Source organism: Sphingobium wenxiniae (assembly GCF_007830065.1).
In the GTDB taxonomy this organism is placed as follows: Bacteria; Pseudomonadota; Alphaproteobacteria; order Sphingomonadales; family Sphingomonadaceae; genus Sphingobium; species Sphingobium wenxiniae.
In genome coordinates, this window is sequence record NZ_VLKK01000011.1 from 1 (window position 1) to 55506 (window position 55506).

The 55506-nt window shown below is 64.0% G+C and carries 58 protein-coding genes, 2 tRNA genes and 3 pseudogenes (1 of these 63 only partly in view); 36 read left to right on the forward strand and 27 right to left on the reverse strand.

Annotated elements, in window-relative coordinates; all coding sequences use genetic code 11:
• A pseudogene (locus tag IQ35_RS14070) lies at window positions 1–226 on the reverse strand (IS21 family transposase); the annotation flags it as partial.
• A gap of 159 nt (window positions 227–385) precedes the next feature.
• Entirely contained in the window at window positions 386–820 is a 435-nt protein-coding gene (locus IQ35_RS14075; protein ID WP_145074189.1) for a hypothetical protein, read from the reverse strand.
• A gap of 446 nt (window positions 821–1266) precedes the next feature.
• Between IQ35_RS14075 and IQ35_RS14080 the strand changes: the two genes are divergently transcribed.
• Together IQ35_RS14080 and IQ35_RS14085 are read left to right on the forward strand one after the other, a co-directional pair.
• A complete protein-coding gene (locus IQ35_RS14080; protein ID WP_145074192.1) occupies window positions 1267–2019 on the forward strand; it encodes a hypothetical protein in 753 nt (250 codons plus the stop codon).
• A 186-nt stretch (window positions 2020–2205) separates the two neighbouring features.
• Complete coding sequence (locus tag IQ35_RS14085; protein ID WP_158636668.1) at window positions 2206–2412, forward strand: hypothetical protein; 207 nt, start codon at window positions 2206–2208, stop codon at window positions 2410–2412.
• A gap of 36 nt (window positions 2413–2448) precedes the next feature.
• Here IQ35_RS14085 and IQ35_RS14090 read toward each other — a convergent pair whose 3' ends face one another.
• Entirely contained in the window at window positions 2449–3363 is a 915-nt protein-coding gene (locus tag IQ35_RS14090; protein ID WP_145074198.1) for a hypothetical protein, read from the reverse strand.
• A 346-nt stretch (window positions 3364–3709) separates the two neighbouring features.
• Here IQ35_RS14090 and IQ35_RS14095 point away from each other — a divergent pair, with 346 nt between their 5' ends.
• The 3 genes from IQ35_RS14095 to IQ35_RS14105 are packed head-to-tail and all read left to right on the forward strand — an operon-like array spanning window position 3710 to window position 5738.
• On the forward strand, window positions 3710–4174 hold the full coding sequence (locus IQ35_RS14095; RefSeq protein WP_145074201.1) for an Rrf2 family transcriptional regulator: 465 nt from the start codon (window positions 3710–3712) through the stop codon (window positions 4172–4174).
• Window positions 4164–5057 carry an NAD(P)/FAD-dependent oxidoreductase gene (locus IQ35_RS14100; RefSeq protein WP_145074204.1) on the forward strand — a complete coding sequence of 298 codons (894 nt, stop codon included), beginning with the start codon at window positions 4164–4166 and terminating at the stop codon, window positions 5055–5057. The genes IQ35_RS14095 and IQ35_RS14100 overlap by 11 nt, the downstream gene beginning before the upstream one ends.
• Before the next feature lie 3 nt (window positions 5058–5060).
• Window positions 5061–5738: a class I SAM-dependent methyltransferase gene (locus IQ35_RS14105; RefSeq protein ID WP_145074207.1), complete on the forward strand. Its 678-nt coding sequence runs from the start codon at window positions 5061–5063 to the stop codon at window positions 5736–5738.
• A gap of 103 nt (window positions 5739–5841) precedes the next feature.
• Here the strand turns inward: IQ35_RS14105 and IQ35_RS14110 are convergent, their stop codons facing one another.
• Both IQ35_RS14110 and IQ35_RS14115 read right to left on the reverse strand, forming a co-directional pair.
• On the reverse strand, window positions 5842–6429 hold the full coding sequence (locus tag IQ35_RS14110) for an ATPase (protein ID WP_145074211.1): 588 nt from the start codon (window positions 6427–6429) through the stop codon (window positions 5842–5844).
• Window positions 6426–6782 (reverse strand): ParD-like family protein, encoded by a 357-nt coding sequence (locus IQ35_RS14115; protein ID WP_145074214.1) that lies wholly within the window; start codon window positions 6780–6782, stop codon window positions 6426–6428. The genes IQ35_RS14110 and IQ35_RS14115 overlap by 4 nt, the downstream gene beginning before the upstream one ends.
• Window positions 6783–7124: 342 nt before the next feature.
• On the opposite strand from IQ35_RS14115, the gene IQ35_RS14120 reads away from it, so the two are divergent.
• From IQ35_RS14120 to IQ35_RS14165, 10 genes and pseudogenes are all read left to right on the forward strand, one after another.
• Entirely contained in the window at window positions 7125–9161 is a 2037-nt protein-coding gene (locus tag IQ35_RS14120) for a conjugal transfer protein TraG (RefSeq protein ID WP_145074217.1), read from the forward strand.
• Window positions 9161–9571, forward strand: coding sequence for a CopG family transcriptional regulator (locus IQ35_RS14125; protein ID WP_145074220.1), 411 nt, complete (start codon window positions 9161–9163; stop codon window positions 9569–9571). The genes IQ35_RS14120 and IQ35_RS14125 overlap by 1 nt, the downstream gene beginning before the upstream one ends.
• Window positions 9568–10545, forward strand: a complete 978-nt coding sequence (trbB, locus tag IQ35_RS14130) for a P-type conjugative transfer ATPase TrbB (protein WP_184204960.1) — start codon at window positions 9568–9570, stop codon at window positions 10543–10545. The genes IQ35_RS14125 and trbB overlap by 4 nt, the downstream gene beginning before the upstream one ends.
• Window positions 10487–11443 (forward strand): conjugal transfer protein TrbF, encoded by a 957-nt coding sequence (gene trbF, locus IQ35_RS14135; RefSeq protein WP_242003359.1) that lies wholly within the window; start codon window positions 10487–10489, stop codon window positions 11441–11443. Before trbB ends, trbF begins: the two co-directional genes overlap by 59 nt.
• Window positions 11440–12402 (forward strand): P-type conjugative transfer protein TrbG, encoded by a 963-nt coding sequence (gene trbG / locus IQ35_RS14140; protein ID WP_145074223.1) that lies wholly within the window; start codon window positions 11440–11442, stop codon window positions 12400–12402. Before trbF ends, trbG begins: the two co-directional genes overlap by 4 nt.
• Complete coding sequence (locus IQ35_RS14145; protein ID WP_145074226.1) at window positions 12402–13673, forward strand: TraB/TrbI/VirB10 family type IV secretion system protein; 1272 nt, start codon at window positions 12402–12404, stop codon at window positions 13671–13673. Before trbG ends, IQ35_RS14145 begins: the two co-directional genes overlap by 1 nt.
• Window positions 13674–13688: 15 nt before the next feature.
• Window positions 13689–13910: a DUF2274 domain-containing protein gene (locus IQ35_RS14150; RefSeq protein ID WP_145074229.1), complete on the forward strand. Its 222-nt coding sequence runs from the start codon at window positions 13689–13691 to the stop codon at window positions 13908–13910.
• Between the two features lie 3 nt (window positions 13911–13913).
• Window positions 13914–14222 (forward strand): DUF736 domain-containing protein, encoded by a 309-nt coding sequence (locus IQ35_RS14155; RefSeq protein WP_145074233.1) that lies wholly within the window; start codon window positions 13914–13916, stop codon window positions 14220–14222.
• Between the two features lie 12 nt (window positions 14223–14234).
• A pseudogene (locus IQ35_RS21925) lies at window positions 14235–14390 on the forward strand (helix-turn-helix domain-containing protein); the annotation flags it as partial.
• Window positions 14391–14455: 65 nt separating this feature from the next.
• The gene (locus tag IQ35_RS14165) at window positions 14456–15529 is read left to right on the forward strand and encodes a tyrosine-type recombinase/integrase (RefSeq protein ID WP_145074236.1); all 1074 of its coding nucleotides are present in this window, start codon (window positions 14456–14458) and stop codon (window positions 15527–15529) included.
• A 14-nt stretch (window positions 15530–15543) separates the two neighbouring features.
• On the opposite strand, the gene IQ35_RS14170 is transcribed toward IQ35_RS14165, so the two are convergent.
• The 6 genes from IQ35_RS14170 to IQ35_RS14195 all read right to left on the reverse strand — a co-directional run bounded on the left by IQ35_RS14170 (window position 15544) and on the right by IQ35_RS14195 (window position 21434).
• A tRNA-Lys gene (locus IQ35_RS14170) sits at window positions 15544–15619 on the reverse strand.
• A 117-nt stretch (window positions 15620–15736) separates the two neighbouring features.
• Window positions 15737–16849, reverse strand: coding sequence for a rod shape-determining protein RodA (rodA, locus tag IQ35_RS14175; RefSeq protein ID WP_145074239.1), 1113 nt, complete (start codon window positions 16847–16849; stop codon window positions 15737–15739).
• The gene (gene mrdA, locus IQ35_RS14180; protein ID WP_145074242.1) at window positions 16846–18933 is read right to left on the reverse strand and encodes a penicillin-binding protein 2; all 2088 of its coding nucleotides are present in this window, start codon (window positions 18931–18933) and stop codon (window positions 16846–16848) included. Before mrdA ends, rodA begins: the two co-directional genes overlap by 4 nt.
• Window positions 18930–19457, reverse strand: a complete 528-nt coding sequence (mreD, locus tag IQ35_RS14185) for a rod shape-determining protein MreD (RefSeq protein WP_021246842.1) — start codon at window positions 19455–19457, stop codon at window positions 18930–18932. The genes mrdA and mreD overlap by 4 nt, the downstream gene beginning before the upstream one ends.
• Window positions 19454–20368 carry a rod shape-determining protein MreC gene (gene mreC, locus IQ35_RS14190; protein WP_021246841.1) on the reverse strand — a complete coding sequence of 305 codons (915 nt, stop codon included), beginning with the start codon at window positions 20366–20368 and terminating at the stop codon, window positions 19454–19456. The genes mreD and mreC overlap by 4 nt, the downstream gene beginning before the upstream one ends.
• A gap of 19 nt (window positions 20369–20387) precedes the next feature.
• Window positions 20388–21434, reverse strand: a complete 1047-nt coding sequence (locus tag IQ35_RS14195) for a rod shape-determining protein (protein WP_021246840.1) — start codon at window positions 21432–21434, stop codon at window positions 20388–20390.
• An 82-nt stretch (window positions 21435–21516) separates the two neighbouring features.
• Between IQ35_RS14195 and mutL the strand changes: the two genes are divergently transcribed.
• A complete protein-coding gene (gene mutL, locus IQ35_RS14200) occupies window positions 21517–23295 on the forward strand; it encodes a DNA mismatch repair endonuclease MutL (protein WP_145074245.1) in 1779 nt (592 codons plus the stop codon).
• 2 nt (window positions 23296–23297) lie between these two features.
• Window positions 23298–23822 (forward strand): hypothetical protein, encoded by a 525-nt coding sequence (locus IQ35_RS14205; RefSeq protein WP_145074248.1) that lies wholly within the window; start codon window positions 23298–23300, stop codon window positions 23820–23822.
• An 8-nt stretch (window positions 23823–23830) separates the two neighbouring features.
• Here IQ35_RS14205 and IQ35_RS14210 read toward each other — a convergent pair whose 3' ends face one another.
• The 3 genes from IQ35_RS14210 to ychF all read right to left on the reverse strand — a co-directional run bounded on the left by IQ35_RS14210 (window position 23831) and on the right by ychF (window position 25997).
• Window positions 23831–24295 (reverse strand): MaoC family dehydratase, encoded by a 465-nt coding sequence (locus IQ35_RS14210; RefSeq protein ID WP_031292174.1) that lies wholly within the window; start codon window positions 24293–24295, stop codon window positions 23831–23833.
• 76 nt (window positions 24296–24371) lie between these two features.
• Entirely contained in the window at window positions 24372–24890 is a 519-nt protein-coding gene (locus IQ35_RS14215; RefSeq protein WP_145074251.1) for a DNA-deoxyinosine glycosylase, read from the reverse strand.
• Window positions 24891–24896: 6 nt separating this feature from the next.
• Window positions 24897–25997, reverse strand: coding sequence for a redox-regulated ATPase YchF (ychF, locus tag IQ35_RS14220; protein ID WP_021246835.1), 1101 nt, complete (start codon window positions 25995–25997; stop codon window positions 24897–24899).
• A 149-nt stretch (window positions 25998–26146) separates the two neighbouring features.
• On the opposite strand from ychF, the gene IQ35_RS14225 reads away from it, so the two are divergent.
• Window positions 26147–26596, forward strand: coding sequence for a DUF983 domain-containing protein (locus IQ35_RS14225; protein ID WP_051187250.1), 450 nt, complete (start codon window positions 26147–26149; stop codon window positions 26594–26596).
• Here the strand turns inward: IQ35_RS14225 and IQ35_RS14230 are convergent.
• From IQ35_RS14230 to IQ35_RS14250, 5 genes are all read right to left on the reverse strand, one after another.
• Window positions 26589–28217, reverse strand: a complete 1629-nt coding sequence (locus IQ35_RS14230; RefSeq protein ID WP_021246833.1) for an alpha-D-glucose phosphate-specific phosphoglucomutase — start codon at window positions 28215–28217, stop codon at window positions 26589–26591. The genes IQ35_RS14225 and IQ35_RS14230 overlap by 8 nt on opposite strands.
• Window positions 28218–28324: 107 nt before the next feature.
• A complete protein-coding gene (gene pth, locus IQ35_RS14235; RefSeq protein ID WP_021246832.1) occupies window positions 28325–28894 on the reverse strand; it encodes an aminoacyl-tRNA hydrolase in 570 nt (189 codons plus the stop codon).
• Window positions 28895–29031: 137 nt separating this feature from the next.
• Window positions 29032–29652, reverse strand: coding sequence for a 50S ribosomal protein L25/general stress protein Ctc (locus tag IQ35_RS14240; RefSeq protein ID WP_021246831.1), 621 nt, complete (start codon window positions 29650–29652; stop codon window positions 29032–29034).
• A gap of 319 nt (window positions 29653–29971) precedes the next feature.
• Complete coding sequence (locus IQ35_RS14245; RefSeq protein WP_221442100.1) at window positions 29972–30853, reverse strand: TraB/GumN family protein; 882 nt, start codon at window positions 30851–30853, stop codon at window positions 29972–29974.
• 7 nt (window positions 30854–30860) lie between these two features.
• Entirely contained in the window at window positions 30861–31775 is a 915-nt protein-coding gene (locus tag IQ35_RS14250; RefSeq protein WP_145074257.1) for a TraB/GumN family protein, read from the reverse strand.
• 158 nt (window positions 31776–31933) lie between these two features.
• On the opposite strand from IQ35_RS14250, the gene IQ35_RS14255 reads away from it, so the two are divergent.
• The 3 genes from IQ35_RS14255 to ppdK all read left to right on the forward strand — a co-directional run bounded on the left by IQ35_RS14255 (window position 31934) and on the right by ppdK (window position 37906).
• Window positions 31934–32806 (forward strand): glycine--tRNA ligase subunit alpha, encoded by an 873-nt coding sequence (locus IQ35_RS14255; protein ID WP_031292168.1) that lies wholly within the window; start codon window positions 31934–31936, stop codon window positions 32804–32806.
• Window positions 32806–35061 carry a glycine--tRNA ligase subunit beta gene (glyS, locus tag IQ35_RS14260; RefSeq protein WP_145074415.1) on the forward strand — a complete coding sequence of 752 codons (2256 nt, stop codon included), beginning with the start codon at window positions 32806–32808 and terminating at the stop codon, window positions 35059–35061. Before IQ35_RS14255 ends, glyS begins: the two co-directional genes overlap by 1 nt.
• 142 nt (window positions 35062–35203) lie before the next feature.
• Complete coding sequence (ppdK, locus tag IQ35_RS14265; RefSeq protein WP_145074260.1) at window positions 35204–37906, forward strand: pyruvate, phosphate dikinase; 2703 nt, start codon at window positions 35204–35206, stop codon at window positions 37904–37906.
• 60 nt (window positions 37907–37966) lie between these two features.
• On the opposite strand, the gene IQ35_RS14270 is transcribed toward ppdK, so the two are convergent.
• Window positions 37967–38470 carry a hypothetical protein gene (locus tag IQ35_RS14270; RefSeq protein WP_145074262.1) on the reverse strand — a complete coding sequence of 168 codons (504 nt, stop codon included), beginning with the start codon at window positions 38468–38470 and terminating at the stop codon, window positions 37967–37969.
• A 139-nt stretch (window positions 38471–38609) separates the two neighbouring features.
• On the opposite strand from IQ35_RS14270, the gene IQ35_RS14275 reads away from it, so the two are divergent.
• Window positions 38610–38686 (forward strand) — tRNA-Arg (locus tag IQ35_RS14275).
• A 249-nt stretch (window positions 38687–38935) separates the two neighbouring features.
• Window positions 38936–39193 carry a hypothetical protein gene (locus IQ35_RS21545; RefSeq protein WP_058817958.1) on the forward strand — a complete coding sequence of 86 codons (258 nt, stop codon included), beginning with the start codon at window positions 38936–38938 and terminating at the stop codon, window positions 39191–39193.
• Between the two features lie 69 nt (window positions 39194–39262).
• Here IQ35_RS21545 and IQ35_RS21550 read toward each other — a convergent pair.
• The 4 genes and pseudogenes from IQ35_RS21550 to IQ35_RS14295 form a co-directional block, all read right to left on the reverse strand.
• A pseudogene (locus tag IQ35_RS21550) lies at window positions 39263–40342 on the reverse strand (recombinase family protein); the annotation flags it as partial.
• Between the two features lie 18 nt (window positions 40343–40360).
• The gene (locus IQ35_RS14285; RefSeq protein WP_058817956.1) at window positions 40361–40606 is read right to left on the reverse strand and encodes a hypothetical protein; all 246 of its coding nucleotides are present in this window, start codon (window positions 40604–40606) and stop codon (window positions 40361–40363) included.
• An 82-nt stretch (window positions 40607–40688) separates the two neighbouring features.
• The gene (locus IQ35_RS14290; protein WP_058817955.1) at window positions 40689–41111 is read right to left on the reverse strand and encodes a type II toxin-antitoxin system VapC family toxin; all 423 of its coding nucleotides are present in this window, start codon (window positions 41109–41111) and stop codon (window positions 40689–40691) included.
• Window positions 41108–41353, reverse strand: coding sequence for a FitA-like ribbon-helix-helix domain-containing protein (locus IQ35_RS14295; protein ID WP_170935525.1), 246 nt, complete (start codon window positions 41351–41353; stop codon window positions 41108–41110). Before IQ35_RS14295 ends, IQ35_RS14290 begins: the two co-directional genes overlap by 4 nt.
• A gap of 455 nt (window positions 41354–41808) precedes the next feature.
• Between IQ35_RS14295 and IQ35_RS14300 the strand changes: the two genes are divergently transcribed.
• From IQ35_RS14300 to ltrA, 3 genes are all read left to right on the forward strand, one after another.
• Window positions 41809–43854 (forward strand): ParB/RepB/Spo0J family partition protein, encoded by a 2046-nt coding sequence (locus IQ35_RS14300; protein ID WP_145074265.1) that lies wholly within the window; start codon window positions 41809–41811, stop codon window positions 43852–43854.
• 693 nt (window positions 43855–44547) lie between these two features.
• On the forward strand, window positions 44548–44844 hold the full coding sequence (locus IQ35_RS14305; protein WP_145074268.1) for a DUF736 domain-containing protein: 297 nt from the start codon (window positions 44548–44550) through the stop codon (window positions 44842–44844).
• A gap of 627 nt (window positions 44845–45471) precedes the next feature.
• A complete protein-coding gene (gene ltrA, locus IQ35_RS14310) occupies window positions 45472–46794 on the forward strand; it encodes a group II intron reverse transcriptase/maturase (protein WP_184204958.1) in 1323 nt (440 codons plus the stop codon).
• Between the two features lie 254 nt (window positions 46795–47048).
• Here ltrA and IQ35_RS14315 read toward each other — a convergent pair whose 3' ends face one another.
• Window positions 47049–48398, reverse strand: a complete 1350-nt coding sequence (locus tag IQ35_RS14315; RefSeq protein ID WP_199739962.1) for an IS1380 family transposase — start codon at window positions 48396–48398, stop codon at window positions 47049–47051.
• Window positions 48399–48874: 476 nt separating this feature from the next.
• Complete coding sequence (locus IQ35_RS14325; protein WP_158636669.1) at window positions 48875–49399, reverse strand: hypothetical protein; 525 nt, start codon at window positions 49397–49399, stop codon at window positions 48875–48877.
• A 234-nt stretch (window positions 49400–49633) separates the two neighbouring features.
• Here IQ35_RS14325 and IQ35_RS14330 point away from each other — a divergent pair, with 234 nt between their 5' ends.
• Window positions 49634–50476, forward strand: a complete 843-nt coding sequence (locus tag IQ35_RS14330; RefSeq protein ID WP_145074283.1) for a DUF932 domain-containing protein — start codon at window positions 49634–49636, stop codon at window positions 50474–50476.
• Between the two features lie 158 nt (window positions 50477–50634).
• On the opposite strand, the gene IQ35_RS14335 is transcribed toward IQ35_RS14330, so the two are convergent.
• Window positions 50635–50862, reverse strand: a complete 228-nt coding sequence (locus IQ35_RS14335) for a helix-turn-helix domain-containing protein (protein ID WP_145074286.1) — start codon at window positions 50860–50862, stop codon at window positions 50635–50637.
• A gap of 169 nt (window positions 50863–51031) precedes the next feature.
• On the opposite strand from IQ35_RS14335, the gene IQ35_RS14340 reads away from it, so the two are divergent.
• The 9 genes from IQ35_RS14340 to IQ35_RS14380 form a co-directional block, all read left to right on the forward strand.
• A complete protein-coding gene (locus IQ35_RS14340; protein ID WP_145074289.1) occupies window positions 51032–51304 on the forward strand; it encodes a DNA -binding domain-containing protein in 273 nt (90 codons plus the stop codon).
• Window positions 51305–51451: 147 nt separating this feature from the next.
• A complete protein-coding gene (locus IQ35_RS21555) occupies window positions 51452–51673 on the forward strand; it encodes a transcriptional regulator domain-containing protein (protein ID WP_145074292.1) in 222 nt (73 codons plus the stop codon).
• A complete protein-coding gene (locus IQ35_RS21560) occupies window positions 51567–52235 on the forward strand; it encodes a DUF2285 domain-containing protein (protein ID WP_242003360.1) in 669 nt (222 codons plus the stop codon). Before IQ35_RS21555 ends, IQ35_RS21560 begins: the two co-directional genes overlap by 107 nt.
• A gap of 129 nt (window positions 52236–52364) precedes the next feature.
• Window positions 52365–52631 carry a helix-turn-helix transcriptional regulator gene (locus IQ35_RS14355; RefSeq protein WP_015459426.1) on the forward strand — a complete coding sequence of 89 codons (267 nt, stop codon included), beginning with the start codon at window positions 52365–52367 and terminating at the stop codon, window positions 52629–52631.
• Window positions 52628–53134, forward strand: coding sequence for a DUF2840 domain-containing protein (locus tag IQ35_RS14360; RefSeq protein ID WP_145074295.1), 507 nt, complete (start codon window positions 52628–52630; stop codon window positions 53132–53134). The genes IQ35_RS14355 and IQ35_RS14360 overlap by 4 nt, the downstream gene beginning before the upstream one ends.
• Entirely contained in the window at window positions 53131–53688 is a 558-nt protein-coding gene (locus tag IQ35_RS14365; RefSeq protein ID WP_145074298.1) for a S26 family signal peptidase, read from the forward strand. Before IQ35_RS14360 ends, IQ35_RS14365 begins: the two co-directional genes overlap by 4 nt.
• Before the next feature lie 36 nt (window positions 53689–53724).
• On the forward strand, window positions 53725–54057 hold the full coding sequence (locus IQ35_RS14370) for a DUF736 domain-containing protein (RefSeq protein WP_145074301.1): 333 nt from the start codon (window positions 53725–53727) through the stop codon (window positions 54055–54057).
• Window positions 54058–54244: 187 nt separating this feature from the next.
• A complete protein-coding gene (locus IQ35_RS14375) occupies window positions 54245–54973 on the forward strand; it encodes a lytic transglycosylase domain-containing protein (protein ID WP_446539671.1) in 729 nt (242 codons plus the stop codon).
• 238 nt (window positions 54974–55211) lie between these two features.
• Window positions 55212–55506, forward strand: the start of a protein-coding gene (locus IQ35_RS14380; protein WP_145074307.1) for a relaxase/mobilization nuclease domain-containing protein. The gene runs 1466 nt beyond the window's last position; the window shows 295 of its 1761 coding nt (coding positions 1–295); its start codon is at window positions 55212–55214; its stop codon lies off the right edge, out of view.

A 55506-nucleotide genomic window follows, 5' to 3' on the forward strand; every position in this document is an offset into this window, starting at 1 on the left:
GCTGCTTGCGCGACTTGCCAGCCTCGATCCGCAGCCAGCCTGACAGCTTCTCCGCATACGGGTCCAGCTTGCTCGGCCGCTCGGGAACCTTGAACTGCGGCTCTACCGTGTCCGCCCGCAGGTACTTGCGGATCGTGTTGCGCGACAAACCAGTGCGCCGCTCGATCTCCCGGATCGGAACCTGCTGCCGGAAATGCCAGCGCCGGATTACACTCAATAACGCCATGTCGATCACTCCTGAATCCTCCGACCAATCAGCCAGAGGGAAGTCAAAACATGGGTCACTTCTCAGTGGAAACTTATGCCCCTCCCGGGTCAACTCTCAGTGGAAATCAACACGCGAGCCTCCCGAGGCTAACCGCTATAACGCTACAGCCGCATGTGGTCACTCAATCAGCTTCTGCGCCATCTTTGGGCGTTTGATGTTCGGAATGTAGTGGAAGCCGGTCATGGTGGAGCTGCCCTTCACATACTGCATTTCCATATTCAGATAGCGCATGTTCTGCATCACTTCGTTGAAGAATCGAGCTTGGTCTTCGACAGTCGCAATATCTACATGGTAGAGTTGCATGCTCGACATATCGACGGGCGAATTGCTCTTCGCCAGCTCCTCAATGTCAATATAGGCCAGCTTGTCCGAACCTGCATGAAGCCAGTTCGCATGGGCGTATCGGTTGCGGATGGTAAGGCAGACCCGCATGTGGGCTAGGGTCGTCTCGTAAGTCTGCTTGAGCTTTGGATCGTCTATGCGATTACGAATGAGCGCGTCTGCAATGTCGATCCGCTGGGTTTCACCGCGTGACCGATAGAGCGTCTTCACTGCTATATCCAAGTCCTCGATGACGTGACTGACCAGTAGGCATAGGTCCCATTCGAGATCGCCATACTCGATTACCATCCTGCCGATTATATCGCCTTCGCGTTTGAACCGGTCAAACGGTAACGGCATGTATAGTTTCACGGCCAATGTCGCTGCCCCCTGTTTCTCTATACTGCCATTAGCGCGCCATGCTGGGGCGCGAAAGCGCGGTTGCCCTCGCTGCGGCAACGGCAACCCCTGCCAGCGCTACAGCGCCAGCACAGCGGCCTGCTCTCGTGTGGCCATCACCCGCAAAATCCCCGACCCACAAATATACTATTTCATGGCCTGTCGTGCCTGAACGGACCTAAGTGATTGTTATAGAAAAATAATTGCTTGCGGACCTTCACACGGCCTCCTTAGCTAATAGCACAATCATAGCCACAGCTAACCTTGGAGGCCGCAAAATGGCTGATGAAATTGACACCCGCGTCAGTCTCGATCTTGATCCCGAAGCCGCGATGCTCACCATCGTTGATTACGATGACGATACCGCTTCTTACGTCAGCACCGCCAAGTCCGCATTCACCGAGGCGTTTACTTCGCTCCGCGCCATTCACGATGCCAAAGCGGCAGTGGTGGACGATCCCACGCTTACGGAGGCGGGCGCGCTTTTGAAGGTCGATGACTTTGCGCAGAAGCGCATGATCGCGAAGGTCTATCCACTGTGGGACACCGCCTCGTCCACGCTCAACGCCAAGGTGGAAGCGTGGGAGAAGGAAATGACCAAGGCGGTCGAGTCCAAGGCCTCCCAGATGGTCAGCAGCGAAATTCGCGCTCACTTCAAAGGTCTCAAGACCGGCGAGCGCATGGCAGCTATCTCGCAGGCGATCCGCGATGGCGACGATGTGGTCGCGTCCGCAGTGTTGGGCGCGCCCGGTATGCTCAGCGGCATTGATGACGAGATGAAACCCATCTTGCTCCGCGAGTATCACGAGCGGTTCAACCCCGGCCTTGCCAAGCGCCTGCGCGCCGTCACCGCTGCCCGCGACCTGATCGACAGTCGCATGGGCGTGCTGAAGAAGGAGGTCGCCAAGGCGGTCGGCACCATCAAGCTCAAGGGCAACACCTTCGACCTGCACGGCCAGTATTCCGGCGAGATCACCCCGGCGCAATTACGCGCAAAACGGGACAAATCGCACAAGCCGTTCACGGTCTGACGCTTGTTCTAATCAAATCGAGGTAGTTCGATGAACGCCATAGTTCAGCCCCCTTGGGGGTCCGATTGGAAGCCTGCGCCTGCGCCACCGGCAACCGAACCGCGCGGACCCGGCAACCCTTCCTGGGTCAAGAACGGGCCGAGTCCCAACCCGAGCGGCAGACCTCCGGGCATTCCAGATCGGCGGTTGCTGGCCACTCAGCAGATGCTCGATGAAATGCGGAACATCGTTGCCGTGCTGGTCGGTAAGGCGCTGGAGGGCGATTCCAACGCTGCTGCCATAATCTTGGCGAAGACGCTTCCGAGCATCAAGGCACAGGCTGAAAAGGTGAACTTCCACCTCGACACTGATGCGCCGATCAGTGGGCAAGTCGCTCAGGTAGGTCCGCCCTGATCCTTGCCGCGATGGTGAGCACGGTGTCGTTCGGCATTAGGCCCCCCGATAGAGCGTGTCGACGAGACCTCTAAGGTCCGAGAGCTGGAACTCCATGGCTTCGAACCGACGGTCGGCGGTGTATGATGCGTGCGGAGCGGTCGCTGGCAGCCAACTCACTCGGGTCGCGGGCCTCACTGGAAAATGACCGACGGTATAAGCGAGGCCATCGCGCCGCTTCGCGGTCCTGAACCCAACTCGGTAGAGTTCGAGCAGCCGGGCGACCCAGGCTTGGGCTTCGTCGGTTTCATAGTCCGAGAGCAACGTGATAAGTTCGCGAATGCCGCTGGGGCGCCGCGGACCCGCGGCCAATTTGCCATGGGCATCTGCAATGATTGCTGTGTTGCTGGTGGCCAGACACTTCGCCTCGAGGGCAAGGATGTGGGTGATCTTGCCTTCGCCGTCGAGCCGGAAGGCCAGGGCGTCGTCGCCAGTCCGCCCAGGACGTTTCTCGGCCTCTGCATCGGGATCGTGCGGTTCGCCCATAAGGAACCGCTCGTTAATGAGGTCGAGGTGCTGGAATTCCTGATCATGGAAGCGAAACAGGAAGGCCGGTACGTGCCAGTCGGTATGGCCGAATGCACCGAAATGCTCGACTGCGAGGCCGGCAAGGGTTTCGCCGAGATAGCCTTGTAGGGTGATGCGGTTTAGCATCGCAGGATAATGAGCGGCGGGATCGTCGATGGGATCGGAAAATGGCGAAAGATTGTCTTCAAAGCCTTTGCGGATGCGGGTCCGGGCATCGTCGAGGGCCTCTTGAGCATAGGCGATTAGTTCATCGCGCAGCGCTCCAAAATTGGCATTCACCTCGCGCCACACGCGAAGTTCATATTTGCTATGTGCGCCGCTCACAGGCTGCGCAACAAGCCACGCGTTGAGTGGACGCAATGTTACACGGCGAAAGCGGATCATTTTGAGTTCACGTGATCTCGCAATAGATTACCGTGCAGCCTCATGTACAACGCCCCTCCTAGAATTCCCGTTATGTGTATTATCAATGACGGTGACTGCCTAGAAGCTCCCCGGAATTTTCCAAACCATCCTGACGTTAATTCACCCCCAACGAAATAGCACGTCGCCGGATCGGCCCACATCATCTGCTCCGCTGAACGGATGGCGGGTTTCAGGGAAGCCGTGCGATCGTTCGAACGGCCGCTATGTCGGCGATCTACCGCACACCTAGCAAATATTTCTAGCAGCTTTGCGTCGCATTGGGCTGTCATTGACATTGTGCTGATCACGTATCATATAAAGTTACATGAAAAGAGACAGCCGATTATCGGGGGTGCTCCATGTGCTGCTGCACATGGCGGAACAGTCCGGTCCCCAGACATCCGAAACACTCGCCCGTGCGATGGATACCAACCCGGTCGTGATCCGCCGGGTTATGGCTGGGCTTCGCGAGCAGGGCTTCGTGCATTCCGAAAAAGGGCATGGCGGCGGTTGGACGATCGTTTGTGATCTTGAGACCGTCAGGCTGCGTGACATCTACGAGGCACTGGGGCGGCCGGAGATACTGGCAATGGGCAATCGCACCGATGCGCCCGGCTGTCTGGTCGAACAGGCCGTCAATGCGGCGCTGGGGCAGGCCTTCGACGACGCCGAGGCCTTGCTGCTGCGCCGGTTCGGCGAAATCACCCTGGCGCAATTGAGCGCCGATTTTCACGCGCGCCTGACCGAACGCGGCGGCGCAATCACGCCGGAGACCTCGCATGCAGCATGATGCTATCATCTTAGGTGGCGGCTTTGCAGGCCTTGCGGCCGCAACCTATCTGGCGCGGGCGCGCCGCAATGTCCGGATTCTCGATACCGGTAAGCCGCGTAATCGGTTCGCGGAGGCCTCGCATGGTTTTCTGGGGCAGGATGGCCGTAACCCCGGTGATATTCTGGCGACAGCGCGCGCGCAGCTTCAGGCCTATGACAGCGTGGAGTTGACGGATGCACGGGCGAGCGAGGCGCGAGCCATTGAGGATGGCTTTGCAGTATCTCTTGCCGATGGTGAGGAAGTCACCGCTCGTAAGCTGATCCTTGCCTTCGGCCTGCACGACGAATTGCCCGATCTGCCGGGTTTGCAGGAGCGGTGGGGGAAGACCGTTCTGCACTGTCCCTATTGTCACGGCTTCGAGTTCAGCGATCGGCAGCTGGGGGTGCTCTACCGCACGCCGATGTCGGTTCATCAGGCGCAACTGATTACCGAATGGGGACCGACGACGCTCTATCTGAACGGAGCGGAACTGGCCGGGAACGAGGCCGCTCAGCTTCATGCGTGCGGTGTCAGGATCGAGCCGGCCCCCGTTCTGGGACTGTCAGGTAAAGGAACGGACCTATCTGCGATTGAACTCGCCGATGGCCGGAGCAGCGCTGTCTCTGCGCTCTACATCGCACCGCGCTCGTGCCTGAACAGTCCGGTTGCAGAACAACTCGGTGCCCGGATCGACGAAGGCCCGATGGGGCCGATCATCCACACCGATGGCGACAAGCTGACAACGGTTCCGGGCCTTTATGCAGCCGGCGATATCGCTCGTGCACCTCACAGCGTCAGTTGGGCCGTCGCGGACGGCGTCACGGCCGGTACGTCCGCGCATCGCGCGCTTGTCTTCGGTTGAACGATGGACACGCTGCGTCCCTTTACCGATGCGGCTGCTGTTGCGCGCTACGCCGAAGATACACCGCGCAAGGTGCCCGGATATGCTGACCTCCATCGAATGGCCATGCTCCTATTGGCGGAGCGCGCGCCGCCGGACGCTGATATCCTCGTATATGGTGCCGGGGGCGGTCTGGAACTCAAGGCGTTCGGCGAAGCGCAGTCTGGCTGGCGGTTGGTCGGTGTTGATCCCTCAGCGGAAATGCTCGATCTGGCGCGGGAAACCCTCGGGCCTCTCCAGAGGCGCGTGGACCTTCGGCAAGGCTATATCGACGCGGCGCCACAGGGCCCGTTCGACGGAGCGGCCTGTCTGCTGACGCTGCATTTCCTCCAGCGGGACGAGCGGCAAGCGGTATTGCGCGACATCCGCCGCCGTATGAAGCCCGGCGCACGGTTGGTCATTGCTCATCACAGCTATCCGCAGGGAAGCGAACCACAGGCCTGGCTCGCCCGTTCGGCCCTGTTTGCGGATCGGGGCATGCAAGATGTCGCCGGGGCATCCCGTTCCGCGCAAATGATGAGCAAGCAATTGCCGATCCTGTCATCGGGCGAGGAAGAGGGATTGCTGGAACAGGCCGGATTCAGCGAGATCGCTCTTTTCTATGCCGCCTTCAGTTTTCGCGGATGGGCCGCGACCGCATGATGCAAAGCGAACTTGAATTCACGGCGGGCTATAGCGGCCCTGATCTGGACTAGAAATGACCGCTTTGTTCGCGAGGGCGGCCAGCCATCATTCGCAGTTGATCTTAGAGTTCTAGGTCACATTCATAAACCGTTCTGATCCAGTCAGGGAGGCGTGGTAACGCGAAGACCAGGCGCTCGTTTGCGAATGTCAGGCAATGGCTCGGCGGCTGGTTGAGGCCGGAGTTATCGAAAACCATGCCGCGATCCGCTTTTAGGACTGCGGCGCGGATGAACGGTGCGCCGCGTGCATAGCGGGCGCGGATCTTGTCCTCGGGGACGATATGTCCGCCTTCCTCTACGCGTGTGCCGACGCGTGCGACAGAAAGATCCGGCGTCTCGACGCCGACATGCATCACGATGACGGTGAACCCTAGGTTCCGCGCTTCGTCGATGAGTTCAAGCTTGGAGGGATGCGAGAAGACCGTCTCCGTCACGAAATCCCGGCCCCGAGCGAGATAATCGGCCCGGCGCGAAGTCGCGATATTGGCCGCTTCGTAAGATGCCTTTGGTGATGGATCACGTAGCTCGTCGCGCTGGATGATGTCGGCGTTGATGAACGGTCCCGCAAAACTCGGCGCGACCCGCATCTCATAGAGTGTGGACTTGCCGGCACCATTCGGTCCGGCAAGTACGATCATCGTCGGCTTCATGCCTTATGGACGGCCTTTTCGCGCACCAGGTTGCCGGCTTCATCGAGACCGACTCCAAGCCCAAGCTGCCTCCGCCGGCCAAAGAAGGCATCCTCGTCAGGTTGGGACTGCCCCATCATCTCGACGAAGCTATCGAGCCAGACGTCCTTCTCCTCATCGGTGAGGTCAGTCGTCTCCATGTGGCCGGCAAGCGCAGCGGTGATGCGGGCATGATCGAAATTGCCCGATCTCTCGATGGCGCGACCAATGCGCACCCAATGCGCGATCTGGCCAGCAATCGAGCGGCTCTGCAACTCGGACTCGCGACGCACGATCTTCATGATGTCGTCACCAAGCTTAATGGACTGGGCCATGGATTACCTCCAAGTTGCAAGGTAGCATTTTGCCACCTCAATTTCAAGCATATCTATCGATGCACCGCCTGCGTCACAGGCTAGCTGAGTTCCGCAGGAAATCGCGGATGGACGGACCATCAATGGCGTTGGACATTTCGCGTCTGATTGTCTGCCCAAGCGATTCGCTACCCAACGGTTTCTCTCCACGCATTACGAGGATGCTTAAACGGGAAGCGATCGAAATGTCTGCGTGCAGCGTAGACTGGCGCACGTTGGGCACATGGTGAGCGGCAGAGAATGAACGGACAATAGGGCCAACAGCCGGAGGCGCGCTTCTGCGCCTTTCGCAGGGAGGCTCACATGACCCCAACCAAGCTACTCGTCGGTCAGATTATTGTCGTTTTCGCCATCGTCATCTTAGGCTTGTGGGCGGCGACCCAATGGGCGGCATCGATGCTGGGTTATCAGGTGCAGTTGGGCGCGCCTTGGACGGTCGCATTCGATACGCCGATCTACCGCCCCTGGCAGCTCTTTCGCTGGTGGTATCATTACGAGGCCTATGCGCCGGAAGTGTTCGACAAGGCGGGAACGCTAGCTGGAGCCAGCGGCTTTCTCGGTTGCGCCTCGGCCATTGCCGGTTCGCTCTGGCGTGCCCGGCAAAAGCGCAATGTTACCACCTATGGCTCTTCCCGCTGGGCCAAGCGCTGGGAAATCGCCCGCGCCGGCTTGTTTCGCAATGCGGGCGTGTTTCTCGGCCGTCATGGCAGCGAGTATCTACGCCACGACGGGCCGGAACATGTCATGGCATTTGCGCCGACCCGCTCGGGCAAGGGCGTCGGGCTTGTCGTTCCCTCGCTGCTGTCCTGGACCGGTAGCGTCGTCGTTCACGACATAAAGGGCGAAAACTGGACGCTGACGGCGGGATGGCGGGCGCGCTTTTCGCATTGCCTGCTGTTCAACCCGACGGATGCACGTTCGGCGCGTTACAATCCGCTGCTCGAGGTTCGACAAGGCCCGGACGAAGTGCGTGATGTCCAGAACATCGCCGATATCCTTGTCGATCCCGAAGGCGCGCTGGAACGGCGCTCGCATTGGGAAAAAACGTCCCATTCGCTGCTTGTCGGCGCGATCCTTCATGTCCTCTATGCCGAGGAAGAAAAGACCCTCGCGCGCGTCGCCACCTTCCTGTCCGATCCGCAACGCTCGTTCGCGCATACGTTGCGCCGGATGATGGCGACCAACCATCTCGGCACGAAGGAGCATCCGCAGGTCCATCCGGTCGTCGCCAGCGCTGCGCGCGAAGTCCTGAACAAGTCGGAGAACGAACGCAGCGGCGTCCTGTCGACGGCCATGTCGTTCCTGGGGCTATACCGCGATCCGATCGTGGCGCGGAACACCAGTTCATGTGACTGGCGCATTGCCGATCAGGTCGATGCGAAGTCCCCGGTATCGCTCTATCTCGTCATTCCGCCATCCGACATTAGCCGTACCAAGCCGTTGGTCCGTTTGGTGCTGAACCAGATCGGCCGCCGCCTCACCGAGCGGCTCGAAGGCGACCCCAGGAAAAGCCGCAAGCATCAGCTGCTCATGATGTTGGACGAGTTTCCGGCATTGGGACGGCTCGACTTCTTCGAGACGGCGCTGGCCTTCATGGCCGGCTACGGCATCCGGGCCTATCTGATCGCCCAGAGCCTCAACCAGATCAGCAAGGCCTATGGCGAGAACAACGCTATTCTCGATAATTGTCATGTCCGCATAGCGTTTTCATCCAATGATGAGCGCACAGCCAAGCGGATCAGCGATGCGCTTGGCACCGCGACCGAACTGCGCGCCCAGCGCAACTATGCCGGACACCGCCTCGCGCCATGGCTCAGCCATGTGATGGTGTCGCGTCAGGAGACCGCCCGCCCACTGCTGACACCGGGCGAGGTGATGCAACTGCCGCCTGCCGACGAACTGGTGCTCGTCTCAGGGCTCGCGCCGATCCGGGCGAAGAAGCTGCGCTATTACGAGGATCGCAATTTCACGTCGCGCGTGATGCCGCCGCCCGAACTTTCGGACGGCTACTGGCGCGATCGTCCCGCGCCGCGGCCCGACGACTGGAGCGGTCAGGTGCGCGGCTTACACGAAAAGCTGGCGGCCGAGGCCGAGGACGACGGTCTTGGTGAGGACGGGGAAGGCGGCTTGCAGCAGCAGCGCCATCCAGGACTTCCCGAAGAACAATCCGTCAAACCAACCGACCGCACGCCGGAAGTTGCCCCCGGCGACGATAATGACAGCGATCCTGTTGCCGATCGGCGCGCCATGACCACGCTCAGCAATGTCGCACGCGCCGTCGCCGTCAACGAGGGCAAGGATCGCGGCGACCTGATTCCCAGCTTCGGAGGGGATCAGTGATGCTGAACCGCGACAAGGTCCGCTATCAACTCTTCCTCGAACCCCGGCTCGCAGAGCGGCTGGAAGAAATGGCAGCACAGCCGGGTGTGGCTCGCTCGGATATTTTGGTGGCCGCACTCGACGCCTGGCTTACCCGGCAGGGCAGTAATGAACTGGATGAACGGTTCGGTCCCCGGCTCGATCGGATGAGCTTGCAGATCGGTCGCCTTGGGCGCGACCTGCAGGTGTTGCTCGAAAGCCTGTCGGTCTTCGTCCATCAGCAATTCTGCCTCAACGCCCAGATCCCCGAGCCCGATGCAGCCGCCCGCGCCGTGGGCCGCGAGCGGTTCGACAGGTTCATCGAACAAATCGGCCGCCAGATGGCTTCGGGCGCGAAGCCGCTGACACAAGCCAATGAGGTAGCCTCATGAGCGGGCCTGCCACTATCCAGGCGCAGGGCCGCCGGCGTGCAATGCTGCGCACTGCGATGGGGCCGGCCATCGGGGCGGCGCTCGCCGATGCGCAGGTCATCGAAATCATGGTCAACCCGGACGGCGTGCTGCGGCTTGACCGGTTGGGCGAAGGCCGCGTCGATACGGGCAACAGGCTCGAAGCGGCCGAGGCCGAACGCATCATCCGCCTGGTCGCCTCCCATGTCCGCGCCGAAGTTCATGGCAATGCACCGATCGTTTCAGCCGAGCTTCCGGAAGGCGGCGAACGGTTCGAAGGATTGTTGCCCCCAGTCGCGAGCGCGCCCTGCTTTTCGATCAGGAAGCCTGCCGCACGCATCCACCGGCTGCTCGACTATGTCGCCGACGGCATCATGCGCGCCGAAGTCGCACTGGCGCTGTCGATGGCGGTAGTCGAACGCAAGAACATCCTGGTTGCCGGCGGCACTTCGTCGGGCAAGACCACGCTGGCGAATGCGCTCTTGAACGAGATGGCCGCGCTCGATGAGCGGGTGATCCTGATCGAGGATACACGCGAACTGCAGTGCGCCGCGCCCGATACGGTGGCACTCAGAACGCGGGCGGGCGTCGTCAGCATGGCCGATCTGGTGCGCTCCACCCTGCGCCTGCGTCCCGACCGCATCATCGTCGGGGAAGTGCGGGGCGGGGAAGCACTCGACATGCTCAAAGCCTGGAATACAGGCCATCCCGGCGGCATCGCCACCGTCCACGCCAACAGCGCGCGCTCCGCGCTTTACCGCATCGAACAGCTCGTTTTGGAAAATGTCGTCACCGTTCCCCGGCGTCTGATCGCCGAGGCCATCGACCTCGTCGTGTTCATTTCGGGAAGGGGCACCGGCCGCAAGGTCGAGAGTGTCGTCGAAGTGACCGGTCTCGATGCCGATGGTGACTACGCCGTCACCGATCTCGCCATTCCCCCCAGCACAGGAGACTGAATATGCACACCACCAATCCGTCCGCGCTTACGCGCCTGCCGCAGCGGCTCGTTCTTCCCGCCGCAGCCACGCTTATGGGCAGACGCCCGCACCCGAGACGCCCTATCAGCGCGCCGGCCAGCTCTGGGACGAGCGGATCGGCTCGGCGCGCGTCCAGGCGAGGAACTGGCGGCTCGTCGCATTCTCCTGTCTAGGGCTGACGGGCGTCCTGATCGCATCGAATGTCTGGCAGTCGATGCAGGCCCGGGTCGCGCCTTATGTGGTTGAGGTTGATCGCCTGGGTGAAGCGCGCAGCGTCGCGCCGGCGATCCAGAACTACAAGCCGACCGACGGGCAGGTCGCGTGGCATCTGGCCCGGTTTATCTCCAATGTGCGTTCGGTCTCGACCGATCCGGTGCTGGTGAAGACCAACTGGCTGGACGCCTATGACTTCGCCACCGACCGGGCAGCGACGTTCCTCAACGAATATGCGCGCTCCAACGATCCTTTTGCCGGGATCGGTCAGCGCAGCGTCTCGGTGCAGGTGACGAGCGTCGTGCGTGCCTCGGGCAACAGCTTTCAGGTCAAATGGACCGAGAGCATTTTCGAGCGTGGCAGCCTGGCTCGAACCGAACACTGGACCGCTATGCTGACCGTCGTGATGCGGCCGCCCAAAACGGCCGATGCGCTGCGCAAGAACCCGCTCGGTCTGTTCGTCAACGCGATCGACTGGGCGCGTGAACTGGAAGGCGCGCCGACCACAAAGCCCGCAGATGAAAGGCCACCTTCGACGCCGACAAGCCTTCCGCAGCCCGTAATCGCTCCGGAGAGCATCGAACCACTGCCGGCTCTGCCTGCGCCTGCGAACTCCGCCCCGCCCGATGCCGCGACTTCCGATCAGAAAGGAACCAATCCATGACGCGTCTGCTGTTCGTATCGGCCTCCGCGCTGGCGCTTGCTGCCTGCGCAGGCAAGGCCCCGCCGCCCGCGATCCACTATGACGCCGCTGATTTTCGTCCGGCTGTTGAGGAGGCCGAACCGGCGAAGCCGGTCGAGATCGTCGAGACGCCCGTGCCGCTTCCGCTTCCCGGTCAGCTTCAGCCGCCGCCATCGGTGAAGCCGGAGGTCGGTCCACCGACCGCGCGCGTCGATGCCGCAAACCGTGCAGCGACAAAGGAGCCGAGCAGTTCGGGCTATATCAATGCGGTGCAGGTCTATCCCTGGACCGAGGGCGCACTCTACCGTCTTTATGCCGCGCCCGAGCGCGTCAGCGACATTGCCTTGCAGCCCGGCGAGAAACTGGTGGCGGTATCGGCGGGCGATACGGTGCGCTGGATCATCGGCGATACCACCAGCGGCGCGGGCGAGGGTGCCCGTGTGCATGTGCTGGTCAAACCCTTCGCACCCGGCCTTGCCACGAACATGGTCATCACCACCGACCGGCGCGCCTATCATCTCGCGCTCGAAAGCACCGATGCCACATCGATGGCAGCGATCAGCTGGACCTACCCGCAGGACCGGCTTGTAGTGTTGCGACGGCAGGATGCCCGCGCCGAGCAGGCGAGGCCCGTCGCCGAGAATGTCGCGCTGACCGATCTGCACTTCCGATACGCGATATCGGGCGACGATCCACCCTGGCGCCCGCTGCGCGCATGGGATGACGGGAACAAGGTCTATATCGAGTTTCCCGCACGGCTCGATCAGGGCGAGGCGCCGCCGCTCTTCGTGGTCGGGCCGCTGGGCGACAACCAGCTCGTCAATTACCGGGTGAGCGGCAACCATTACATTGTCGATCGTCTGTTCGCGGCGGCCGAATTGCGGCTTGGCGAAGACCCGCAGCAGGTGGTGCGGGTCAGCCGGACGGACGGGAGGCAGTAATGGCCGAGCCCGTCGAACCCCATAATCCCGAGACCCAGACGTCACAGCCGCCGCCCAAGGCCGCCCCCGAAACGCTGACACTTCGAGCGTCGCCGCGCCGTGTCGTGCGTTTCCGCCGCGGCGTCATTATCGGCGGCGCGGCCGCTGGTGCGCTCGCCATTGCCGGCGTGGCCTGGATGGCGCTCGGGCCGAAGACGGTCGGGATTGTGAGCGGCGATGAGAGCAAGGCGATCACCGAACGTCATACGCCCGCCGACGAGGTGATGAATCTTCCCGGCGACTACAGCAAAGTGACTTCCGAGACGCCGATCCTGGGCGCGCCCTTGCCTGGCGATCTGGGCGGACCGATCCTCGAACGCCAGCGCGAGCTTGGCCTCGAACCGGGAAGCACCGCGGCCATGACGCCCGCAGAACAGGCGGCCGAAGCCGAGCGCCAGCGCATCGCCGCGCAGGCGAGGCAGGCGCGCGAAGCGGACGTGATGATACGGTCCGCAAGCGGCTCGCCGGCGGCCTCGATTGCGTCGGCATTGGGAAGCGCGCCCACACCGTCAGTACCGGGCACAGACGAAACCGGACGATCGGACGGCGGCCGCGTGGCCCTCGATCCGGGCCGCGATCAGAACAACCAGCAACGCAAACTCGATTTTCTCGGCCAGCAGATTGCAGGCGGCGTGACGAACGCCCATGCACTCCAGACCCCGGCTTCGCCCTATGAGTTGATGGCGGGCAGCGTCATCGCCGCCAGCTTGCTGACCGGGCTCAACTCCGATCTACCGGGCATGGTCATCGCGCAAGTCACCGAGAATGTGTTCGATACCGTGACCGGCCGGACCTTGCTGATCCCGCAGGGCGCGCGTCTGATCGGCAGCTATGACAGTGTCGTCGCTTTCGGTCAGCGCCGCGCGCTGCTCGTCTGGCAGCGTATCATCCTTCCCGATGGTTCATCGATCCGGATCGACAATCTGCCCGCCACCGATGCCGCCGGTTATGCCGGGCTTGAAGATAAGGTCGACTTTCATAGCTGGCAATTGCTCAAGGGTGTCGGGCTTTCGACCCTGCTTGGCTTCGGCACCGAATTGTCGATCGGCGACGATGAAAGTGATCTCGTCCGCGCCATTCGCCAGTCATCCCAGCAGTCCGCTGCCCAGGCCGGGCAGCAGATCGTCAGCAAGAACCTCAACCTCCAGCCAACCATCACCGTCCGCCCCGGATGGCCGCTGCGCGTCCTCGTTCACAAGGATCTGACGCTTCGGCCGTGGGGCGGGCGCTGACAAGGAGACACACCCATGCTCAAGCTCGACAAACTGCCCGACCGCACGCCGGTCAAGATTTCCATCACCGTGATGCCCGATCTGGCTCACACGCTCGCCGACTACGCTGCGATCTACGCCCGGATCTATGGCGAGAAGGCCGAAGTTCCCGATCTCATACCCGCCATGCTCGAAAGCTTCCTTGCCAGCGACCGGGCCTTTGCCAAGGCGCGCAAGGAACAGGCGGGGGAGGGCTAGGCCATGTCCGTCATCGGTATCTTCAAGCCCTCGAAGGAGGGGGGCTGGGAAGGCAATCTACGCACGCTTGGCATCAACGAGCGGCTGCGGCTCGTACCCAATGACGATCGCTCATCCGACGATGCGCCCGCCTTTCGCGTGATGCTCGGCCGGCAGCGGATCGGCGACGCCTGGGAAGCCTGCACCAAGGACGAGAGAGCGCGCGACTATCTGCGGCTGCGTCTTGATGATCCCGGCTTTGCGCGCCCGATGACCGCTGCGCTGTTTCCCGACGATGACGGCGCGTCGGCGCGGCTGATGTGGCGGCGCTGACGGGGCCGAGCGATGAGCCAGGCGAACGAGCATATCCTGACCGTTACCGAAGCCGCCCGGCTGCTTAAGGTTCATCCCAATACGGTTCGCAATCTCATCAAGGCGGGCACCATCCCGGCCGGGCGTGTCGGGCGCCAATGGCGCTTCGTGGAGGCCGAGCTTGTCGCCTGGATTCGCTCCGGCTATCCTGATGCCGCACAGACGCAGCCGGGTGCCTCACGAAAGGAGGCAATATGGCACTCTGGAAACGTGCATCGAAATACTATGTCGAGTTCACAGCACCGGACGGAACGAGAGTTAGACGCTCTACTGGAACGTCCGACAGGCGGAAGGCCGAGGAATATCACGACCGGTTGAAAGCCGAGCTGTGGGAAGCGAGCCGACTGAAGCAGAAGCCGAAGCGGACATGGGACGAAGCGGCTTTGCGGTGGCTGAAGGAGAAGGCGCACAAGAAGTCCCGCAGGGACGATGTGCAACGCATCCGCTGGTTCACCACCCATCTTCGCGGCAAACTGCTCGACGAGGTGAGCCGGGACATGATCGACCGGTTGCTGACGACCCGCTTGCCCAAGGCGACCGACGCCACGCGGAACCGATACATGGCGCTCATTCGCGCCATCTTCCGCAAGGCCCAGCGCGAATGGGAGTGGATCGATCACATACCGGCGTTCAAGGCCTATGGCGAGGGCAGCAAGGTCCGCGTGCGGCATCTGACGCACGAACAGGCCGAAGCCCTGCTGGAAGCCTTGCCCGATCACCAGCGTGAAGTGGTGCTGTTCGCCCTGACGACGGGGCTGCGGCAGGGCAACATTCTCGGTCTGACATGGGACAGGGTCGATATGGCCCGCCGCATGGCCACGATCGGGCATGGCGACACGAAGAACGGCAGCGCGCTCGGCGTTCCGCTCAACGAGGTCGCGCTGGCCGTGCTGCAACGCCAATGGGGCAAGCATCCGACCCATGTGTTCACCTATCGGGGCAGTCCGCTCCGTTCGGCGAACACGCGCAAATGGCGTGCGGCGTTGAAGGCTTGCGGGATCGAGGATTTCCGCTGGCACGATCTGCGGCACACATGGGCGAGCTGGCTGCGGCAGAATGATGTGCCCACCTGGGTGCTTCAGGAGCTGGGGGGCTGGAAGTCGGAATCGATGGTGCGGCGCTATGCGCACATGTCGGTGAAGCACTTGCAGCCCTATTCCGACTTGCTGATTAACGTGCCCCAACTGGAAAGCACGGTAATCCGCGAAACGGAACGGCACAAAACCACCCCCAGTGGCCCCTATGGGCACCTGCGTGTGGTCAAGTAAGTAACTGAAAATATTGGTGGACGCACTAGGGCTCGAACCTAGGACCCGCTGATTAAGAGTCAGCTGCTCTACCAACTGAGCTATGCGTCCACATCATTTTGGGAGCGCCTTGGTGAGCCACCCCGTCTTGAGGTCGGCCGGTTAGCATGATCCTCAACGCTTGCAAATATAAAATGATGCGTGTCGAAAAAAATCCCGCCGGCGGCTTTACGACCAATCGTCCGCTGAACGTCCTCGCCTGCTGGATCTGTCTATGCTCATGATGATGCCGACGCAGAGCATCACGGTCAGCATCGAGGATCCGCCATAGGACATGAAGGGCAGGGGAATCCCGACCACCGGCGCCAGCCCCATGACCATCATCAGGTTGATCGCGACATAGAAGAATATCGTGGTGGTCAAACCCGCCGCCGTCAGCCGGGCGAATTTATCCTGCGTACGCAGCGCCACGCCAAGACCCCAGCGGAACAGCAGCATGAACGCGCAGATCAGCAGGATACCGCCGACCAGCCCCCATTCTTCCGCCATGGTCGCGAACACGAAATCGGTGTGGCCTTCAGGCAGATAGTCGAGATGGCTCTGCGTCCCTTTCAGGAAGCCCTTGCCGAAAATGCCGCCCGATCCGATGGCGATCTTGGACTGGCTGATGTGATACCCCGCGCCCAGCGGATCGCTTTCCGGGTCAAGGAAGATCAGCACGCGTTTCTGCTGATAATCATGCAGGAAGCTGAAGGCGATCGGTACGGCCGCCGCCAGCGTCAGGCCCGATCCGATGAACAATCGCAGCGGCAACCCGGACAGGAACATGACGGTGACGCCGCCGGCCGCGATCATCGTCGCCGTGCCCAGGTCGGGCTGGATCAGGACTAGCGCCCATGGGACGCCGATCAGAACGAGCGCGGGCCAGATCGCGTTCCATCTGCGAATCTCCCCCACGGGTAGGAGAGAGTAGAAGCGCGCGACGGCAAGGACGATGATCGGCTTCATGAATTCAGACGGTTGAAGCTGCATGAAGCCAAGGTTGATCCATCGCTGGCTTCCTCCGGCCACGCCGCCGACCAGTTCCACCACCACCAGGGCGATCAGGACGGCGGCATAGGCCGGAAAGGCGAAACGGGCGAAGGTTTCCATCCTGACGCGGCTGAGCACCAGCGCCATCACCGAAAAGATGATGAAGCGTATGATCTGATTGAGCGCCCATGGCGCCATGCTGCCGCCGGCCGCGCTGTAGAGGACGACGGTGCCGAAGGCGGCGATCGCCAGCAGCAGCAGCAGCACGCGCCAGGAAAATTGGGTGACGGGTTGGGGAATGATGCTCATGGCGCGCCAGCCGGTGGGGAGCCTGGCGGCGGCGCTTCGCTGTCATCGTCGGCATCCGCAGCAGGCCCCGACGGCATGTTCGGGGTGCCGGCGGGTGTCGCGCTGTTCGCGGCCTCGCCCGCATTGGCGGCGGCGGGGGAGGGAACTTCGCCCCGCTCGATCGCCTTGGAAAGGCGGAAGGCGGCGGTCTGCCGCGCCAGGCGCTCGGCGGGCGGGCCGCCCCAGCCTTTCTCCAGCGTCTCCAGCTTTTCCATCGCTTTCTTCGGGTCGAACAGGAAGGACAGGGTATCGGCGCAGATCATGGGTGCGTCCTCCACCCGGCTGATGTGGCCACCATGCTCGATGATGCAGCCCACGGCATAGCGCGGATTGTCGAACGGCACAAAGCCCTGGAACAGAGCGTGATCGCGCAGCTTGAAAGGCAGGGAGGCATTGCCGCGTACGCCGCCCGCGCGTTCGGCCATGGTGATGCGGCGAACCTGCGCGGTGCCGGTCTTGCCCGCCAGCAGCACGCCAGGAATGTTCATGCGGGCTGCGCCGCCCGTGCCCCCTCCGTTCACCACCGCGCTCATCGCTTCGCGGATCACGGCCAGATGTTCCTCCGTGGCGCCAACCGATTCGGCTTCGGGACGGTCCGCGCCATGGAGAAAATTGGGCATGAGCTGCCTGCCGGTGGCCAGCCGCGCTGCCATCACCGACATTTGCAGCGGGTTGATGAGCATATAACCCTGACCAATCGTGGCGTTGACGGTATCGTATATCTGCCATTGCTGCCCATATTTCTTGAGCTTCCAGGCGGGGTCGGGCACGGTGCCATAACTCTGGCTGGCGAAGGGCAGGGGAAATTTCTGCCCCATTCCCACGCGACGCGCCATGCTGGCGATCGGATCCATGCCGATGCGCTGGGCCATCTGGTAGAAATAGATGTCGCAGCTCTGGGCGATGGCCGTCCGCATGTTGACCGCGCCATGGCCGCGCTTCTTGTGACAATGGAACAGCGTGTTGCCGACCCTGATCGCGCCCGGGCAGCCGATGGTTTCGGACGGATGGACGCCCGCTTCCAGCAGTGCGAGCGCCACCATGGGTTTGACCGTGGAGCCGGGCGGATACAATCCTTGCAGCGTCTTGTTGCGCAAGGGAACATGGTCGTCCTTCGACAGCATCTCCCATTCCAGGTGACTGATGCCGTCGGAAAAGCTGTTGGGATCGAAACTGGGCATGGACGCCATGGCCAGCACGTCGCCGTTGCGGCAATCCAGAATGACGATGGAGCCGCTTTGCGTGGCGAGGCGGCGGCCCGCATATTCCTGCAATCCGGCGTCGATGGTCAGGCGAATGGTGTTGCCCGGCGTGTCCGGCCGCGTGGTCAATTCCCGCACGATCCTGCCGCGTGCCGTGACTTCGACCCGCTTGGCGCCCGGCTTGCCCGTCAAATGTCCGTCGAACGACTTTTCCAGGCCGTCCTTGCCGATCTTGAATCCGGGCGTGATGAGCAGCGGGTTCTTGCGCTCCTCATATTCCTTGGCCGAAGCGGCGCCGACATAGCCCAGCAGATGCCCCACGGCCGCGCCTGCCGGATAATAGCGGGAGAACCCCTGGCTGGGGGCGGCGCCGGGCAGGTCGGGCAGGCGGACGCTGACGGCGGCATATTGATCGTAGGTCAGCTTGTCGGCAACCTGGACCGGGCGGAATCCGGGCGATTTGTCCAGTTCTTCCTTGATCCGATCGACTTCGTCCGGCTCCAGCGCCAGCAGTTGAGCGAGGCTGCGGACGGTCGCTTCGGCGTCCTTCACGCGCTCAGGGATCAGGTCGACGCGAAAATCGGTGCGGTTGTTGGCCAGCGGCCGGCCGTTGCGGTCGATGATCCATCCGCGGCGCGGCGGAATGAGCGTCAGGTTGACGCGGTTGCTTTCCGACAGAAGTTTATATTTCTCATTCTCCGCCACGCTGATCCACGCCATGCGGCCCGCCAGCAACAGGCCGAAGCCGCCCTGCAATCCGCCCACCACCATGGCCCGGCGCGTGAAGGTGAAGGACTGGGTGGCTTCCGTGACGATCTTGCGCCTGGATCGGGGAAATCTCATGCCATCACGCGCCAGCGGTCGATCCGGGCGCATTGCCGCACGATGAAGGGGAAAAGCAATATCGTCCAGAGCATCTGCGGCGCGACCAGTATCAGCTTAATTTCGCCTCCGCCGGTGATGCGCGCGAAAAACGCTCCCCCGGCAAGACAGAAGATAATCGCGACCGACGCGATAAGCCAGTCCTGCCGATAGCCGCGCCACACCATTCTGTGCTCGACGGCGTCGATGCCGATCAGCGTCAGCGTCCACAGGCACATGGCGGAGCCGATGGGCTGGCCGCTCATCATGTCGTCGAACAGGCCGAGCGGCAGACCGATCCAGGCGCGCAGCAATTCGGGGCGTAACAGCCGCCAGGCGAGCAGGATCAACAGGCCGAAGGGCGGCATGGACGGGGATTGGGCGATGACCGGCAAGGCCGTGACCATCGATCCCAGCAGGACGGTGACGACCGGCGTGCCGCCCAGGCGAAAACGGGAAGGATGACGACCCAGCCGGGTGGCGTGGTGAAGATGCCGGTCGATCATGGCGCCGCCGCATTTTCAGCGGCGGAGGTCTCCTGCTCCATCGGCGTGTTGGCGTCGGAACGCGTCACCACCTGCTCGAATGCGCGCTCCACCACGACGGCATCGACGCGCGAAGGGTTGGCGAGCGGCACGCCATAAGCGATTTCGCCCTGGACGCGGACCACCACGGCAACGGGCACATTGGGTTGATAAATGCCGCCGATGCCGGACGTGACCAGCAGGTCGCCCGGCTTGAACGGATTGCGTCCCGCCGACAGGGCGCGGATTTCCAATGTGCCGTCGCCAAGGCCGGTCGAGATCGCCGGGATATCGTCGTTGGCGCGGCGCACCGGCACGATATTGCTGCTGTCGGTCAGCAGCAGCACTTCGGCGGTGTTGGGCGTGGTCGTGTGAACCCGCCCGATCAGCCCTTCGGGCGCGCGCACCGGCATACCGGCCCTCACGCCCTGCCAGCTACCCGCGTTCAGCCGGGCGAAGCGCCGCGCGCTGCTGGAAGAGGAACTGATGAGCCGGGCGGCGAGCACTTCGCTTCCATCTTCATCCACCAGCTTCAACAGTTTCTTGAGCCGGGCATTTTCCCGCGCGACGGCCTTTGCCTCGATGATCTGGTTGCGGTCCGCTTCCACCTGCCGGCGCAGCGCGACATTCTGAGTACCCGCGCGCCAATAGGCGGCCAGCACTTCATCGATGGAGGCCGCTCCGCTGACCATATGCCGCAAACCTGTGGATAGGGGACGCGTCAATTCGGCTGTGCCGGTCCGGATGGCGGCAAAACCCGCGGGGTCGAATATGGCGACAACCACCAGCAGCAGGCCGACGACTGCGCCCGTCACCGCCACCACATAGCTGGCGAACAGGCCATATTGCGCCTTCCGGTTATGCCCGGGGCGTCGGCTGGGTGGCCGCGCCATCGCTCTTGTTCCCCCGCCTTTAGGTGGTTTGCAGCACGCCCCGGAAAATCGGGTCTTCCATCGCCCGCCCGGTGCCGATCGCGACGCAGGTCAACGGATCTTCCGCGATGGTGACGGGCAAGCCCGTTTCATCGCGCAGTTCGTCGTCCAGCCCCTTGAGCAGGGCGCCGCCGCCGGTCAGCACGATGCCCTGATCGACGATATCGGCCGCCAGTTCGGGCGCGGTGTTTTCCAGGGCGATCCGCACGCCTTCGACGATGGTGCTGATCGGCTCGGCCAGCGCGTCGGCGATCTGGCCCTGGTTGATGCTGATTTCCTTGGGCACGCCGTTCACCAGGTCGCGGCCCTTGATGTGGATCGTCTCGCCCACGCCATCTTCGGGGGGCTGGGCGACGCCGAACTGCTTCTTGATGCGCTCGGCGGTGGCTTCGCCGATCAGCAGGTTGTGGTGGCGGCGCACGAAGGAGACGATGGCTTCGTCCATCTTGTCCCCGCCCACGCGCACCGAAGTGGTGTAGGCAAGGCCGCGCAGCGACAGCACGGCAACCTCGGTCGTGCCGCCGCCGATATCGACGACCATCGAACCGATCGGCTCCGTCACCGGCATGTCCGCGCCGATTGCGGCGGCCATGGGTTCCTCGATCAGGAACACCTGGCTCGCGCCGGCATTGCTGGCCGCGTCGCGGATGGCGCGGCGCTCGACGCTGGTGGAACCGCTGGGCACGCAGATCACGATTTCGGGGAAGCGCCAGGGGCGCTGCTTGCCGCCGTGCACCTTCGTGATGAAGTGCTTTATCATCTGTTCCGCGACGTCGATGTCCGCGATGACGCCGTCGCGCAGCGGGCGGATGGCCTCAATCGAATCGGGCGTCTTGCCCATCATCAGCTTCGCGTCGTCGCCCACGGCCTTCACCCGCTTGACGCCGTTCAACGTCTCGACCGCGACCACGGACGGCTCGTTCAGCACGATCCCGCGCCCGCGCACGTAGACCACCGTATTGGCGGTGCCCAGATCGATAGCCATATCCTGCGAGGAAAATTTGAAGAGACGCGAAAAGATCGACATGCCTTATCCTGTTCAGCCTGCCCGTAAAAAAAGCTGGAGCCGTGGGTCGCGGAAAGCGCTCGCTTGGGCTAGTCATTAGTTAATGTCAATACGCCGTCTGCCTGAACATCTAGTCAATCGTATCGCCGCGGGCGAAGTGGTCGAAAGGCCCGCCAGCGCGCTCAAGGAAATTGTCGAAAACGCACTGGACGCGGGCGCGCGGCGGATCGCGGTGCGCCTGTCGGGCGGCGGGCTGGACCGTGTGGAAGTCAGCGACGACGGCTGCGGCATGGATTCGGCGGAGATCGCCCTGGCGCTCGAACGCCATGCCACATCCAAGCTGCCCGACGACGCGATAGAGAATGTTTCCACCCTCGGTTTCCGCGGCGAAGCCTTGCCCTCCATCGCCAGCGTCGCGCGGCTCTCGATCGACAGCCGCCCGCGCGGCGGCGACGGCTGGAACCGCACCGTCGACAATGGCGCGGTGGTGAGCGAAGGGCCGGCCGCGCTCCCGCCCGGCACCCGCGTCGTGATGGAGCAGCTTTTCGCGCGCGTGCCCGCGCGCCGCAAATTCCTGCGCTCGTCCAAATCGGAATATGCCGCTTGCATGGACGCGGTTCGTCGCCTCGCCATGGCGCATCCATCCGTCGCCTTCAGCCTGGAACATGACGGCCGCCGCGTGCTGGGCGTGCAGGAAGGGGATTCGCGGGAGGATCGTGTCGCCGCGCTCACCGATCGGGCGCTGGTGGACAACCACGTCATCGTCTCGCTGGAGCGGGAAGGGGTGCGCCTGTCGGGCGTGGCGTCGATCCCGACCTATCATCGGGGCGTGGGTGATCATCAGTTTCTGTTCGTGAACGGCCGCCCGGTGCGCGACCGGCTGCTGGTGGGCGCGGTGCGCGCCGCCTATGCCGACATGCTGGCGCGCGACCGGCATCCCGTGGTCGCGCTCTTCATCGACATGCCGCCGCTGGAGGTCGACGTGAACGTGCATCCCGCCAAGACGGAGGTGCGCTTCCGCGATCCGGCGCTGGTCCGGGGCATGATTGTCTCCGGCCTGCGCCGCGCGCTGGATGCGGAAGGGTTCCGTGCGGTCCAACATGCCGACCCCGCCGCGCTCTCCGCCTGGAAGAGCGAGCCGATCTCCCCCACGCCGATCGGCGCGATGCCGATTTTCGAGGCCGCGAATGCCGGTGCGCCTCCGTCGCCCGCGCTCTTCGCGGATCGACGGACGAGCTTCTTCACGCCCCCGCCGCAGGCCCGCGCCGAACCCGCCGCCGCCCCCGCGCCGGAAGGGCAGAGCTTCCCGCTCGGCGTTGCGCGGGGGCAGGTCGCGCGCACCTATATTGTCGCGGAAGCCGAAGACGGCCTCGTCATTGTCGACCAGCACGCCGCGCATGAGCGGCTGACCCTCGAACGGATGCGCCGCGCCATGGAGGGACAGGGGGTCGCCTTGCAGGCGCTGCTCCTTCCCGAAGTCGTGGAACTGGACGAGCCTGCCTGCGACCGGCTGGAGACTCGCGTGGCGGAACTGCGCGAATTCGGCCTAGAACTGGAGCGCTTCGGCCCCTCGGCCATGTTGGTGCGCGCCGTTCCCGCCTTGCTGGGGCAGGCCGACGCGCAGGGGCTTGTCACCGATCTCGCCGACGATCTGGCGGCCTATGACAGCGCGCTTTCGCTCAGGGAGCGGCTCGATCTCGTCGCCGCGACCATGGCGTGCCACGGATCGGTCAGGGCGGGCCGGATATTGAGCGTCACCGAAATGAACGCCCTGCTGCGCGAGATGGAAGTCACGCCCCGCAGCGGCCAGTGCAATCACGGCCGCCCGACATGGGTGAAGCTGGGCCATGGCGACATCGAAAAGCTGTTCGGAAGGAAATGAGGGTGAAGCACGGACCTTTGCTGGCTTTCGCCATCGTCCTCCTGCCGTTTCCCACCATGGCGAAGGAGGGTGCGAAGCCGGTCTGCGAAGCCGTGCCACTCGCTGAACCCTGGACAAGCTGGACCCAAAGTGGCAGCGCCGTTGCCGGAGGCGACAGCCTCACCGCGCCGCGCCTGATCCTTGGCAAGCCCGTGACGGTCACGCTGCGCCCCGTGGCCTATGTTCAATATGCCGCCGCGCCGGGCAAGGATGCGGGCAAGGGGCAGGGCGGTCTCTTCACCCTGGCGCTCAAGTCGCCCGCGCGGGTCGGCATAGCCCTGTCCGACGCTGCATGGGTGGATATCGTCGATGGCGATATGGCGGTTGCGGCAGTGGATCACGGTCATGGCCCGGACTGTTCGGGCATCCGCAAGATCGTCTGGTTCGAACTGACGGAAGGGACGCACATCGTCCAGATCGCGGGCGCGCCGAGCCGTGAAATCCGTGTCATGGCGGCCGATGCCCGCGCCAATCAGCCGGTGCCGTAGCGCGGGTTCTAAGCCATGCCGACGCGCGTGCGCGTCATGGTGATGGGGATCATCGACAGCACCGCCTCGTCCCCCTGGTTGAACATCAGGATTCTGGATTTCACGATGCCCATTTCCGGCCGGCTTTTCGACGCGGACTTTTCGATGACCTCCGCCGTTCCGTGCAGCGTGTCGCCGGGATAGACAGGCCGAAGCCAGCGCAGTTCGTCAATGCCGATGCCGCCCAGGCTTGCTTCCTGCCAGCCGCTTTTCTGCACTTCGGTCAGGAACATCTTCATATAGAGCGCCAGCGTGTGCCAACCACTCGCGGCGACGCGGCCGAAATGAGTTGCCGCCGCCGCTTCGTCGGACAGGTGGAAGGGCTGGAAATCATATTGGCTGGCAAAGGCGATGACTTCATCCCGGTCCACGGTCAGCGGACCGAAGCGCAGCATGTCACCCAATTTCACATCTTCGAAATAGATCGCGCTCATCACCAGTTCCATTTTCTTCCGCAACTGATGTGAGGTAGTTGTAGTTTACGTTAACGTCAATGGAGGGCCGCGGGCGTCACGCGATCCACTCCCGCAGCGCCCGCCACGCCTGCGCCTTCTTCTCGCGCGGCATGGAGGCATAGGCGCCGCTGGAGGAAGGCAGGTCGATCAGCGCCAGCGCCGATTGGGGACCGATCTGCCGCCGTCCGTGCAGCGCCGCCGTCCTGCCGTTGAAAGCGATGGCCCGAAGCAGCGGAAGGCACGCCGTGAAAAGGGAGAGGTCGCGCAGTTCCGCGCCCCGGATCGCGCTGTCCAGACTGCCCTCCCGGTCCGCGCTTTCGATGACGTCCCACAGGCCGACGCCGCGCGCCCGCAGCCGCTTGAGCCGCGTCGCATAGGGCAGGGCGCGCAGGTCCTCACCCAGCACATCGCCCATCAGCGTCCAGAAGGCGTTGCCGCGATGGGCATAATATTCCCCTTGCCGGATCGACGCGTCGCCGGGCAGGCTACCCAGGATCAGCAGGCGCGTATTTTCATCCACGCTGGGCGGGAAGGCCGCCTTGCGCTGCGCCGGCATCTGTCCGGGGCGCAGCATATCGGATCAGACGTTGAACCGGAACAGCATGATATCGCCGTCCTGCGTCACATAGTCCTTGCCTTCGGAGCGCCATTTGCCCGCTTCCCTGGCTCCGGCCTCGCCGTTGAAATGGACATAGTCGGCATAGGCCATCGTCTCGGCCCGGATGAAGCCCTTCTCGAAATCGGTGTGGATCGCGCCCGCCGCCTGCGGAGCCTTCGACCCCTTCGTCACGGTCCAGGCGCGCGCTTCCTTCGGTCCCACGGTGAAGAAGGTGATGAGGCCCAGCAGCTCATATCCGGCCCGGATGATCCGCGCGAGGCCCGCTTCCGCAAGGCCCAGCGCTTCGAGATATTCGGCGCGCTCCTCCACCGGCATGGTGATGAGTTCCGCTTCGATCGCGGCGGACACGATCACCGCCTTGGCGCCTTCGGCCGCTGCCTTTTCGAACACGCGGGCGGAATGGGCGTTGCCTTCGGCCGCCGCTTCTTCCTCGACATTGCAGACATAGAGAACGGGCTTGGCGGTCAGCAATTGCGCCTGGCGGAAGATGCGCTCTTCCTCATCGTCGCCGGGTTGGGTCAGCCGCGCGGGCTTGCCGTCGCGCAGCAGGTCCAGCGCCTTGCCCAGCACGGACGCGGCGGCTTTCGCCTCCTTATCGCCCTGCGCCGCCTTTTTGGCGAAGGCTGGCACGCGTTTTTCCAGCGATTCAAGGTCCGCGAGCATCAATTCCGTCTCGACCGTCTCCGCGTCGGCGATGGGGTCGACCTTGCCCTCGACATGGGTGATGTCGTCATCCTCGAAGCAGCGCAGCACATGGACGATGGCGTCCACCTCGCGGATGTTGGCGAGGAACTGGTTGCCCAGCCCTTCGCCCTTGGACGCGCCGCGCACCAGCCCGGCGATGTCGACAAAGGCAAGCTGGGTTTCGATGATCTTCGCGCTGCCGCCGATCTTCGCGATGGTCTCGAGCCGTTCGTCGGGCACCGCGACCTGCCCGACATTCGGCTCGATGGTGCAGAAGGGATAGTTCGCCGCCTGCGCCGCCTGCGTCTCCGTCAGCGCATTGAACAGGGTGGATTTTCCCACATTGGGAAGCCCGACGATACCGCAACGAAAACCCATGGAACTGCCTTCATATCTCAGATGATTGGCCGCGCCGATAGCCTTTTCCCGCCTGCTTGACCAGCCTGCCCGGCCAGGGGTGGGACAAAAGGCGCAATTGCAATTTCGCGCGCGCACCCGACATGGGGCGCACGTTTGAGGAGGCTGCAATGAGTGAGGACGAAATGATGGCAAACGAGGCCGGCGCGCGCTGGCCGAAACGTCCCGCGCTTGAAACGGGTCCCTTCGGCCGCTGCCCGCGCTGCGGCGAAGGACATATCTTCACCGGCTTCCTCACGGTGCGCGACCATTGCGAAGTGTGCGGCCTCGATTATTCCTTCGCCGATCCGGCGGACGGCCCGGCGGTCTTCGTCCAGCTTTTCGCCTGCGTGCCGGGGGTGATCTTCATCGTGATGCTGGAAATCATGGCCCGGCCCGGCTTGTGGGTGCATCTGGCGGTCGGCGTGCCCGTGCTGATCCTGACGACCGTGCTGCCTTTGCGCCCGATCAAGGGATGGCTGGTCGCCGCCCAATATACCCACAAGGCGCAGGAAGCAGGCACGGCCGACCTGTGGGCCAGGCTGCATAACTCCGGCAAGGACGATCGCCCGGTCAGGTGATGACGCTGGGCCGCTCCATGCCGGTGAAGCCGGAAATGTCCGCAACCTCCTGCGCGGCCCTGACCAGCGGCTCCAGCGCATCCGCCGTCGCCATGCCCAGGTCGCCATCGCTCCCGACATAGCGCTCGATATAGACGCGCAGCGTCGCGCCTTCGGTTCCCGTGCCCGACAGGCGGAACACCATGCGCGATCCGTCCTCGAACAGGATGCGCACGCCCTGATTACGGCTGACGGAGCGGTCGGTCGGATCGGTATAGGCGAAGTCGTCGGCGCTCTTGATCTTGCCGCCGCTGTTCGCCGTTCCCGGCAACGCGGCCAGCTTGTCCCGCAACGCTGCCATCAGCGCATCGGCCTTGTCGTCGGCGATGCCTTCATAATCATGCCGCGCATAGTAGTTGCGGCCATAGGCCGCCCAATGCTCGGCCAGGATCTGCGCCACGCCCTGCCGCCGCACCGCCATTATGTTGAGCCATAGCAGCACTGCCCAGATGCCGTCCTTTTCACGCACATGGTCGGAACCGGTGCCCGCGCTTTCCTCGCCGCAGATGGTCGCCATCCCGGCGTCCAGCAGATTGCCGAAGAACTTCCATCCCGTCGGCGTCTCATAGAGCGGGATGCCCAGCCTTTGCGCCACCCGGTCCGCCGCGCCGCTGGTCGGCATGGACCGCGCGATGCCCTTAAGGCCCAGCGCATAGCCGGGCGCAAGATGCGCGTTAGCCGCCAGCACCGCCAGCGAATCCGAAGGCGTCACATAGCTGTGCCGCCCGATGATGAGGTTGCGGTCGCCGTCGCCGTCCGACGCCGCGCCGAAATCGGGCGCGTCCTCACCCATCATCCGGTCATAGAGTTCCCTGGCATGGACCAGATTGGGATCGGGATGATGATGCCCGAAGTCGGGCAGGGGGGTGGCGTTGCGCACTGTACCCGAAGGCGCACCCAGCCGCTTCTCCAAAATCTCGACCGCATAAGGTCCCGTCACGGCGCTCATGGCGTCGAAGGACAGGGTGAAGCCTTCCGCGATCATCGCCCGGATCGCGCCGAAGTCGAACAGGCTCTCCATCAGATCGGCATAGCCGGCCACCGGGTCGACGATCTCGACCGTCATCTCGCCCAGCCGGCTCATGCCGGGCGTGTCGATGTCCACATCCGCCGCTTCGAGAATCCGGTAGCTGTCGATGGAAAGCGTCCGCGCATGGATGGTATCCGTCACCTTTTCCGGCGCGGGGCCGCCGTTGGAGACGTTGTATTTGATTCCGAAATCCTCGTCCGGACCGCCCGGATTATGGCTGGCCGACAGCACCAGCCCGCCAAAGGCCCCCGACGACCGGATCAGATGCGACGCGGCGGGAGTCGACAATATGCCGCCTTTCCCGACCAGTACCCGCCCGAATCCGTTGGCCGCCGCCATCTTGAGTGCGATCTGGATCACGTCCCGGTTCAGGAACCGCCCGTCGCCGCCCAGCACCAGCGTCTTGCCCTCAAAACCCTCCAGACTGTCGAACACCGACTGGATGAAATTTTCCGCATAATGGGGCTGCTGAAAGACCCGGACTTTCTTGCGGAGGCCCGAAGTGCCCGGCTTCTGGTCGTTGAATGGGGTGGTGGACAGACATTTTATCACCCGGAACCTCTCAGCATGTTGGGAACATGCGTCTTATGACCCGGCGCATTGCCGTTGGGCAATGCAAAACGCCCCCGCTTTGGCGCTGCAAAGAGGCTGGCTGCCGCTCAATCCGCCAGGCGGAGCGCCACCTCGTTCATGAAGCGCGCGTCGTCGCCCTTCGCCAGCCACTCCGCCTCCGCGCCGATGGCGCCCAGCATGTCGGAGAGCGCGTCCATCTCGCTCTTGTGGTAATTGCCCAGCACATAGCCGTGCACCCGCTCCTTGTGCCCTGGATGCCCGATGCCGATCCGCACGCGGCGGAAATCCGCGCCGATATGCGCATCGGTCGAACGCAGCCCGTTATGCCCGGCATTGCCGCCGCCGCGCTTCACCTTCACCTTCATCGGCGCAAGGTCCAGTTCGTCATGGAACACGGTCACATCGGCCGGGGTCAGCTTGTAGAAGCGCATGGCTTCCCCGATGGAGCGCCCGCTTTCGTTCATGAAGGTCGCCGGTTTCAGCAGGATGATCTTCTCGGTTCCGATCCGCCCTTCCTGCACCCAGCCCTGGAACTGCTTCTTTGCAGGGGAAAAGCGATACAGGTCCGCGATCACGTCCGCCGCCATGAAGCCGACATTGTGCCGCTGCATCGCATATTGGGGACCGGGATTGCCGAGGCCCGCCCAGATCTGCATCGAACGTCTCCGAAAAAGCAAAACCCCGTTCGCCCTGAGCCTGTCGAAGGGCCGTTCTTCCTCTTTTCAGGAAAGAGCAGGGCTTCGACAAGCTCAGCCCGAACGGGGTGAGCCAACCGTAAGGACGGCGGAAAGGCTTATTCGCCTTCCTCGGTCGTCTGGGTTTCGTTGTCGCCTTCTGCGCTCTTGAGAGCGGACGGCGCAACGATGGTCGCGATGGTGAAGTCGCGGTCCTCGATGGCGGTCTTCGCGCCCCTGGGCAGCGTCACCGAGCTGATGTGGATCGAATCGCCGACTTCGAAACCCTTGAGGTCCACGACGACATCGTCGGGAATCTCGGCCGCGTCGACGACCAGCTCGATCTCGTGACGGACGACGTTCAGCACGCCGCCCTTCTTGAGGCCCGGCGAGGCGTCCTCATTCTCGAAGCGGACGGGCACGTTGACATGCACCTGCGCATGTTCGGAAACGCGCAGGAAGTCGGCGTGCAGCGGACGGTCGGTGACGGGGTGGAAAGCCACATCCTTGGGCAGGGTACGGACCGCCTTGCCGTTCACCTCGACCATGAGGACCGAATTGAAGAAGTGGCCGGTGCCGAGCAGCTTGTTGAGGAGCTTTTCCTCGACATGGATCGACTGGGGTTCTTCATTATTACCATAGATGACGGCGGGAACGCGGCCCTCGCGGCGGAGGGCGCGGGAGGCTCCCTTGCCTGCCCGATCGCGTGCCTCGGCCGACAGCGTAAGCTGCTCGCTCATTTGCATGTCTCCAAAAGCATAAATATTGCGGTTCGACCCGTGGCGCCTCCAGGGATGACCATCACGGGAACGCGGGCCTGTAGCAGAAAAGCGCCAGAAGGCAAGGCTGTCCCGCCCTTTATGGCGATTATGGGTGGTTTGTGGACGTTGCACCGTCTCTCTTCCGTCATGCCAGAGAATGCTGGCATCGCTCTTCTTAGGGTGCAACCAAGCCTAAGGGATACCCAGCTTTCGCTGGGATAACGGATGTTGAATGGCGGAAAATGGCCGAAAACACCCTTGTGCGAAACCGCGGGTTGCAAACTGCACAACCCCATTCCTATTGCATCCGCGTGACCGAAAAACCCTTCGCCTTGAGCAGGTCGATCAGATTGTCGCGCCCGGTCAGATGCCCCGCGCCCACCGCGATGAAGGGGCGGCCCGTCATGGGCTCGATGGCCTTCACCCAGTCCCGGTTCCGCGCGATCAGCACGGCTTCCTCGACAAGCGGATCGGGCTGCTCCCCTATCTCGTCTTCCTTCGCGATGGCGGCCATGTCGCCCTGCATCCAAGCGTTCAATATGCGGTCGTAGAGCGCGCGCATGTCCTTCGCCTCACGCACCGTCTGCGCCAGCAGGCGGCGCTGCGCCGCTTCGGGCAAGGTGTCGAAGGCCGCGAACTGCCGCTCCACGGTTTCGAGACCGCCAATCGGCTTCCCTTCCGCCTTGAAGGCCGCGATCAGCGCGGGTTCGACGCCATTGTCCTGACTGACGTGCGACGCCTGTTGCGTTGCCGCCGACAGCAGCATCGCCGCCGCCCAGCTTTCATAGCCCGCCAGCGCCTGCGTGCTGGTGCCGCCGCTCGCGACGATCTGCTCCAGCGCGCCTCGGTCGGCAGGCGCTATCCGTGCTTCCAGCGGGGGCAGGCCGGGACTGCGCCCCATCTTCTCGAACAGCGCCAGCGTTTTCTGCGAATCCTGGAGATCCGCCGCTTCCAGTACCAGCCGATCCGCCTGTCCGATGGCGTCCCTGAAAGCGCGCGTCTGCCATGCAACGCCTTTGGGCAGGACATGGATGGTTCCGAAAATCCATCCGTCCAACATTCCCCGCTGCACCCGCCAGATGGCAGGGCCATGCTCAGGCTCCGGCGCGGACGGCTCCGGGCCGCAAGCCGCGACGAGGGTGAGCGCAAAGAGCGCCAGGAGCCGGAAGAGCATCCGCATCACCAGCTTATTCCCCAACGCGCGTCGAAAGCAGGCCAAGCGCCTTCAATTGATCCTGCACGCTGTTCCTGCCCGCGAGATGTCCCGCGCCCACGGCGATGAAGACCGTTCCCGGCCGCTCCATCCGCGTCTTGATCCATTGCGCCCAACTGGCGTTGCGCTGGAACAACAGCACCTGCGCCAGTTCCGGCGTCGCTTCGAGCGATTCGTTCATCTCCTCGGCCAGTTTGTCCGGCTCGCCCGCCTGCCAGTGCCGGATCAGCGATGCGAACTGCGCTTCCATGTCGCCCAGGCCCTCGACCGTCGCGGTGAGGAAAGCCACTTGCTGCGCCATCGGCAGCACGGCGAAATAGCCGATCTGCTGCTCCGGTGTTTCGAGCGCGCCGATCGTCTTGCCCGAGACCTTGGCGGCGGCGGTCAGCGTCTTTTCCGCGCCCTGATCAGCCTTGTATCCCAGCTTTTCGAGCGGCGCGACCGACAGCGCCAGCCCGGCCATCCACGGGTTGAAGATCTCGAATGCCTGCCAGGGCAAGCCATTGGCTTCCATCGCCGCCTGATATTTCCCCCGCGCCGACGGCTCTAGCCGCTGGGACAGCATCGTCCCGTCCTGCGCTATGGCTTTCGTGCTCAGGATCGACGCCATTTCCCTGGGATCGTCCGGTTCGATGATCTCCAGCACCAGCTCGTCCGACTGATCGAAGGCGCGCCGGATGCCGCCCTTGAACCAGTCGATGCCCGGTTTCAGCACATGAACCGTGCCGAACAGATAGACGGTCGTGTCCGCATCCTTCACTTCCCAGAGAGCGGGGGCGGCGAGCGCACTGCGCGTCTCGGTCCGGGCGAAGGCCGGGTCATGTCCCGCGACCGTCCCGCCCAGCACCAGCAACGCGGCGGCCAGCAGGCGCGAAAAAGCCAATTTCATCTCAGCCGGATATCCCTTGGTCCATTTTTCCTTCCATGCGGGCGCGCGGGGCGCAGGGCAAGGGGATTAACCGTCCTCGCCCTGTCTTGCCCTTGACCGTTCGTCCCGGCTGCGCCAAGGCGCGCGGCAAAGAAACCATCATTTCCGAAGGACCGTCCGTGGCCGAAGGCAAAGCGCTATCCTTTCAGGATCTGATCCTGACCCTCCATGCTTATTGGGGGAAGCAGGGCTGCGTCATCCTGCAACCCTATGACATGGAAGTAGGCGCTGGCACGTTCCACCCCGCAACCACGCTCCGCAGTCTTGGTCCGGATAGCTGGAACGCCGCCTATGTCCAGCCCAGCCGCCGTCCGACCGACGGCCGCTATGGCGAAAACCCCAACCGCCTCCAGCATTATTACCAGTATCAGGTCATCATGAAGCCGTCCCCGGCGAACCTTCAGGACCTCTATCTGAGGAGCCTTGAGGAAATCGGCATCGATCCGCTGGTCCACGACATCCGTTTTGTCGAGGACGACTGGGAAAGCCCGACGCTGGGCGCATGGGGCCTTGGCTGGGAAGTCTGGTGCGACGGCATGGAAGTCACCCAGTTCACTTACTTCCAGCAGATGGGCGGCTTCGACTGCAAGCCGGTCGCGGGCGAACTGACCTACGGGCTTGAGCGCCTCGCCATGTATATCCAGGGCGTCGACAGCGTCTACGACCTGAAATTCAACGACGCGGGCGTCACCTATGGCGACGTGTTCCTTGCTAACGAACAGCAGATGTCGAAATGGAATTTCGAGATCGCCGACACCGAAAAGCTGTTCCGCTGGTTCCGCGACGCTGAAGCCGAATGCAAGGCGTGCATCGAAGCGGGCGTCCCGCTCGCCGCCTATGACCAGGCGATCAAGGCGAGCCATGTCTTCAATCTGCTGCAAGCGCGCGGCGTCATTTCCGTGCAGGAGCGCGCCAGCTATATCGGCCGCGTCCGCGACCTCGCCAAGGGAAGCTGCGAGGCATGGATGCAGGTGAACGGGTGGGCCGCGTGATGACCGATTTCCTCCTCGAATTGCGTTGCGAAGAAATCCCGGCGCGGATGCAGCTCAAGGCGTCCGAAGACCTCGCCCGCCTCTTTACCGAGGAACTGGGCAAGGCGGGTCTGAAACCGGCCGCCATCGACAGCTTCGTCACGCCCCGCCGTCTGGCCCTGATCGCCCGTGACCTGCCGCCCGAAACGCAGGCGGTGAGCGAGGAATTCAAAGGCCCCCGCACCACTGCCCCCACGCAGGCGCTGGAAGGGTTCCTTCGCAAGACCGGCCTGACACAGGATCGGCTTGAGGACCGCGACGGCGTCTGGTTCGCCGTCGTCAACAAGCCCGGCCGCGCCACGGCGGAGGTGCTGGCCCAAGCCGTCCCCGCCATCATCCGCGCTTTCCCCTGGCCCAAGTCGATGCGCTGGGGCACGGCGTCGCGGACAACGGAAAGCCTCCGCTGGGTCCGCCCCTTGCAAGGCATTGTCGCGATCCTCGGCGAAGACCTTGTGGACGTCGAGATCGAGGGCGTTCGCAGCGGCTACACCACGCTCGGCCACCGCTTCCACCATCCGGGTGAAATCACCATTGGCGGCGCGCAGGATTATGCCGAAAAGCTGCGGGCCTGCCATGTGATCGTGAGCCATCAGGAACGGCAGGCGATCATCGAGGCGAAGGCGAATGAAGCCGCCGCCGCCCATGGCTATACGGTGATCGAGGATAAGGGCCTTGTCGCCGAGAATGCGGGCCTGACCGAATGGCCGGTCCCGCTGCTGGGCGATTTCGACCCAGCCTTTCTTGAGGTGCCGCCTGAAGTCATTCAGCTAACCCTGCGTATCAACCAGAAATATTTCGTCCTGCGTGATGCGGATGGCCAGCTTGCCCCCGCCTTCATCTGCACCGCCAATATCGAGGCGAAGGACGGCGGCGCGGCGATCGTCGCGGGCAACCGCAAGGTTCTGGCCGCGCGCCTCTCCGACGCCCGCTTCTTCTGGGAGCAGGACCGCAAGACCAGTCTGGCGGACCATGCGAAGAAGCTGGAACGCATCACCTTCCATGAAAAGCTCGGCACCGTCGCCGATAAGGTGGAGCGCGTCGCCAAGCTAGCCCGCTGGCTGGTGGAAGAAGGGATCGTCCCCGCCACCATGGCGAAGGAAGAGTTGGCCGACCTCGCCGAACAGGCCGCCGGCCTGGCCAAAGCCGATCTCGTCACCGAAATGGTAGGCGAGTTCCCGGAATTGCAGGGCATCATGGGCGGCTATTATGCCCGCGCCGAAGGCTTGCCGGACGCAGTGGCGGACGCCATACGCGACCACTACAAGCCGGTCGGGCAGGGTGGCGACGTGCCCACCGCGCCGGTGACGGTGGCCGTCTCGCTGGCGGACAAGTTGGACACCTTGGCGGCATTCTTCGCGATAGACGAACGTCCAACCGGATCGCGCGATCCTTTCGCCTTGCGGCGGGCAACCCTCGGCATTCTTGAGATAGCGGTCAGTCATTCTCTTCGTTTGCCTATCGACAAGGCTTCGGGTTTTGCTCTGGCGGCACTGATCCGTTCTCTATCCGATGATGGAAAAACGGCCGTTCTTACCAAGCGGACGGGCCGGGCCGACCTTACCGATGAGGCATTCGTCCTGCAGGATGAGCGTATCGGTTTCCTCAAGCATGAGGATGTGCAACTGACCGATCCGGCCACCGGGGAAATCCGGGTCGCGTCCGATAGTGTCGTCTGGATGGAATCGCCCGTGCAGGTGCGCCGGCAGATAATCGACTTCTTCGCCGACCGCCTCAAGGTCCAGCAAAAGGAAGCAGGCGTTCGCCACGACCTCATCGACGCGGTTTTTGCGCTCGGCGGGGAGGACGATCTCGTCCGTCTGCTCGCCCGTGTGAAGGCGTTGCAATCCTTTGTCGCTACCGATGATGGCGCGAATCTCCTCGCAGGCTACAAGCGCGCCGCGAATATCCTCAAGAAGGAAGGCGTGGAGCGGGCGGAGCAAAAGCCGCTGTCCTACACGCCCGAAAAAGAGGCGGAAGCCGACCTCATCGCTGCGCTCGACGCGGCCGAACCGCGCGCGCGGCAGGCTGTGGAGGCGGAAGAGTTTGAAGGTGCGATGGCCGCGCTGGCGACTCTTCGCGCGCCCATTGACGCCTTCTTTGAAAGCGTCACGGTCAACGATGCCGATCCGGTCAAACGCACGGCGCGTCTCGCGCTTCTTGCGCGGGTGCGGGACGCCGTTCATGCCGTTGCCGACTTTTCAAAAATTACCGGGTAACGAAACAAAATGACGAATTTTGCGAGACGATTGCGGCATTAGGCAGAAAATATCGTAAAAGCAGGTGCATTTGTCGCCTGCATATTGTTTAGGGCTTGTTGCAACGCACAAAGATGCGGTCATCACTTTTGGGAGCCGCGCAATGTTGACGATGGAAGAGAACAGCATGAGCACCACGGCCACTCGTTATGTCTATCGTTTCGGCGGCGGCGTCGATGATGGCGGCAAGGGGAACAAGAATCTTCTCGGCGGCAAGGGCGCCAATCTGGACGGCATGGCCGCCATCGGCCTGCCCGTGCCTCCCGGCTTCACGATCACGACGGAGATGTGCACCCGCTATTATCAGGACGGCGGCGTCTATCCTGAAAGCCTCAAGGCGGAAGTCGCGAACGGCATCGTCCATATCGAATCGGTGACGGGCCGGAAATTCGGCGATGCGTCCGATCCGCTGCTGGTTTCCGTTCGTTCCGGCGCGCGCATTTCGATGCCCGGCATGATGGATACGGTGCTCAACCTCGGCCTCAACGACGAAACCGTCGTCGGTCTCGCCACGGCGTCGGGCGATGAGCGTTTCGCCTGGGACAGCTATCGCCGTTTCATCCAGATGTATTCGGATGTGGTGCTCGAACTCGACCATGGCGCGTTCGAGGAAGCCCTTGAAATCGCCAAGGAAGATCAGGGCTATACCCTCGACACGGAAATGACCGCCGACGATTGGAAAGCCCTCGTTTCCGAATATAAGGATCTTGTTTCAAAGCTTTGGGGAAAGCCTTTCCCGCAGAATGTAAACGACCAGCTCTGGGGCGCGATCTCTGCCGTGTTCGGCAGCTGGCAGGCCGACCGGGCCAAGGTCTATCGCCGCCTGAACTCGATCCCGCACGACTGGGGCACCGCCGTCAACGTGCAGGCGATGGTGTTCGGCAACATGGGTGAAACCTCCGCCACCGGTGTCGCCTTCACCCGCGATCCGGCAACGGGCGAGAACGCCTATTACGGCGAATATCTCATCAACGCACAGGGCGAGGATGTGGTCGCGGGCATCCGCACGCCGCAATATCTCACCAGACAGGCCCGCGAGCGGGCAGGGGCCAAGCCGCTTTCGATGGAAGAGGCGATGCCCGAAACCTATGCGGAACTGGCCCGCGTGTTCGAGATTCTGGAAACCCATTATCGCGACATGCAGGACATCGAATTCACGGTGCAGCAGGGCAAGCTCTGGATGCTCCAGACCCGCTCGGGCAAGCGCACCGCGAAGGCCGCGCTCAAGATCGCGGTCGACATGGCGCGCGAGGGCCTCATCACCGAGGAGGAAGCCGTCGCCCGCGTCGATCCCGCCGCGCTCGACCAACTACTCCACCCGACGCTGGACCCCAAAGCGCCCCGCGATGTGCTGACCAAGGGTCTGCCTGCCTCGCCGGGCGCGGCTTCGGGCGCCATCGTGTTCGATGCCGACACTGCCGAGCGCCGCAACGAACTGGGCGATTCGGTCATCCTCGTCCGCGTCGAAACCAGCCCGGAAGACATTCACGGCATGCATGCGGCCAAAGGTATCCTGACGGCGCGCGGCGGCATGACCAGCCACGCCGCCGTCGTGGCGCGCGGCATGGGCCGTCCCTGCGTTTCCGGCGCGGGCAGCCTGTCCATCGATAACGCGGCCAAGACGCTTCGAATCGATGGCCGCACGCTCAAGGAAGGCGATATCCTCACCATCGACGGGTCGACCGGCGAGGTGATGGCGGGCGAAGTTCCGACCGTGCAGCCCGAACTGGCGGGCGACTTCGGCGTCCTGATGGTCTGGGCGGACAAGGTCCGCCGCCTCAGGGTCCGCGCCAATGCGGAAACGCCGCTCGATTGCCAGACGGCGCGCGATTTCGGCGCGGAAGGCGTGGGCCTTTGCCGCACCGAACATATGTTTTTCGACGCGGCCCGCATCACCGCCGTTCGCGAGATGATCCTCGCCGATACGGAAAAGGGCCGCCGCGCCGCTCTCGAAAAGCTGCTGCCGGAACAGCGCGACGACTTCGCGCAGATATTCATGGTGATGGCGGGCCTGCCCGTCACCATCCGCCTGCTCGACCCGCCGCTGCACGAATTTCTGCCCCATGGCGAAGCGGAGTTCGAGGAAGTGGCCAAGGCGGCGGGCGTCGGCGTCGACGCGCTCAAGCGCCGGGCTTCCGAACTGCACGAGTTCAACCCGATGCTGGGCCATCGCGGCTGCCGCCTCGGCGTCACCTATCCAGAAATCTATGAGATGCAGGCCCGCGCCATCTTCGAAGCCGCTCTGCTCATCAAGCAGCGCAGCGGCGAAGCGCCTATCCCGGAAATCATGATTCCGCTGGTGGCGACCCGGAAGGAGCTGGAACTGATGAAGGCGATCGTCGATCGCGTTGCCGGCGAAGTCTTCGCGGAACAGGGCGCGACGGTAGAATATCTGGTCGGCACCATGATCGAACTGCCGCGCGCGGCGCTCAAGGCGGGCGAGATCGCCGAAGTCGGGGAATTCTTCTCCTTCGGCACCAACGACCTCACGCAAACGACGATCGGCATCAGTCGCGACGATGCGGGGCGTTTCCTGACCCAATATGTCGACAAGGGCATCTTCGCCCGCGATCCGTTCGTGAGCATCGATGTGGAGGGAGTCGGCGAACTGATCCAGTTGGCCGTCGAGCGTGGCCGCAAGAGTCGTCCCGGTATCAAATTGGGTATCTGTGGCGAACATGGCGGCGATCCCGCGTCGATCACCTTCTGCGAGACAGCCGGCCTCGACTATGTGTCCGCCTCACCCTATCGCGTGCCGATCGCCCGTCTGGCGGCGGCGCAGGCGGCGCTGGCCAACAAGGTGTAAGGAAATGGCAAAGGGCGGGATCGGACCCGCCCTTTCGCTTTCGGGGATGCCTATCGATGGCTATCGATCGGCCCGCAGCCGCTCGTAAAGGCGGCCATGCTCATCCACCTTGCCGTTGTCCAGCAGTCGCGCCTGTTCGCGCCATTCCTCTCGCTGGATAGAGCCGGGTTTGCGGCCCAGGCGCCCCTCCAATAGGGCCTCCTGTTCGCCGTTCAGCGCCGCGATCTGGCTGTAGCGATGATAGCCCGCTTCATTGAGCGCGATTTCGTCCTGATCGGATATGCCGCGGATGCGGGTGAGGTCATCCCGTCCATGGGCCGCCGCGCCGGCCACGGCAGCGGCCGTGCCGGGACCGATAGGGCCGGACTGCCGTTCCAGCTGCGCGATCCGTTCGTTGGCCGCCGCAATGCGCCGGTCATGTTCCTGAATCGTTTGTCGATGGGCGGCCTGCTCGTCGCGCCAGAGCCTTCTATATTTGGCGCGCCCGCTCAGGATGAGGCCCAGCACCAGCCCTATCAGCAACACAATCAACAGCAGCGCGATATCATTGGGCGTGAAAGACATGAGGCGATCCTTTCCTGCTGTTGGAACGAGTTGGAAGGCGGAAAGTTGCTGCCCGGCCTCTCCCGAACGGATTAGTGGAAAAAAAGAAAGAAAGGGGGTTGCCCAATCATCCACCCCCCTATATCTGCGCCTCCACAACGCGCCCGTAGCTCAGCTGGATAGAGCATCAGACTACGAATCTGAGGGTCGGACGTTCGAATCGTTCCGGGCGCGCCATTTCGGTTCAAAGGCACGAACGCCTAGCACCGCCGCCTCTACGCCAGAGGCGGCGGTTAGCGTTCGGAGCAGCTCGCTGCGCAGGCCGCGAATACGGACCTCTTTCCGGCTGACCACCTCGACCCGCTGGGCGACCGCCCGCACCTGATCGCGGGCGAAAGTGCCGTCGCCGTTCCGCAGCTTCTTTTTCAGGGCGGCTGCAAAGGCGCGCAGGCTCTCCGGCGTGATCGCCGGGCCGATCTTCACGATATGGGCAAGTGCGCGCTCAGAATCTCCCTTGGCCTGGTCGCGCGTCGCGGTCAGCTCGGCGATGCGATCCTTGAGCGACGGATCGCTTACGTCGATGACGCCATTCTCGATCGCGTCGTAAAGCCGCTTGAGCTTGGCTTCCGCCTCGGTCGCGCGTCGCTCAAGATCGGCGACATGCTCGCGGCGCTGATTCACCCACTCGTCGCGGCGTTCGAGGATCTGATTCATCAGAGCTTCGAGCCGCGCCGGGTCGAGTAGCCGCGCTTCGAGATGATCGACCACGGCCTCATTAAGCCGATCCATCCGCACGGTGATGCCGGGACAGCCGGTCGCGCCCTGTCGCGCCTTCGTCGAGCAAGTGTAATAGCGATATTCCCGCCCGACGCTGCTGGTGCCCGTGCGCAGCGTCATCGCGCCGCCGCAGCAGGCGCAAAAGCAGATGCCGGTGAGCAGCGTCGGGCCGCCCACCGCCATTGGCGGCATCATCTTCGGACTCCGCGCCTTGAGCGACCGCTGGACCGCCTCGAACTCCGTTTCCGAGACGATGGCGGGCACTTCCATGATGGCGTGCTCGCTCTCCGGCTTCGGCGTCCTGGTCTTGTGATCGCGCGTGTTGAAACGGTGCTGGCCGATATAGGTCGTGCGGGTCAACACCTGATGCACCGCGCCCAAGCCCCAGCGCCCGCCGTCGCGGGTGCGGATGTTGTTCTCGTTCAGCCAAGTGGCGATCGACTTGAGGCCCATCGGTCCTCTGTTATCGACGCCATTCAGCGCCATGCGGTAGATGCGCCGCACCGTCTCCGCCTGGTTCGGGTCGATCTCCAGCTTCTTCTTGATCTTTGCGCCGCGCTCGCCCGCCGCGACCACGCGATAGCCGATCGGCGCACGAGCGCCGTTCCAGAAGCCTTGCCGCGCATTCTCCTTCATCGCGCGAAGCGTGTGCTTGCCGTTCTCTTTCGACTGATACTCGTCGAACAGCGTCATGATCTGGCGCATCATCACGCTCATCGGATCGTCGCCCAAGTCTTGCGTGATCGAGACGAGCTTCACCCCGTTCTTCGCCAGCTTGCGGACGTAGAACTCGAACTGGAACTGGTCGCGGAAGAACCGCGAGAAGCTGTGGACGACAATGACGGTGAACGTCGGCGGCTTTGTCATCGCCGCGTCGATCATGGCCTGAAAGGCAGGCCGGCGATCGTCGGTCGCGGTGTTGCCCGGCTCGACGAACTGGGCCGCGACTTCCCAGCCGCGTGACAGACAATACCCTTCGATCTGGCGGCGCTGGTCGGGAATCGAAAGATCGCTCTCGGCCTGCCGGCCGGTCGAGACGCGCAGGTAGAGCGCCGCGCGGGCGGTCGCCACGACCGGCGCCTCATCCTCGTCTCGTCGCAGGGCGGCGCTGGTCATAACGCTTCACTCCTCACTTCACGGCAGCGGTCCGAACAGCTTGTCCAGCTCTTGCCGCATGTGGCCTTCGATCGCGCGCAACTCGGCGTCGCCGATCGGAACTTGCTCCGGCCAGTCGTCAGTGACGACGAGCGGCCCGTCATCGTCGCGCGACCGGCGCGACGCCCGGCGCGGCGCGACGGGATTGGTATAGTCGTGCAGGTCGTCCGGGCACTCGGCCCAGCGACGGGGCGTGCGGCGACGGACTTTGCGAGGAAGAGCCATCTCGACACGCTGCCGCGTGTCCGCACTTCGCACAAAGGCTTCATCGCGGCGTAGCGCAGATAGGGTCGTGCGGCGGCGGGCGTCATGCTTCGCCCCACGGATCGACGACCGTTATCCCGCACTCGGCGAAGTCGCGCACATTGCGAGTCGCCAGTCGCGCGCCGCGCGAGCGCACGATGGCGGCAATCTGCGCGTCGATCTGGCTGATCGGCTTGCCGCCCTGTTTCCGCCCGGCGGCAATCTCTGGATAGGCGCTGGCCGCGTCGGTATCGAACGGCAGCACGCGGCCGGCAAGATCGACATCGAACATGGGGCGTGCGGCGGCCAGCAGGTCATCGCGGCGGCGTCCCTCGGGAAGCAGCGCCAGTCCGTAGAAGATTTCCGCCTGCGTCAGCGTCGTCGTGAATACGCCCGCCATCGGCTGCTCGGCAATCCACGCCATGACCCTCGGGTCAGGCTCGCGCCGCATCAGCTCGGAAATGACGTTCGTGTCGAGAACAATCATTCGCCGAAGTCCACCGCCCGGATCGGCTCGCGGTACAGCTCAGGCAGATCGACACCGCCCAGCGCGCCGAACCTCTCATGGATGGCCTGTCCCAAATTGCGAGGCCGGGGGATTTCGGTCGAGAGCGCTGAACGCAGGATGTCGCGGGCCTCGTCTTCCATCGACCGACCGTGCATCGCAGCGCGCAGGCGCAGACGATTTTTGATCGCATCGTCGATGTTTCGGATCGTCATGACTGCCATATGCAACTCCATAAGTCATTGACTGCATGTTAGTCGATGAAGCGGAAAAGTGCAAGGTCAGGGGTGGCGCCTCCCTGCGGGACCGCCGCTCTATCTCCGCTGCGCTCCGACCGAGCCCCTGACGGGTCTCGTCCCTGCCAGGTGACGATCAGCATGGCGGAGTAGCGCTGGCGCGCCGTTCGGCCAATCCGCCGCGCGGATTGTAGTCTTTCCGGTCTTGCGGAGATCGGCCAGGGCTGCGCCGGCCCGATCGCATTGGTCGTTTCTCTCCCCGTCGATGGGGTGGGCGACGCTTCCCTCTAGGCCCGCCGCGCCGGGCCGCAACGCGCGTGCCGCGCTTACCTTCTCTACGTTCCGGCCCTTCGGGTGCTGCCCGGCTCCGCCGGCGGGCCTGCCGGTCGCTTCTTCGCCGCCCACCCCATTCCGGGGTGAGTGCGGTTTTTAGGAGAAGTGTGATGAACGCTGTTACCGAAACCGTAGCCGCCGAGCCTGTGTCGGGCGTCGAAATCTTCGTGCCGCTCGCCAAGCTCAAAAAGTCCCCGCGCAATGCCCGCAAGGTGCCGCATGGGGAAGCGGCTATCGAGGCGCTGGCCGCTTCGATTCAGCACAAGGGACTGATCCAGAACCTTGTCGTGGAGCCGGAAACCAAGGAGGACGGGACGCCGACCGGCAACTATCTCGTCACCGCTGGCGAAGGCCGCAGGCTAGCGATGCTGTTGCGCGCCAAGCGCAAGCAGATCAAGAAGTCCGAGCCGGTGCGCTGTTGGCTCGATACCGCCAACGACCCGTCCGAAATCAGCCTGGACGAGAACGTGACCCGGACTCCGATGCACCCCGCCGACCAGTTCGAGCGGTTCCGCGAGCTTGCGGACGGCAAGGGCTATGGCGCGGAGGAAATCGGCGCGCGGTTCGGCGTGTCGGCTGGCGTGGTGAAGCAGCGGCTTCGCTTGGGCGCGGTCAGCCCGAAGCTGTTGCAGGTCTATCGGGAGGGCGGCCTTACGCTGGACCAGCTTATGGCCTTCGCCATCACCGAGGACCACGACCGGCAGGAGCAGGTGTTCGCCAACCTGCATCACAATCGCGAGCCGTGGATCATCCGGCGTGACATGACCGCTGCCAACGTCCCGGCGACCGACCGGCGCGCGGTGTTCGTCGGGACCGACGCCTATGTCGAGGCGGGCGGCAACATCATCCGCGACCTGTTCAGCGAGGACCGTGGCGGGTTCTTCGAGGATGTGGGCTTGCTCGACATGCTCGCCGCCGAGAAGCTGCGGGAGGTTGCGGAGCAGGTTCAGGCCGAGGGCTGGAAATGGACCGAAGCGCATATCGACTATCCCCACGCCCACGGGATGCGGCGCTTCTATCCGCAGCCCATCGCCCTGTCCGACGAGGACGAGGCGCGGTTGGAGGAACTGTCCGCCGAGCATGACGAGCTTGCCGAAGGCTATTCGTCCTATGACGAAATGCCGGAGGATGTGGCGGCGAAGCTGGAGGCGGTGTCCGACGAGATCGACGCCATTTCTGCCAAGCGTTCGGCCTTCGCGCCCACCGTTATCGCCAACGGGGGTGCGTTCGTGATCCTCAATCACGACGGCACCGTGCGGATCGAGCGCGGTTTCGTGCGAGCCGAGGACGAGGCGCTGGCGGACCCGCAGACGGAGCCGGAGGCTGATGGCGATCCGACCGAGCCGCCGAGCGGCGAGGACGAGCAGCGGGAGGACGGCGAGGACGAGCAGGAAATCGACGAGGAGGACGAGGAACCGGGCAAGCCCATTTCCGACAGCCTCTCCCGCGACCTGTCCGCCTACCGGACGCTGGCGCTTCGCGTCGCGCTTGCCGAGCAGCCCGCAACGGCCTTGATTGCGCTGACCCACACGCTCACCGCACAACTGTTCTACAGCTATGCGGAGGCCGGTTGCATCGAGGTTCGTCCGACCGTGATCCCCTTGGAGAGCCACGCGGACGGGATCGAGGATACGCCCTTGGCGGCGCGGGCGAGCGAGCAGCACGAGGCATGGGCCGAGCGGATGCCGCGTGACGTGGCGGACCTGTGGGGCTTCATCGTCGCGCTGGACGATGAGAAGCGGACGGCGTTGCTGGCGCATTGCGCGGCTCGCACCGTCAACGCCCTGCGATTGCCGTGGGACCGCAAGCCCCGGTCGTTGCAGACCGCCGATCGGCTGGCGGGCGCCTTGGCGCTAGACGTGGCGAAGGACTGGACGCCCACGGTGGACAGCTACCTTGGCCGCGTCACCAAGGCGCATATCGTGGAGGCCGTGAGCGAAGGCGTCTCCGAGGATGCCGCCCGCCGCATCGCCGACATGAAGAAGCCGGACATGGCGCAGGCCGCCGAGCAGCTTCTGGCGGGAACGGGATGGCTCCCCCCCGCGCTGCGGACCCCGCAGCCGGAGGCCGAGCAGTCCGCGCCGGTTGAGGAAGCGGAGGCGGAGAACGTGGCGGAGGTGGACGAGGAAGCGCCTTACGCCGTCGCCGCCGAGTAGCAACCTGGGCCGGGGCCGCGTGAGCGGTCCCGGCCTTCCTTTCTGCCGAGTGTCAAAAATCGCGGCCGCGCCCGATGAGGCGCGGCCGCATTTGCAACTCCGATCGACGTAGAGCGGGATCTTGGCCGGGCCGCACGACGCCCCGCTCGGTGGAGCGCGGCGTCGTCGCCGGAGTGATCTGATAGGCGACTGCTGCGCGTCGGCCCCGACTAGCCGACACCGCAAGCCAGAAGGTTGGGCGCTTGCCGGGCTAACCCCTGTTGGCGGCTCTTTCATGCGCAAGGCAGGCCGAGCGCCGGAAAATGCGATGATGCGTGAGTCGGCTGGTCGCCCGCTCTTCGGGTTGCCTCCGCGCTAAGGGCGAGCATCTTGAACGCACCACCCGTTCCGCCGCTTGGTTTGGACGAGTGCGGATTGAACGCCGTGCCCGTCTCGCCCGACCGGCACCGCAGCCCGCGGCCTCTCAAATGGCTGACTGTCCGAGGACGGCTTCGCCTTTCTCGCCCTCTGCGCAACGGCGCGGGGCGACTTTTTTCCGCCGCCTTCGGCTTTGCACCGCGAAGCAAAAAAGTCGCCCCGCGCCGTCCTCCGCTGACGCTGCGGTCCTGTCGGATGCGCGGTCGATCACCCCGGACTGCCGAACGCCATCGAGGCCGCGATGGGCGCGGCTCCGAAGCAAGACAGGAGTTTCACATGGCGATCATCGGCACCTTCACCAAGAGCGGCGACGGCTTTAACGGCACGATCAAGACGCTCACCCTCAGCGCCAAGGTCAGCTTCAAGCCGATCGAGCTGGAGGGCGACAAGGCTCCCAACTTCCGCGTCACCGCCGGCACCGTCGAATTCGGCGCCGCCTGGAAGAAAACGAGCCGCGAGAACCGGGACTACCTCTCGGTCAAGCTCGACGATCCGACCTTCCCGGCACCGATCTACGCGAGCCTGGTCGAAACCGAAACCGCCGGCGAATACGCGCTGATCTGGTCCCGCTGACCGGCGACGACGCCCCGCTCCATCGAGCGGGGCGTTTCGCGTCTATCCCGACGATCCGGGCTTAGATTAACGCACTGCGCGTCCCAACAAATTGCGCAGCCTCATTTGCCTCGCTGTTCTAGCCCGGTCTATTCAGTGCGCCCCGACGGCGCGTAACACCAGTGGAGGAAGGTTCCACCCAGATAATTGTCGATAGATCTGGTAGCTGACGAGCGGCTTTGCCGGGTAACCGGCCGGGCCGAAGCCTCGTGACAAAGGCCGCCTTGGGCGGTTGAGCGATCCGGTGGGCCGTAACGAGTGTGAAGCCTGAGCAGGCCTCGAAAGTGATGATGCGGATGCCGACCCGCCTGAATAACGGGGAAGGCAGCATGAGTGGGGAAGCAATCGACACGCGCACCCGCTCGATCCGCCGGGGTAATGGGCACGGCACGCCGGAAGGGTGATGCGGGTAATCGGGGGAGACCCGTTGCGGGCGAGGGTAGCGGCCTCGACATCGTGCTCGGCACGATGGTCCGGAGCGGGAGTCGGACAGGGTCGTAGTACTGTCGATGCCGGGTAATGCCGGTGGAGGGAAGGGCCCTGACTTCTGGTGTGCTTTTGACGATGATGAGGTGATGGTGATTGGCGATGAGCCTGCAAACGCCTGATAAGATCCGGACTCTTCAGAGGAAGCTGTATCGTAAAGCGAAGGCGGAGCCTGCCTTCCGCTTCTATCTGCTCTACGACAAGATCTGCCGCGAGGACATTCTCTACCACGCCTATCGGTTGGCCCGCGCGAATGCGGGGTCACCGGGTGTGGACGGTGTGACCTTCGCGCGGATCGAGGCGGCGGGTGTGGTGGAGTGGCTAGCGGGACTGCGTGAGGAACTCGTCTCGAAGACGTATCGGCCACAACCTGTACGTCGGGTCATGCTGCCAAAGCCTGGGGGCGGGGAAAGGCCGCTCGGTATTCCGACGATTCGGGACCGAGTTGTCCAAACCGCCGCCAAGTTGGTGCTTGAGCCGATCTTCGAGGCGGATTTCGAGGATAGCGCCTATGGCTATCGCCCCAACCGGGGCGGTGGTCGGGCGGTCAAGGAGGTGCACCGGCTCATCTGCCGGGGCTACACCGACGTGGTAGACGCCGATTTGTCGGGCTATTTCGACAGCATCCCGCATTCGGACCTCCTGAGGTCTGTGGCCCGCAGGGTCGTCGACCGGCATGTGCTGCATCTGATCAAGATGTGGCTCAAGGCGCCGGTCGAAGAGCGGGATGGCAACGGGAAGCGGCGCATGCATGGTGGTCGCAAGGCAACGCAGGGCACGCCGCAAGGCGGCGTTGCAAGCCCGTTGCTCTCGGTCATCTACATGAACCGGTTCCTGAAGCATTGGCGGCTCACCAGACGCGGCGAGGCGTTCCGTGCCCATGTCATCTCCTATGCCGACGACTTCGTCATCCTCAGCCGCGGCTACGCGGAAGAGGCTCTGGCGTGGACGCGGACGGTGATGACGAAGCTCGGGCTGACGCTCAACGAGGCGAAGACCTCGGTGAGGAATGCCCGTCAGGAGCACTTCGACTTCCTTGGATATACCTTTGGCCCCGAGCATTTTCGCAAGGACGGTCACTGGTATCTGGGCGCAAGCCCATCCCGAAAGAGTGTCCAACGGCTCAAGAACAAAGTGAGCGATCTGCTCGTGCCCGGTGAGATGGGGACATGGCCTGATGTGAGAGACCGGCTCAACCGCTTGTTGCGCGGCTGGTCGGCCTACTTCGGCTATGGCACCCGTCTACAGGCGTATCGGGCGGTCGATAACCACGTCTACGACTGCGTTCGGCACTTCCTTGCGCGCCGGCACAATGAGCCCGGGCGCGGCACGCGCCGCTTCTCTCGGGACTATGTCTACGGAGAGGGTGGCGTCATGCACCTGAGACGCTTGCACATTGGGCCACCATCGAAAGCTGTGCGGTGAAGCCAGTCGGAAAGCCGGATGCCGGAAATCGGCACGTCCGGTTTGATGAGCGGGGACGGGAAACGGGGCTCACGCCACCGCGCCCGTCCTCGACTCTACTGACGAGGCTGCTCCGGGTTGATCCGGTCGCTCTCTTTCGGTGCCCAGGTAATCAGGGCGAGCGCCTCCGGCGGCGTTTTTCACCGCGACAGGATCGATGGGCTTTTCAAGGTTGATGGACGGGGCTTTGGCGTTCGGCGGCACGGCCGCGCTGGCTATGTTGGTGCTGGCCGGAGGCCGGTGGCGAGGGCTCTGAATATGTTGGCATCAGGGCAGGCTGACGCGAACGCGACACGGATGCGCGAGGCGCTCTCGATGACGCGGGCGGCGACTTTGAGCAGCCGTAGGCGCAGCGTCACGAACTCGGCCGTGGCTAGCGCGAGGGTTCTGGGGATCGCCTGCTGGACGCGCCACATCAGCCAGTAGGCGGCGGTGTGCAGAATGAGGCGCATCTGGTTGGCGTTGGCCGAGCGGCACGAGGTTCGGTCGCTGGCGAGCTGGGACTTGTGGCGCTTGATCAGGTTCTCGGCCTGACCACGCGCGCAGTAGAGCGTGTCGTAGATGTGCTCGGCCGATCCTGTTGCCAACGAGGTGACGACATAGCGGATGTCCATGCCCAGCGTGCTGGCCTCGATCCGGGCGACGACGCGGCGCTGGCGGTTCCAGCTCTTCGCGCCGTAGCGGGCCTCGGCATAGCTGCGCAGCACCGGCGCCTGGCGTTCGGCCCGCCTCACCGCGCAGGCATCGGCGGCGGCAACGATGGCCGGTTCGGCGCGCAGCGCGGCGTTGGTCGGCAAGCCGAACACGAAGTCGATCCCGGCCGCCTCGCAGAACGCCATGACCTCGGGACGGCCATAGTGCCCGTCGCCCCGGATGGTGATGCCGGTGTCGGGCCAGTACCGGCGGATGTGGCGCACCAGGCGCCGGATATGGCCCGCCGCTTCGGTGCCCGACGGCGTCTTGCCGGTGCGCAGCAGCATCGCCACCGGGCGGCCGGTGGCGGTGTCGTAGACGTGGATTGGCAGGAAGCAGCGCTCACCGTGATGTCCGTTCCAGAACGAGAGTTGCTGATAGCCGTGAACGACATCGCAGGTATCATCGATGTCCAGCGTCACCGCCGTCGGTGGGGCCGGATAGCTGGCGCAGTAGACACCGATCATCTGTGCCATCCTCCGGGCCAGTTCGCGCGTGGTCGGGGCGTTCTCCCACCGGCTCATCGTCGGTTGGCTGGCCAGCCCCGCGCCCGATTCCGGCAGCTTGCCGAGCGCCAGGCGGAAGCCTGGATCGTCGCGCAGAGCATCGAGATCATCGGCATCCTCGTAGCCACAGGCGATCGCGAACACCCGGGCCCGCAGGATGTCATCGAGGCGATGGACCACTCGGCCGGGGTCACGCGGATCGGCGATGCAGCCCGCAAGCCGACGGCAAATCCCCATCGCACGCTCGGCCTGCGCCAGCAGCAACACGCCGCCGTCCGAGGTCAGTCGGCCACCGTCGAACGCGGCTGTGACCTTCTTGCCGATCACAGCTGGGAATCCGAAAGGGCTTGCGATATCGTCGTTCATGGCGGGTGTGGCCTGTGGCATTTTTTGCCCTGCAACAGGGCCGGCGTAGACACCCAGTTTCTAATGCAGATCAGGGACTTACACCACTCCCGCCAACCCGCTCACCCGCCTCAGTGAATAAAAGCGGCTAGGCATTCGCGCCCGGCCTGCCGGATAATCCTGATGGACGAAAGCTAGATACTTTCGATCTTCCTCCCGCCGTTTCTTTGCCTCAAAGACAGCTTCGATATGCCCGCTGGTCATAACGTAGTGCCACATGACTTCATTTTGGCTGAGGCCGAAACGCCGTGCGATCTCGGCGTCCTCATCTCCCGCCCAATGCCTCAGGGTGATTTCGCGCCGAAGTCGCGGCACGCCTGCCAAGGCGTAGTTATACCAATCGAAGTCGGTCTGGGGCCACTCACGCCCCCACGAGCGCCAATTGGTGATACGCCAAGTCAGCCAGAGCGGCAAAAGCCTCCGCGCCGAGCGATGTATTAGCCTGCCAAGCACAGGGCTACTCTCATGTTCAGGTCCACCGCGAAGGCCGTTGCTGCTTTCACAAATGCGCAACGCCAGACGCAAGTCGGCGGACGCCGGAATCCTCCGCACGCATACCTGCGGCTGATGACCTCGATCATCTCGGTCTCAATCAGCTCTGGAGGATCAAAACCGCGTTCGACGGCAAACCGAAATCCTTTGGACAGGTCATGTCGCACTAATTGACGGGTCTCGTCGTCAGTCATTCCGGTGTGCCGGAGGTAGGCTTTCAACGACAACTCGATGCTGATGGCCAGGAAGTAGAGGCTTTGATCGTGGCCTAACGTGGCACTGACCGGCAGACGATAAAATTCTCGCGCATTTTGGCACAGAAAAAGCGCATCAAGTCGGTTCGTGGAAGGCATTTTGCAAGTATTGGAGCATGTCTGGCGCGATATACGAAGTTTATATCGGGAATATATTCGGAATATTTTCTGCGCCCCTTTCCAGCGCTTCCGCACCTTAACCATTTCGCGGTTCAAGTTCTCCTCGCGGCTGGCTGTCGTGCTCGGCAGTGATTTTTTGCTGAGGTGCTTGGGGCGCTGCCCCCAGCGCCCTTCGGAGCGGCTTCCGCCCAGCTTCCTCCACGCTCCGCGTTCCGTGCAGCCGGTTCCCCGCGAAGCCGCCCGCTCCGGTTGCACCCCCGGTCTCGCCGACGGGCAGGGTTTCAGCGCGGCGCTCCGCTGCGCGGAAACCCAAGCCCAAGGAGTTCAGCCATGTATCATCAACTTGCCACCCGGTTCGGCCGGAACGCCCATCAAATCAGCGGTCGGGAGCCGCTCGACAACGAGGCACTCTATCGCCACGTCCCGTCCATCTTCGCCCGCGAGGCGCACGACAGCCGTTCGGAACGGTATGTCTATGTCCCGACCATCGACATCGTGGAGGGATTGCGCCGGGAAGGATGGTTCCCATTCTTCGCCGTCCAGTCGGTTCCGCGCGACGGCTCGCGCCACGGCCACGCGAAACACATGTTGCGCCTTCGTCGTGACGAGGGAATCGGTAAGCCCGAGGCCGCCGAGGTCATCATCGTGAACAGCCATGACGGGACCAGCGCCTATCAGATGTTCGCCGGGATGCTCCGGTTCGTCTGCACCAACAGCATGATCGCAGGCGAGCGGTTCGAGGAAGTCCGTGTGCCGCACAAGGGGAATATCGAGCACGACATTATCGAGGGTGTTTACACCGTCGCCGAGGACTTTCCCCGGCTGATCGACGCCAGCGAGTCGATGAAGGAGGTTCGGCTTTCCGACGACGAGCGCCGCTTGCTAGCCGAGGTCAGCTTGGTTGCCCGCTACGGCGACGACGAAAGCCCGCTGCGCCCCGAGCAAATCATCGAGCCGCGCCGCCGCGAAGATAGGGGCGATAGCCTCTGGACCACGTTCAACGTCATTCAGGAGAATGTCATTCGGGGTGGGTTGCAGGGCCGCAAGCGCAACGCCGAGGGCCGCATCCGTCGCAGTCAGACCCGCGCCATCAACGGCATCGACCAGAATGTGACGCTTAATCGCGCGCTGTGGACGCTGGCCGAGGGGATGCAGCGACTGAAAGCAGCCTGACCGTCCGAAGCCGTAGGGCCGGTTTTCCGGCTCTACGGTTCTGCGCATTCACGCGAGCCACCCGCTTGCATCGTCGGCGGCCGCGCGTCCCGATGGTTCGCGCGGCCGCAACGGCGCGCTCGCCGGGCTGGCGCCCGGCTCGCGAGAAAGGGAGTTGGTTAGTCAGTCTCGGCCTGATCGGCTTCAGCAAGAAGATCAACCGGCGTGACGCCAAGTGCGGAAGCCAAATGAAACAAGGTCACGACTGTAGGATTACGGCGGCCTCGCTCCAAATCACTCACATATTGCTGCGTGAATCCTGATGTTTCGGCAAAGCGCTCCTGGGTAAAGCCCTTTTCCTTCCTCAGCCGGGCAAAGTTCAATCCCACGAGGCGGCGCATGTCCATGCGCGGCAAACTGGACGATACACACTATGCGGTTTATCTCCTATAAGGTGTATCGCCAGTCTCACGCCGCTTATCGCTGCAACAGGTGCAACGAACGATGCGAGACTTGCGCGTAGCTGGCCTCTGTATTTGGGCTAAGTTGGTTAACGGAAGACATGACGAGGGCGCCATGAGCACCAGCCCATTCGCGGATCGCGCGCCGGACGTATCCCAGCTCACCGCCTACGATGAAGGCCATCTCGGCGATTATTTGCGCTTGCTCGACGCCGACGACGAAGGCGCAGACTGGCGCGAGGTCGCCGCCTGTATTCTCGGCATCGACGCTGCCGCCGAACCGCACAGGGCGAAGACAATGCACGACAGTCATCTTGCGCGAGCACGATGGATGACCGAGGTTGGCTATGCCCATCTGCTCGGCTGCCAGAGGCCGGCAAGACGTTAAGATTTAACTCCAATTCGGTCCCATTCGCTCGGCTCCGGCACGGCTTTCGCGGCATGGTTGAGCGCAGTCTCCGCGCTATTCGCGCGATACTCGACAGGCGACGCTGCACTTCCTGAAATCCGCGCGAAGCGCGGTTGGGAGGATGCAATGCCGACGCCACAGCGCCGGCGCCAGCGACGCGACGGCGGTCTGTCCAACGCGATCGGGCGCGCCGACATAGCCGCCGAGTTTCTACGGCGAAATCGCACCTATCGCGCCGAACATGCACAGATGCGGCAGCGCATCGCGGACGGCGCCGTCGCCAAGAACGCCGCCGAGTCGGCGTTCGCGCGGCGCTGGGGGTTGTCCTTTCGCCACGGCGCCCGATGACCTGACGGAGCCCGTCGTTTGGCGGCCGGAACTGACCGCCGTCACGGTCATTCTCGACGCTGCGCCGGACGGATTTGCGAGCGCTCAGCCGGTCGATCCGCACTCGCTCGGTGCGCTGCTCGCGGACCTGGCGGGGATCGACGGGCGCCACGTCATCGTCGCCGACGCAGGCGGCGAGCATCGGTTATGGCTGCGTGATCCGACCCCAGGCCGACCGCTCGCCGCCATCATCCCGCTCGACCGCGACTTCGTCACCCGCATCGCCGCCCTGTTGCGCTTCCATCGCCGGCTGCTCGGCCGCGAGGCCGGACCGTTGCCGCGCGGTTGGCCACTCACACCCTATCGCTTGGCCCGCCTAAACCTTATCCTCCGCGCCCTTGATTTGCGCGATGGCGGTGCAACCTATCGCCAGATCGCGGTCGAGCTGGGGCGCGAGGACGCGGCCAAGCTCTCCGCGAGCGACTGGAAAATGTCAGCGTCCCGGTCGTTTGTGGTTCGGCTGGTCCGTGATGGCATCGCCATTATGAAAGGCGATTACCGCAAGCTGCTCCGCATCCGCTGAAACGCCCACCCTGGCACGCAGTCGCGGGGGGTGGTCACATCCGCGCAGCCGCACATCTTCATACCCCACCCGGCCGCTTCCATTCTGACAATTACGCCTCCTGCCGCCACCGTCCGCAGGAGCCGTCACTTGTCCGATACGCCCACCAACTTGCCGCCCCGCTTCCTGCGTACGCCGGAAGCCGCCCGCTTTCTCGGCCTCTCCGGCCGCACGCTGGAGAAGCACCGCTATTTCGGCACCGGCCCCGCCTACCGCCGGATCGGCGGTCGCGTCGTCTATTCGGTCGATGACCTGCGGGCCTGGGCCGACATCGGCATCAAGCACTCGACCTCCGATCCAGGTCAGGACGACCTCATGCCGCGCGCGGATTCGGCCATCGCCCGGAGCCGGCGATGACCGTCCCGCCGTCACCCATGCGTCACCGCCAGCCGTCCGACGACGGGATGACTCGCGTTGAACTGACCTGGATCGAGAAGCGGATCGAGCACTGGATCAGGTTCGGCCGCGTCGCCGCCGACGAGATCGTCGATCGCCGCCGCCGCATCGTTCGCTTCCGGCCCGGCGCCATCTTCGCCTTCGTCCGCTGGGCCGCGAACGACTACGGCACGGTCAGTTCGCGCATCGACATCGTGCGCGCGGTTGGCGCGGGCGAGCCGTTCACGACGCTGCCGTTCGTGCGGCCGGGCGGCGAAATCCTGCTCAAGATCGAGGGCTGGCCCAAGGTCAGCCAAGTGCTCACAGCGATCGACGCGGCGGAGGCGGCCGGCGTCGATCCATGTGACGCCGCGCCCGACCATTGGCGGCACGTCCATAACCGCATCGCCGCCGGACAAGCCCCACGCCCCTACACGCTGGAGCGTCACCGCGCCTGGCTCAAGCGCCGGGAGATCGAGGGATGACGCACCGCCTCTATCTCCGCGCGACAGCCTTCGCCGCGTCAGCGTTCGTCCTATCGTTCGCTGCGATCGCGCTCACCGATCCGCTCCCGCGCGTCATCTGGAACGCCAGCGCGAGCGCACCGCTCGGCCTCTATCGCATACGGCCCGACAGCGATCCGCCCGTTGGCGCGCTTGTCGCCGTCGCGCCGCCCGAGCGGCTTGGGCGCTGGATGGCCGGGCGCGGCTATCTCGGCCGCGGCGTGCTGCTGTTGAAGCATGTCACCGCCAAGACGGGGCAGCGCGTTTGCCGGATGGGCGTGACGGTCAGCGTTGATGGACGGGTGGTTGCCATCGCCCTGGTCCGTGATCGGATCGGCCGTCCGCTGCCCGCGTGGCAAGGTTGCCGCACGCTCGCGGCAGGCGAGCTGCTGCTGCTCAATCCCGATCATCCCGACAGTCTGGACGGGCGCTATTTCGGGCCGCTGCCGGCCTCGACCGTGCTCGGCCGCGCGATCCCGATCCTCACCCGCGACGCGCCCGAAGCGCCGCTGACGTGGCGTGCCGCCCGGCCCTGACTCCGCATCCACCCCGCCAAACGAAAGGACATTTCCATGCAGATCGGCAGCTTCTTCCGCACCGCCAACGGCTATGAAGGCATCATCGAGACGGCGACCCTCGACATCCGCATCTCGATCGTTCCCGCCGACCCGACCGACGCCGAAAAGGCGCCGGACTGGCGCGTTCACCGCGGCGACGGCGAAGGCCCGGAGATCGGCGCGGGCTGGAACGAGACCGGCGAGCGCGCCGGGGATTACGTCTCGCTGCGCATCGACGACCCCGCGTTCGCGCAGCCGATCCGCGCCGCGCTGTTCCAGAACACGGGCGACAAATCGGCCTGGTCTCTGCGCTGGAACCGTCAGCCGAAATCACGCGAGCAGGACTGACGCGGTGCGCTTCCCCATCATCCCGTTGTTCGCGGGAAGGCCGTCTCATCCCTTCGTCCCGCTCGGCCCAAGGCCGGCCGGCGCGCGCAGCGAAGGTCAAGGGCGGCCGAAGGCCGGCGCTTCGCGCGAACCCTTTACCGCAGCGAGCACGCTGGCAGGCTGGCGGCGAAGCGGAGTCGGATCGGCCATCTTCATTGCCGCCGTCCTGCTGTCCGGTGGCGCTGCGCCGGGAGCTGCTTGGGCGCAAGAAGCGCCCGTTGCCGTCCCGGCCGCGGCACATCCCTACGCCGGTCATGTCGCCGACGCCGCGCGCCGGTTCGGGATTCCCGAAGCGTGGATATGGACGGTCATGCGCGTCGAAAGCCGGGGCAATTCGCGCGCCGTTTCGCGGGCTGGCGCGATGGGACTGATGCAGATCATGCCCGCGACCTGGGCGGGGCTGCGCGCCCGTTACGGTCTCGGCCCGGACCCGTTCGACGTGCGCGACAACATCATGGCGGGCGCGGCTTATCTGCGCGAGATGCACGACCGCTACGGCAACGCGAGCGCGATGCTGGCGGCCTATAATGCGGGACCGGGGCGCTACGACGACTATGTGTCGCGCGGCCGTCCGCTGCCCGCCGAGACGGTCGGCTACCTCGCCCAGCTTACAGCGGTAGCCGGCGCAACGGAGGCGGTCGAAACAGCGGTGAGTGCGCCGCCGGACCGCTTCGCGTGGCGTCGAGCGGCGCTATTCGTCCGCATTACCGGCAGCGGGTCCGCGTCGCCGGCCGCGCAATCGGACGACACATCCGATGCGCCGGGATTGGTCGCGGCGCGCTCTACCGAAGCGCAGGAGAGCGCGGCTCCTTCGTCACCGGATACGCAGGCGGATACGTTGTTCGTCCCCCGCGCCCGCGCGGGCCGACCGCAATGATCGGAGCTCGCTCCCCATCGGCCGCCGGATTCGAGAAGGGAACCGGGAGGGCAGGAAACAGGGGGGAAGTGCGAGGGCAAGATATAAGCAGCGCCCCGTTCAGCCGAAAAGCCGAGGCTTTTCCGTGGCTTCACGCGGGGGCGTCGGTCGGCGCGCGTCCCGCACGGAAGGGAAAAGCCAGCAAAAACAACGCCTCGAATGGCACCACAGGCCATTTTCGGCCGAAAGCGGCCCGCCCGTGAGCGAGGACAGCGAGTTCCGCGTCCGGCCGGGCAAGGCCAAGCGCAGCAAGGCGCAGGGCCGCAATGCCCGCGGCCTGGTCGCCGAGGTGCTGCGCGTCGCCGCGATCCACAGCGGGGGCCGGCGCGGCGGCGCCAGCGGCGCGCGCCGGGGTGCGCAATCGACCTTCGGGCGGGGACGCACCGCCTTCGCCCGCAGTCGCCTGTTCGGCTCGGGCCGGCGCGTCATGGTCAAGATGCTGCCCGTGACCACCCGCAGCCGGGGTGGCCGACGCTCGGCGCCGCTGTCCGCGC

Coding starts and splice junctions, on each gene's coding strand:
- IQ35_RS14080 (WP_145074192.1), top strand. CDS start 1,267: ATGGCTGATGAAATTGACACCCGCGTCAGTCTCGATCTTGATCCCGAA.
- IQ35_RS14090 (WP_145074198.1), bottom strand. CDS start 3,363: ATGATCCGCTTTCGCCGTGTAACATTGCGTCCACTCAACGCGTGGCTT.
- IQ35_RS14095 (WP_145074201.1), top strand. CDS start 3,710: ATGAAAAGAGACAGCCGATTATCGGGGGTGCTCCATGTGCTGCTGCAC.
- IQ35_RS14100 (WP_145074204.1), top strand. CDS start 4,164: ATGCAGCATGATGCTATCATCTTAGGTGGCGGCTTTGCAGGCCTTGCG.
- IQ35_RS14105 (WP_145074207.1), top strand. CDS start 5,061: ATGGACACGCTGCGTCCCTTTACCGATGCGGCTGCTGTTGCGCGCTAC.
- IQ35_RS14110 (WP_145074211.1), bottom strand. CDS start 6,429: ATGAAGCCGACGATGATCGTACTTGCCGGACCGAATGGTGCCGGCAAG.
- IQ35_RS14115 (WP_145074214.1), bottom strand. CDS start 6,782: ATGGCCCAGTCCATTAAGCTTGGTGACGACATCATGAAGATCGTGCGT.
- IQ35_RS14120 (WP_145074217.1), top strand. CDS start 7,125: ATGACCCCAACCAAGCTACTCGTCGGTCAGATTATTGTCGTTTTCGCC.
- IQ35_RS14125 (WP_145074220.1), top strand. CDS start 9,161: ATGCTGAACCGCGACAAGGTCCGCTATCAACTCTTCCTCGAACCCCGG.
- trbB (WP_184204960.1), top strand. CDS start 9,568: ATGAGCGGGCCTGCCACTATCCAGGCGCAGGGCCGCCGGCGTGCAATG.
- trbF (WP_242003359.1), top strand. CDS start 10,487: ATGCCGATGGTGACTACGCCGTCACCGATCTCGCCATTCCCCCCAGCA.
- trbG (WP_145074223.1), top strand. CDS start 11,440: ATGACGCGTCTGCTGTTCGTATCGGCCTCCGCGCTGGCGCTTGCTGCC.
- IQ35_RS14145 (WP_145074226.1), top strand. CDS start 12,402: ATGGCCGAGCCCGTCGAACCCCATAATCCCGAGACCCAGACGTCACAG.
- IQ35_RS14150 (WP_145074229.1), top strand. CDS start 13,689: ATGCTCAAGCTCGACAAACTGCCCGACCGCACGCCGGTCAAGATTTCC.
- IQ35_RS14155 (WP_145074233.1), top strand. CDS start 13,914: ATGTCCGTCATCGGTATCTTCAAGCCCTCGAAGGAGGGGGGCTGGGAA.
- IQ35_RS14165 (WP_145074236.1), top strand. CDS start 14,456: ATGGCACTCTGGAAACGTGCATCGAAATACTATGTCGAGTTCACAGCA.
- rodA (WP_145074239.1), bottom strand. CDS start 16,849: ATGAGCATCATTCCCCAACCCGTCACCCAATTTTCCTGGCGCGTGCTG.
- mrdA (WP_145074242.1), bottom strand. CDS start 18,933: ATGAGATTTCCCCGATCCAGGCGCAAGATCGTCACGGAAGCCACCCAG.
- mreD (WP_021246842.1), bottom strand. CDS start 19,457: ATGATCGACCGGCATCTTCACCACGCCACCCGGCTGGGTCGTCATCCT.
- mreC (WP_021246841.1), bottom strand. CDS start 20,368: ATGGCGCGGCCACCCAGCCGACGCCCCGGGCATAACCGGAAGGCGCAA.
- IQ35_RS14195 (WP_021246840.1), bottom strand. CDS start 21,434: ATGTCGATCTTTTCGCGTCTCTTCAAATTTTCCTCGCAGGATATGGCT.
- mutL (WP_145074245.1), top strand. CDS start 21,517: ATGTCAATACGCCGTCTGCCTGAACATCTAGTCAATCGTATCGCCGCG.
- IQ35_RS14210 (WP_031292174.1), bottom strand. CDS start 24,295: ATGAGCGCGATCTATTTCGAAGATGTGAAATTGGGTGACATGCTGCGC.
- IQ35_RS14215 (WP_145074251.1), bottom strand. CDS start 24,890: ATGCTGCGCCCCGGACAGATGCCGGCGCAGCGCAAGGCGGCCTTCCCG.
- ychF (WP_021246835.1), bottom strand. CDS start 25,997: ATGGGTTTTCGTTGCGGTATCGTCGGGCTTCCCAATGTGGGAAAATCC.
- IQ35_RS14225 (WP_051187250.1), top strand. CDS start 26,147: ATGAGTGAGGACGAAATGATGGCAAACGAGGCCGGCGCGCGCTGGCCG.
- pth (WP_021246832.1), bottom strand. CDS start 28,894: ATGCAGATCTGGGCGGGCCTCGGCAATCCCGGTCCCCAATATGCGATG.
- IQ35_RS14240 (WP_021246831.1), bottom strand. CDS start 29,652: ATGAGCGAGCAGCTTACGCTGTCGGCCGAGGCACGCGATCGGGCAGGC.
- IQ35_RS14245 (WP_221442100.1), bottom strand. CDS start 30,853: ATGCGGATGCTCTTCCGGCTCCTGGCGCTCTTTGCGCTCACCCTCGTC.
- IQ35_RS14250 (WP_145074257.1), bottom strand. CDS start 31,775: ATGAAATTGGCTTTTTCGCGCCTGCTGGCCGCCGCGTTGCTGGTGCTG.
- glyS (WP_145074415.1), top strand. CDS start 32,806: ATGACCGATTTCCTCCTCGAATTGCGTTGCGAAGAAATCCCGGCGCGG.
- ppdK (WP_145074260.1), top strand. CDS start 35,204: ATGTTGACGATGGAAGAGAACAGCATGAGCACCACGGCCACTCGTTAT.
- IQ35_RS14270 (WP_145074262.1), bottom strand. CDS start 38,470: ATGTCTTTCACGCCCAATGATATCGCGCTGCTGTTGATTGTGTTGCTG.
- IQ35_RS21545 (WP_058817958.1), top strand. CDS start 38,936: ATGGGCAAGTGCGCGCTCAGAATCTCCCTTGGCCTGGTCGCGCGTCGC.
- IQ35_RS14285 (WP_058817956.1), bottom strand. CDS start 40,606: ATGGCTCTTCCTCGCAAAGTCCGTCGCCGCACGCCCCGTCGCTGGGCC.
- IQ35_RS14290 (WP_058817955.1), bottom strand. CDS start 41,111: ATGATTGTTCTCGACACGAACGTCATTTCCGAGCTGATGCGGCGCGAG.
- IQ35_RS14295 (WP_170935525.1), bottom strand. CDS start 41,353: ATGGCAGTCATGACGATCCGAAACATCGACGATGCGATCAAAAATCGT.
- IQ35_RS14300 (WP_145074265.1), top strand. CDS start 41,809: ATGAACGCTGTTACCGAAACCGTAGCCGCCGAGCCTGTGTCGGGCGTC.
- IQ35_RS14305 (WP_145074268.1), top strand. CDS start 44,548: ATGGCGATCATCGGCACCTTCACCAAGAGCGGCGACGGCTTTAACGGC.
- ltrA (WP_184204958.1), top strand. CDS start 45,472: ATGAGCCTGCAAACGCCTGATAAGATCCGGACTCTTCAGAGGAAGCTG.
- IQ35_RS14315 (WP_199739962.1), bottom strand. CDS start 48,398: ATGAACGACGATATCGCAAGCCCTTTCGGATTCCCAGCTGTGATCGGC.
- IQ35_RS14330 (WP_145074283.1), top strand. CDS start 49,634: ATGTATCATCAACTTGCCACCCGGTTCGGCCGGAACGCCCATCAAATC.
- IQ35_RS14335 (WP_145074286.1), bottom strand. CDS start 50,862: ATGGACATGCGCCGCCTCGTGGGATTGAACTTTGCCCGGCTGAGGAAG.
- IQ35_RS14340 (WP_145074289.1), top strand. CDS start 51,032: ATGAGCACCAGCCCATTCGCGGATCGCGCGCCGGACGTATCCCAGCTC.
- IQ35_RS21555 (WP_145074292.1), top strand. CDS start 51,452: ATGCCGACGCCACAGCGCCGGCGCCAGCGACGCGACGGCGGTCTGTCC.
- IQ35_RS21560 (WP_242003360.1), top strand. CDS start 51,567: ATGCACAGATGCGGCAGCGCATCGCGGACGGCGCCGTCGCCAAGAACG.
- IQ35_RS14360 (WP_145074295.1), top strand. CDS start 52,628: ATGACCGTCCCGCCGTCACCCATGCGTCACCGCCAGCCGTCCGACGAC.
- IQ35_RS14365 (WP_145074298.1), top strand. CDS start 53,131: ATGACGCACCGCCTCTATCTCCGCGCGACAGCCTTCGCCGCGTCAGCG.
- IQ35_RS14370 (WP_145074301.1), top strand. CDS start 53,725: ATGCAGATCGGCAGCTTCTTCCGCACCGCCAACGGCTATGAAGGCATC.